The 55,441-nt window shown below is 74.3% G+C and carries 53 protein-coding genes and 1 pseudogene (2 of these 54 only partly in view); 25 read left to right on the plus strand and 29 right to left on the minus strand.

Annotation, left to right across the window (positions count from 1 at the left end):
• Positions 1 to 236, minus strand: the beginning of a protein-coding gene (locus ACWDVG_RS03665) for a WD40 repeat domain-containing protein (protein ID WP_451695809.1). The gene continues 775 nt to the left of window position 1, outside the view; the window shows 236 of its 1,011 coding nt (coding positions 1–236); it begins with the start codon at positions 234 to 236; its stop codon lies off the left edge, out of view.
• Between the two features lie 71 nt (positions 237 to 307).
• Here ACWDVG_RS03665 and ACWDVG_RS03670 point away from each other — a divergent pair, with 71 nt between their 5' ends.
• Positions 308 to 1,156: an alpha/beta fold hydrolase gene (locus ACWDVG_RS03670; RefSeq protein WP_451695811.1), complete on the plus strand. Its 849-nt coding sequence runs from the start codon at positions 308 to 310 to the stop codon at positions 1,154 to 1,156.
• Between the two features lie 85 nt (positions 1,157 to 1,241).
• The gene (locus ACWDVG_RS03675) at positions 1,242 to 1,928 is read left to right on the plus strand and encodes a GDSL-type esterase/lipase family protein (protein ID WP_451695812.1); all 687 of its coding nucleotides are present in this window, start codon (positions 1,242 to 1,244) and stop codon (positions 1,926 to 1,928) included.
• A 40-nt stretch (positions 1,929 to 1,968) separates the two neighbouring features.
• Here the strand turns inward: ACWDVG_RS03675 and ACWDVG_RS03680 are convergent, their stop codons facing one another.
• Complete coding sequence (locus tag ACWDVG_RS03680) at positions 1,969 to 2,400, minus strand: carboxymuconolactone decarboxylase family protein (RefSeq protein ID WP_451695813.1); 432 nt, start codon at positions 2,398 to 2,400, stop codon at positions 1,969 to 1,971.
• 37 nt (positions 2,401 to 2,437) lie between these two features.
• On the opposite strand from ACWDVG_RS03680, the gene ACWDVG_RS03685 reads away from it, so the two are divergent.
• Positions 2,438 to 3,007: a MarR family winged helix-turn-helix transcriptional regulator gene (locus ACWDVG_RS03685; RefSeq protein ID WP_451695815.1), complete on the plus strand. Its 570-nt coding sequence runs from the start codon at positions 2,438 to 2,440 to the stop codon at positions 3,005 to 3,007.
• 6 nt (positions 3,008 to 3,013) lie between these two features.
• Here ACWDVG_RS03685 and ACWDVG_RS03690 read toward each other — a convergent pair whose 3' ends face one another.
• The 3 genes from ACWDVG_RS03690 to ACWDVG_RS03700 form a co-directional block, all read right to left on the minus strand.
• Positions 3,014 to 4,003 (minus strand): aldo/keto reductase, encoded by a 990-nt coding sequence (locus ACWDVG_RS03690; protein WP_451695817.1) that lies wholly within the window; start codon positions 4,001 to 4,003, stop codon positions 3,014 to 3,016.
• Between the two features lie 187 nt (positions 4,004 to 4,190).
• Positions 4,191 to 4,781: an RNA 2',3'-cyclic phosphodiesterase gene (gene thpR / locus ACWDVG_RS03695; RefSeq protein ID WP_451695819.1), complete on the minus strand. Its 591-nt coding sequence runs from the start codon at positions 4,779 to 4,781 to the stop codon at positions 4,191 to 4,193.
• An 81-nt stretch (positions 4,782 to 4,862) separates the two neighbouring features.
• Complete coding sequence (locus ACWDVG_RS03700) at positions 4,863 to 7,148, minus strand: FG-GAP repeat domain-containing protein (protein WP_451695821.1); 2,286 nt, start codon at positions 7,146 to 7,148, stop codon at positions 4,863 to 4,865.
• Positions 7,149 to 7,242: 94 nt separating this feature from the next.
• On the opposite strand from ACWDVG_RS03700, the gene ACWDVG_RS03705 reads away from it, so the two are divergent.
• A complete protein-coding gene (locus ACWDVG_RS03705; protein ID WP_451695823.1) occupies positions 7,243 to 7,743 on the plus strand; it encodes an N-acetyltransferase family protein in 501 nt (166 codons plus the stop codon).
• 133 nt (positions 7,744 to 7,876) lie between these two features.
• On the opposite strand, the gene ACWDVG_RS03710 is transcribed toward ACWDVG_RS03705, so the two are convergent.
• Positions 7,877 to 9,223, minus strand: a complete 1,347-nt coding sequence (locus ACWDVG_RS03710; protein ID WP_451695825.1) for an MFS transporter — start codon at positions 9,221 to 9,223, stop codon at positions 7,877 to 7,879.
• A 30-nt stretch (positions 9,224 to 9,253) separates the two neighbouring features.
• On the minus strand, positions 9,254 to 9,715 hold the full coding sequence (locus tag ACWDVG_RS03715; RefSeq protein ID WP_451695827.1) for a MarR family winged helix-turn-helix transcriptional regulator: 462 nt from the start codon (positions 9,713 to 9,715) through the stop codon (positions 9,254 to 9,256).
• Positions 9,716 to 9,869: 154 nt separating this feature from the next.
• Here ACWDVG_RS03715 and ACWDVG_RS03720 point away from each other — a divergent pair, with 154 nt between their 5' ends.
• On the plus strand, positions 9,870 to 10,082 hold the full coding sequence (locus ACWDVG_RS03720; protein ID WP_451695829.1) for a hypothetical protein: 213 nt from the start codon (positions 9,870 to 9,872) through the stop codon (positions 10,080 to 10,082).
• Positions 10,083 to 10,112: 30 nt separating this feature from the next.
• On the opposite strand, the gene ACWDVG_RS03725 is transcribed toward ACWDVG_RS03720, so the two are convergent.
• Positions 10,113 to 11,564, minus strand: a complete 1,452-nt coding sequence (locus tag ACWDVG_RS03725; protein WP_451695831.1) for an NCS2 family permease — start codon at positions 11,562 to 11,564, stop codon at positions 10,113 to 10,115.
• Positions 11,565 to 11,719: 155 nt separating this feature from the next.
• Between ACWDVG_RS03725 and ACWDVG_RS03730 the strand changes: the two genes are divergently transcribed.
• Both ACWDVG_RS03730 and ACWDVG_RS03735 read left to right on the plus strand, forming a co-directional pair.
• Positions 11,720 to 12,040, plus strand: a complete 321-nt coding sequence (locus ACWDVG_RS03730; protein WP_451695833.1) for a DUF2530 domain-containing protein — start codon at positions 11,720 to 11,722, stop codon at positions 12,038 to 12,040.
• A gap of 88 nt (positions 12,041 to 12,128) precedes the next feature.
• On the plus strand, positions 12,129 to 14,537 hold the full coding sequence (locus ACWDVG_RS03735) for an HAD-IC family P-type ATPase (protein WP_451695834.1): 2,409 nt from the start codon (positions 12,129 to 12,131) through the stop codon (positions 14,535 to 14,537).
• Positions 14,538 to 14,555: 18 nt separating this feature from the next.
• Here the strand turns inward: ACWDVG_RS03735 and ACWDVG_RS03740 are convergent, their stop codons facing one another.
• From ACWDVG_RS03740 to ACWDVG_RS03750, 3 genes are all read right to left on the minus strand, one after another.
• Entirely contained in the window at positions 14,556 to 14,918 is a 363-nt protein-coding gene (locus ACWDVG_RS03740; RefSeq protein WP_451695836.1) for a DUF1304 domain-containing protein, read from the minus strand.
• A 53-nt stretch (positions 14,919 to 14,971) separates the two neighbouring features.
• Positions 14,972 to 18,097, minus strand: a complete 3,126-nt coding sequence (locus tag ACWDVG_RS03745; protein WP_451695838.1) for a sacsin N-terminal ATP-binding-like domain-containing protein — start codon at positions 18,095 to 18,097, stop codon at positions 14,972 to 14,974.
• A gap of 142 nt (positions 18,098 to 18,239) precedes the next feature.
• Positions 18,240 to 19,163, minus strand: a complete 924-nt coding sequence (locus tag ACWDVG_RS03750; protein WP_451695839.1) for a DUF3027 domain-containing protein — start codon at positions 19,161 to 19,163, stop codon at positions 18,240 to 18,242.
• A 536-nt stretch (positions 19,164 to 19,699) separates the two neighbouring features.
• Here ACWDVG_RS03750 and ACWDVG_RS03755 point away from each other — a divergent pair.
• From ACWDVG_RS03755 to ACWDVG_RS03770, 4 genes are all read left to right on the plus strand, one after another.
• Positions 19,700 to 21,064, plus strand: coding sequence for an MFS transporter (locus tag ACWDVG_RS03755; RefSeq protein WP_451695841.1), 1,365 nt, complete (start codon positions 19,700 to 19,702; stop codon positions 21,062 to 21,064).
• Between the two features lie 179 nt (positions 21,065 to 21,243).
• The gene (locus ACWDVG_RS03760) at positions 21,244 to 21,723 is read left to right on the plus strand and encodes a DUF2771 domain-containing protein (protein WP_451695843.1); all 480 of its coding nucleotides are present in this window, start codon (positions 21,244 to 21,246) and stop codon (positions 21,721 to 21,723) included.
• Positions 21,724 to 21,730: 7 nt separating this feature from the next.
• Positions 21,731 to 22,516: a futalosine hydrolase gene (locus tag ACWDVG_RS03765; protein WP_451695845.1), complete on the plus strand. Its 786-nt coding sequence runs from the start codon at positions 21,731 to 21,733 to the stop codon at positions 22,514 to 22,516.
• Positions 22,517 to 22,562: 46 nt separating this feature from the next.
• On the plus strand, positions 22,563 to 23,414 hold the full coding sequence (locus tag ACWDVG_RS03770) for a 1,4-dihydroxy-6-naphthoate synthase (RefSeq protein ID WP_451695846.1): 852 nt from the start codon (positions 22,563 to 22,565) through the stop codon (positions 23,412 to 23,414).
• Between the two features lie 12 nt (positions 23,415 to 23,426).
• On the opposite strand, the gene ACWDVG_RS03775 is transcribed toward ACWDVG_RS03770, so the two are convergent.
• Positions 23,427 to 23,810 (minus strand): cold-shock protein, encoded by a 384-nt coding sequence (locus ACWDVG_RS03775; RefSeq protein WP_352062313.1) that lies wholly within the window; start codon positions 23,808 to 23,810, stop codon positions 23,427 to 23,429.
• Positions 23,811 to 23,952: 142 nt separating this feature from the next.
• Between ACWDVG_RS03775 and ACWDVG_RS03780 the strand changes: the two genes are divergently transcribed.
• Positions 23,953 to 24,231: a hypothetical protein gene (locus ACWDVG_RS03780; RefSeq protein ID WP_451695847.1), complete on the plus strand. Its 279-nt coding sequence runs from the start codon at positions 23,953 to 23,955 to the stop codon at positions 24,229 to 24,231.
• Here the strand turns inward: ACWDVG_RS03780 and ACWDVG_RS03785 are convergent.
• Positions 24,219 to 24,845 (minus strand): HAD family hydrolase, encoded by a 627-nt coding sequence (locus tag ACWDVG_RS03785; RefSeq protein ID WP_451695849.1) that lies wholly within the window; start codon positions 24,843 to 24,845, stop codon positions 24,219 to 24,221. The genes ACWDVG_RS03780 and ACWDVG_RS03785 overlap by 13 nt on opposite strands.
• Positions 24,846 to 24,976: 131 nt before the next feature.
• Here ACWDVG_RS03785 and ACWDVG_RS03790 point away from each other — a divergent pair, with 131 nt between their 5' ends.
• Genes ACWDVG_RS03790 through ACWDVG_RS03800 form a run of 3 tightly spaced genes read left to right on the plus strand, consistent with a single transcriptional unit; the run spans position 24,977 to position 27,884 of the window.
• Complete coding sequence (locus ACWDVG_RS03790; RefSeq protein WP_451695851.1) at positions 24,977 to 25,981, plus strand: FecCD family ABC transporter permease; 1,005 nt, start codon at positions 24,977 to 24,979, stop codon at positions 25,979 to 25,981.
• Positions 25,978 to 27,078 (plus strand): FecCD family ABC transporter permease, encoded by a 1,101-nt coding sequence (locus ACWDVG_RS03795; protein WP_451695853.1) that lies wholly within the window; start codon positions 25,978 to 25,980, stop codon positions 27,076 to 27,078. The genes ACWDVG_RS03790 and ACWDVG_RS03795 overlap by 4 nt, the downstream gene beginning before the upstream one ends.
• Positions 27,075 to 27,884: an ABC transporter ATP-binding protein gene (locus ACWDVG_RS03800; protein ID WP_451695855.1), complete on the plus strand. Its 810-nt coding sequence runs from the start codon at positions 27,075 to 27,077 to the stop codon at positions 27,882 to 27,884. Before ACWDVG_RS03795 ends, ACWDVG_RS03800 begins: the two co-directional genes overlap by 4 nt.
• Before the next feature lie 35 nt (positions 27,885 to 27,919).
• On the opposite strand, the gene ACWDVG_RS03805 is transcribed toward ACWDVG_RS03800, so the two are convergent.
• Entirely contained in the window at positions 27,920 to 28,819 is a 900-nt protein-coding gene (locus ACWDVG_RS03805) for a hypothetical protein (RefSeq protein ID WP_451695858.1), read from the minus strand.
• A 72-nt stretch (positions 28,820 to 28,891) separates the two neighbouring features.
• On the opposite strand from ACWDVG_RS03805, the gene ACWDVG_RS03810 reads away from it, so the two are divergent.
• Complete coding sequence (locus tag ACWDVG_RS03810; RefSeq protein ID WP_451695859.1) at positions 28,892 to 31,558, plus strand: helicase C-terminal domain-containing protein; 2,667 nt, start codon at positions 28,892 to 28,894, stop codon at positions 31,556 to 31,558.
• A gap of 61 nt (positions 31,559 to 31,619) precedes the next feature.
• Here the strand turns inward: ACWDVG_RS03810 and ACWDVG_RS03815 are convergent, their stop codons facing one another.
• Complete coding sequence (locus tag ACWDVG_RS03815) at positions 31,620 to 32,033, minus strand: hypothetical protein (RefSeq protein ID WP_451695861.1); 414 nt, start codon at positions 32,031 to 32,033, stop codon at positions 31,620 to 31,622.
• Between the two features lie 180 nt (positions 32,034 to 32,213).
• Entirely contained in the window at positions 32,214 to 33,815 is a 1,602-nt protein-coding gene (locus ACWDVG_RS03820) for a recombinase family protein (protein WP_451696162.1), read from the minus strand.
• A gap of 66 nt (positions 33,816 to 33,881) precedes the next feature.
• Between ACWDVG_RS03820 and ACWDVG_RS03825 the strand changes: the two genes are divergently transcribed.
• Positions 33,882 to 35,525 carry a DNA repair helicase XPB gene (locus ACWDVG_RS03825; RefSeq protein ID WP_451695863.1) on the plus strand — a complete coding sequence of 548 codons (1,644 nt, stop codon included), beginning with the start codon at positions 33,882 to 33,884 and terminating at the stop codon, positions 35,523 to 35,525.
• A gap of 79 nt (positions 35,526 to 35,604) precedes the next feature.
• Here the strand turns inward: ACWDVG_RS03825 and ACWDVG_RS03830 are convergent, their stop codons facing one another.
• Positions 35,605 to 36,954, minus strand: a complete 1,350-nt coding sequence (locus ACWDVG_RS03830; RefSeq protein ID WP_451695864.1) for a hypothetical protein — start codon at positions 36,952 to 36,954, stop codon at positions 35,605 to 35,607.
• Between the two features lie 349 nt (positions 36,955 to 37,303).
• On the opposite strand from ACWDVG_RS03830, the gene ACWDVG_RS03835 reads away from it, so the two are divergent.
• Positions 37,304 to 39,394: a HelD family protein gene (locus ACWDVG_RS03835; RefSeq protein WP_451695865.1), complete on the plus strand. Its 2,091-nt coding sequence runs from the start codon at positions 37,304 to 37,306 to the stop codon at positions 39,392 to 39,394.
• 47 nt (positions 39,395 to 39,441) lie between these two features.
• Here ACWDVG_RS03835 and ACWDVG_RS03840 read toward each other — a convergent pair whose 3' ends face one another.
• The 5 genes from ACWDVG_RS03840 to ACWDVG_RS03860 form a co-directional block, all read right to left on the minus strand.
• Positions 39,442 to 40,476, minus strand: coding sequence for a hypothetical protein (locus ACWDVG_RS03840; protein ID WP_451695867.1), 1,035 nt, complete (start codon positions 40,474 to 40,476; stop codon positions 39,442 to 39,444).
• Positions 40,477 to 40,714: 238 nt separating this feature from the next.
• On the minus strand, positions 40,715 to 41,188 hold the full coding sequence (locus tag ACWDVG_RS03845) for a hypothetical protein (protein WP_451695868.1): 474 nt from the start codon (positions 41,186 to 41,188) through the stop codon (positions 40,715 to 40,717).
• Positions 41,189 to 41,226: 38 nt separating this feature from the next.
• On the minus strand, positions 41,227 to 42,108 hold the full coding sequence (locus ACWDVG_RS03850) for an aminoglycoside phosphotransferase family protein (protein WP_451695870.1): 882 nt from the start codon (positions 42,106 to 42,108) through the stop codon (positions 41,227 to 41,229).
• Between the two features lie 134 nt (positions 42,109 to 42,242).
• Positions 42,243 to 42,935 (minus strand): copper homeostasis protein CutC, encoded by a 693-nt coding sequence (locus ACWDVG_RS03855; RefSeq protein WP_451695871.1) that lies wholly within the window; start codon positions 42,933 to 42,935, stop codon positions 42,243 to 42,245.
• Between the two features lie 52 nt (positions 42,936 to 42,987).
• A complete protein-coding gene (locus ACWDVG_RS03860) occupies positions 42,988 to 43,989 on the minus strand; it encodes a hypothetical protein (protein ID WP_451695873.1) in 1,002 nt (333 codons plus the stop codon).
• A gap of 160 nt (positions 43,990 to 44,149) precedes the next feature.
• On the opposite strand from ACWDVG_RS03860, the gene ACWDVG_RS03865 reads away from it, so the two are divergent.
• The 4 genes from ACWDVG_RS03865 to ACWDVG_RS03880 all read left to right on the plus strand — a co-directional run bounded on the left by ACWDVG_RS03865 (position 44,150) and on the right by ACWDVG_RS03880 (position 48,241).
• Positions 44,150 to 44,446, plus strand: coding sequence for a cation transporter (locus ACWDVG_RS03865; protein WP_451695875.1), 297 nt, complete (start codon positions 44,150 to 44,152; stop codon positions 44,444 to 44,446).
• A gap of 46 nt (positions 44,447 to 44,492) precedes the next feature.
• Positions 44,493 to 46,769 (plus strand): heavy metal translocating P-type ATPase, encoded by a 2,277-nt coding sequence (locus tag ACWDVG_RS03870; protein WP_451695877.1) that lies wholly within the window; start codon positions 44,493 to 44,495, stop codon positions 46,767 to 46,769.
• A 349-nt stretch (positions 46,770 to 47,118) separates the two neighbouring features.
• Positions 47,119 to 47,421: a hypothetical protein gene (locus ACWDVG_RS03875; RefSeq protein WP_451695878.1), complete on the plus strand. Its 303-nt coding sequence runs from the start codon at positions 47,119 to 47,121 to the stop codon at positions 47,419 to 47,421.
• Positions 47,422 to 47,524: 103 nt separating this feature from the next.
• The gene (locus tag ACWDVG_RS03880) at positions 47,525 to 48,241 is read left to right on the plus strand and encodes a TetR/AcrR family transcriptional regulator (RefSeq protein ID WP_451695880.1); all 717 of its coding nucleotides are present in this window, start codon (positions 47,525 to 47,527) and stop codon (positions 48,239 to 48,241) included.
• Between the two features lie 35 nt (positions 48,242 to 48,276).
• Here ACWDVG_RS03880 and ACWDVG_RS03885 read toward each other — a convergent pair whose 3' ends face one another.
• The 5 genes from ACWDVG_RS03885 to ACWDVG_RS03905 all read right to left on the minus strand — a co-directional run bounded on the left by ACWDVG_RS03885 (position 48,277) and on the right by ACWDVG_RS03905 (position 51,236).
• Positions 48,277 to 48,897 carry a LysE/ArgO family amino acid transporter gene (locus ACWDVG_RS03885; RefSeq protein ID WP_451695882.1) on the minus strand — a complete coding sequence of 207 codons (621 nt, stop codon included), beginning with the start codon at positions 48,895 to 48,897 and terminating at the stop codon, positions 48,277 to 48,279.
• A complete protein-coding gene (locus tag ACWDVG_RS03890) occupies positions 48,894 to 49,217 on the minus strand; it encodes a DUF2087 domain-containing protein (protein WP_451695884.1) in 324 nt (107 codons plus the stop codon). The genes ACWDVG_RS03885 and ACWDVG_RS03890 overlap by 4 nt, the downstream gene beginning before the upstream one ends.
• A gap of 131 nt (positions 49,218 to 49,348) precedes the next feature.
• Positions 49,349 to 49,570: a hypothetical protein gene (locus ACWDVG_RS03895; RefSeq protein ID WP_451695886.1), complete on the minus strand. Its 222-nt coding sequence runs from the start codon at positions 49,568 to 49,570 to the stop codon at positions 49,349 to 49,351.
• Positions 49,516 to 50,064 carry a chloramphenicol phosphotransferase CPT gene (gene cpt / locus ACWDVG_RS03900; RefSeq protein ID WP_451695888.1) on the minus strand — a complete coding sequence of 183 codons (549 nt, stop codon included), beginning with the start codon at positions 50,062 to 50,064 and terminating at the stop codon, positions 49,516 to 49,518. The genes ACWDVG_RS03895 and cpt overlap by 55 nt, the downstream gene beginning before the upstream one ends.
• 50 nt (positions 50,065 to 50,114) lie before the next feature.
• Complete coding sequence (locus ACWDVG_RS03905) at positions 50,115 to 51,236, minus strand: helix-turn-helix domain-containing protein (protein ID WP_451695890.1); 1,122 nt, start codon at positions 51,234 to 51,236, stop codon at positions 50,115 to 50,117.
• Between the two features lie 150 nt (positions 51,237 to 51,386).
• Here ACWDVG_RS03905 and ACWDVG_RS03910 point away from each other — a divergent pair, with 150 nt between their 5' ends.
• From ACWDVG_RS03910 to ACWDVG_RS03920, 3 genes are all read left to right on the plus strand, one after another.
• Positions 51,387 to 51,614: a hypothetical protein gene (locus ACWDVG_RS03910; RefSeq protein WP_451695892.1), complete on the plus strand. Its 228-nt coding sequence runs from the start codon at positions 51,387 to 51,389 to the stop codon at positions 51,612 to 51,614.
• A gap of 1,204 nt (positions 51,615 to 52,818) precedes the next feature.
• A complete protein-coding gene (locus ACWDVG_RS03915; RefSeq protein WP_451696164.1) occupies positions 52,819 to 53,619 on the plus strand; it encodes an HD domain-containing protein in 801 nt (266 codons plus the stop codon).
• A 168-nt stretch (positions 53,620 to 53,787) separates the two neighbouring features.
• Entirely contained in the window at positions 53,788 to 54,996 is a 1,209-nt protein-coding gene (locus ACWDVG_RS03920) for a Cmx/CmrA family chloramphenicol efflux MFS transporter (RefSeq protein WP_451696166.1), read from the plus strand.
• A gap of 47 nt (positions 54,997 to 55,043) precedes the next feature.
• On the opposite strand, the pseudogene ACWDVG_RS03925 reads toward ACWDVG_RS03920, so the two are convergent.
• Both ACWDVG_RS03925 and ACWDVG_RS03930 read right to left on the minus strand, forming a co-directional pair.
• Positions 55,044 to 55,310 (minus strand): annotated as a pseudogene (locus ACWDVG_RS03925) (DUF4031 domain-containing protein); the annotation flags it as partial.
• A gap of 13 nt (positions 55,311 to 55,323) precedes the next feature.
• Positions 55,324 to 55,441, minus strand: partial view of a hypothetical protein gene (locus ACWDVG_RS03930; RefSeq protein WP_451695894.1) — the end only. Its footprint extends 239 nt past the window's final position; only the last 118 of its 357 coding nucleotides appear in the window; the start codon falls outside the window, past its right edge; its stop codon occupies positions 55,324 to 55,326.

Here is a 55,441-nt window from a genome sequence, read left to right on the forward strand (position 1 = left end):
GCCACCGTCTCGCCCGTACGGGAGTCGATGCCGTAGACCAGGGGCGCGTCCTGGTCGTTGTGCGTCCAGTAGATCCCGGGGTGGGCGCGGCTCGCGGCGAGACCGCTGGATTCGGTGATCCGCGCGTCCCGGATCGTGAAGTCCCGGTCGGGGTCCTGCCCTTCGGCGCGGGCGTGTCCGGCCGGGAGCAGCGCCAGGGCCGCGGCGGCGCCGAGGGCGCACAGAGCTGATCGCATGCCTCCAAGCCTGCCACGGCGCCGGGAAAACCGGTTTGACCTGCACCGGGGGCGCTGTCATGGTCGCGACCATGCCCACCTTCACCGCCGCCGACGGCACCGCGCTCGCCTTCCACGACTCCGGCCCGGCCACCGGGACCCCGCTCGTCTGCCTCCCCGGCGGCCCCTTCCAGGACTCCGCCTACTTCGGCGACCTGGGCGGCCTCGCGGCCCGGCACCGGCTGGTCCGGCTCGACCTGCGCGGCTCGGGCGCCTCCGCGGTGCCGGAGGACCCCTCCTCGTACCGCTGCGACCGCCTCGTCGCCGACGTGGAGGCGCTGCGGGTCCACCTCGGGCTCGACGCCCTCGACCTGCTGGCCCACTCGGCGGGGGCGAACCTGGCCGCGCTGTACCTGACCCGGCACCCGGAGCGGGTGGGGCGGCTGGTCCTCGTCACGCCGGGGACGGCGGCCGTCGGGATCGACACGCCCGCGGAGGAGCGTCTCGCGGCGGCGCGGCTGCGGAGCGCGGAACCGTGGTTCCCCGACGCTTACGCGGCGCTGGAGGAGGTGACGGCGGGGCGCGGCGACGCGGAGACGTTCCAGCGGGTCGTGCCGTTCTTCCACGGGACGTGGGACGAGGCGGCGCGCGAGCGGCACGCCGGCAACGCCCGGCGGCGGAACGGCGAGGCGGGCGCGGTGTTCGGGGCCGAGGGCGCGTACGACCCGGCGGCGACGCGGGCGGCGTGCGCCGCGCACCCGGGGCCGGTCCTGGTGGTCGCGGGCGAGGGCGACGCGAACACGCCGGTGCCGACGGCGACCGCCTACGCGGGGCTGTTCCCGGAGGCCGAGGCCGCCGTCCTGGAGCGGGGCGGGCACTTCCCGTGGCACGACGACGCGGAGTGGTTCGCGGGGACGGTGGGCGCCTTCCTGGCGGCCTGAGGGCCTGGCTTCGTTCCGAGGCCGCCCGGCGCCCGTGGTCGGGATCACGTCGCAGGTGCGGGACGCGGTCCGGGATGATGTGACCATGCGTTTTCTGTTCGTCGGCGACAGCATGACCATCGGACGCGCCGGCGACTGGACCTGGCGGCACCGCATGTGGCAGCACCTGGAGGCCACGCTGCCGGGCCCGTACGAGATCGTCGGCCCCCGCACGGGCCTGTACGACCCGGCCGCCGACGCCCCGTCCTCGGATGCCTACGCCGACCCGGCCTTCCCCGCCCCCGCCCGCCGCCACCTGGCCGGCTGGGGCGAGGGCTGGCTGCACATGGCGCCCGTGATCGGCGGGACCGTGGCGGCCACCCGCGCGGACGTGCTGCTCGTGTCGCTGGGCCTGATCGACCTCGGCTTCTACACGAACAGCGACCAGACCGAGGAGAACGTGCGGGCGTTCGTGGCTGCGGCCCGCGCCGCGAACCCGCGCGTCCGGGCGGTGCTGCTGCCGGTCATCCCCAACGTCCGCGCCACCTACGACGCGCCCTTCGCCGCCGAGTGCGCCCGCTTCAACGCGCTCCTCGCGAAGGCGGTCGCCGACCTCGACACGGCCGCCTCGCCGCTGCTGCTCGCGTCGGTCCCGGAGTCGTACGACCTCGGGACGGACACCTACGACGGCACGCACCCGGGGCCGAGCGGCGAGCACAAGCTGGCGGCGGCCTTCGCCGGGGCGATGCACCAGGCGTGGGGGCTCGGCGGCCCGTACACCGCCGCCGCCTGACCGAAGGCGGTTCGCCGGCCGGCCCCGTCGGGCGGCCCCGTCAGGCGGCGCGGACCAGGCGGTTCGCGAACGTGGAGAGCGTGTACGCGCCGACGCCGAGGACGACCTCCAGGGCGTTGCGGCGGGTGAACCCGGCGGCCTCGAAGGCGTCGAGGTCCGCGTCGCTCACCGCGCCGGACGAGGCGAGCACCTGGAGCGTGAACCGGCGTACGGCGTCGAGGCGTTCGGCGTCGGGCGCCGGACCGAGGCCGGCCATCTCGGCCTCGTGCACGTCCACGCAGAGGTGGCACTGGTGGCGGTGGGCGACGGTGAGGACGACGGTCTCGCGGGCGTGCGGGTCGAGGGTGGTGGCGGCGAAGAGGTCGCGGAGCGCGAGGAAGCCGTCGAGGGTCTCGGGCGACTCCTTGAGCAGGGCGACAGCGGCGGCGGTGCGGGCGGACAGGTCTGTGGGCGCGGACAGGTCTGTGGGCAAGGCTCCCCCTGGGCGGACGACCGATAGAATGGACAACATGGTTGACCATGTCGACGGAGAAAACGTAAACCAGGTTGTCGATCCCCGCAAGGGAAAATCCGGGGGCGGGCCGGACCAGGGCGGTCCCGGCGCGGGCGGCGAGCCCAGCCGGGGCTACGAGCTGCCCCTGCTGCTCTTCGGCGGCTTCCGCACCCTCATCGACAAGCTCCACGCCCGTCTCGCCGACGAGGGCCACCCCGACCTGCGCCCCGCCCACGGCTTCGCCATGCAGGCCATCGGCGCCCACGGCGCCACCGCAAGCGAGATCGGCCGCCGGCTCGGCGTCTCCAAACAGGCCGCGGGCAAGACCGTCGACCGGCTCCTCGCCCTCGGCTACGCGGAGCGCGCCGACGACCCCGCCGACGCCCGGCGCAAACTCGTCCGCCTCACCCCGCACGGCCGCGCGGCCCTCGCCCGCTCCGCCGCCGTCTTCGACGAGCTGCGGGCCGAGTGGACGGCGATCCTCGGCGCGGACCGCGTCCGCGACCTGGAGGCCGCCCTGCGGAACGTCGTCCCCGCCGAGACGACGTTCCGCCTGGACGCCACGAGCTGGCTCGGGACGTCCTGAGCGAACTCACCAGGCGAAGGCCTCCGGGGCCGGGCCCGGGCCGGGGAAGATCTCGTCGAGACCGGCGAGGACCTCCTCCGACAGCTCCACCTCCAGGGCGCGCAGCGCGCTCGCCAGCTGCTCGGGCGTGCGCGGGCCGACGATCGGGCCCGTCACGCCGGGCCGGGTCAGCAGCCAGGCCAGGGCCGTCTCGCCCGGTTCGAGACCGTGCTTGTCGAGCAGGTCCTCGTACGCCTGCACGCGGGCCCGCACCGCGGGGTCGGTGAGCGCGGCGGCGGTCCGGCCCCCGGCGCGGCGGCCCTCCCGGGCCTCCTTGCCGATGACGCCGCCGAGGAGGCCGCCGGCCAGCGGGGACCAGGGGATGACGCCGACGCCGTACTCCTGGGCCGCCGGGATCACCTCCATCTCGGCGCGCCGCTCGTGGAGGTTGAAGTGGCACTGCTCGCTGACCAGGCCGAGCGTGCCGCGCCGGGCGGCGGCCTCGTTGGCCTGGGCGATCTTGTAGCCGGGGAAGTTCGACGAGCCCGCGTAGAGGATCTTGCCCTGCTGGACCAGGACGTCGACGGCCTGCCAGATCTCCTCGAAGGGCGTCGCCCGGTCGACGTGGTGGAACTGGTAGACGTCGATGTGATCGGTGCCGAGCCGCCGCAGGCTGCCCTCGACGGCGCGCCGGATGTTCACGGCGGAGAGCTTGTCGTGGTTGGGCCAGGCCGGCGCGTCCTCGCCCATGTGGCCGTACATCTTGGTGGCGAGGACCACCTTGTCGCGGTGGGACGGGTCCTTGGCGAACCAGGAGCCGATGATCTCCTCCGTGCGCCCCTTGCCCGCGGTCTGCCCGTAGACGTTCGCCGTGTCGAAGAAGTTGAGCCCCGCGTCGAGCGCCGCGTCCATGAGGGCGTGGCTGGTGGGTTCGTCCGTCTGCGGTCCGAAGTTCATCGTCCCGAGGACGAGTCGGCTGACCTTGAGTCCGGTGCGTCCGAGCTGCGTGTACTCCATGGCACTCCACCCAACTCGTTCGAGCGCGCTCGAAGCAAGGGGGTGCCCGGGCACGGGAACGGGGCGAGGGAGGCGGGGGAACGGCGGGCTACTGTCCCGTCACCGAGGCCACCGCGATGATCGCGAACATCAGTACGAGCACACCGGCCATGATCCGGTTACGAGTCTTCGGGTCCACCCGTCGAGGTTAACCCGAGCGCTCTCCGCGCCCCTCCAGGGGCCAGGCGTCCACCGTCTCGTACCGGGGCCGCTCCCCCGGCACCCCGCTCACCGGGAGGTTCGAGCGGACGAGCGCCAGCTCGCTGATCTCCCAGCGGGTGCCCTCGAAGCCGGCCAGCGCGTCCACGAAGGGGCGCAGGTCGACGGCGTCCGCCCCGCCGCGGGCCCGGGCCACCGACAGGTGCGCCTGGTAGCGGCGGTGCTCGTCCATCGCGACCCCGGCCCGCCGGGCGGCCGCGTCGGCCCGCTCGGCGAGCAGCCGCAGCTCGTCCAGGCCCCCGGCGGCCCCCACCCACAGGGCGCGCCGCCCGAAGTGCCCGCCGCCGTGGAGCCGCAGCGGGAACGGCGGCGTGCGGTGGGCGGCGCGGGCGAGCCGGGCCCGGAGGTCGGGCAGGAGGGCGTCGTCGACCTCCCCCATGAAGGCGAGGGTGAAGTGCCAGCCGGGCCGCGAGGTCCACCGCAGCCCGTCGGCCCCGGGCAGCCGATGGAGCCGGTCCACGGCGTGCGCGAGTTCGGCGAGCCGCTCCGGGGGCGGCAGGACGGCGGCGAAGAGCCTCATGGGGAGAGTCTGGCAGCCCGGGTCCCCACTCGGAGGGAGCCCCGGGCCGAGGCCCGGACGAGCCCCGGGCCGGCGCCCCGGTCAGAAGACCTGGCTGTACGTCGTCCCGGGCCGGGCGACCCCCACCTCGGTCGCGGCGCGCGGGGCGAAGGGGGCGCGCCAGCTGCCCGTACCGGCGTAGAAGTACGCGGTGTTGCCGGGGGTCCTGGCGTACAGGTCGGGGCGGCCGTCCTTGTTCGCGTCGCCGATGCCGACGATCTGGCCGTACGCCTGCCGGCCGCCGCCGATCCTGATCCGGGGAGCGAACGTGCCGTCGCCCTTGCCGAGGTACAGCCAGAGGACTCCGGCCCGGTCCCGGGCGACGAGGTCGCCCGCGGGGGCGCCCGCGACGTTCCCGACGGCGGTGATGTCGTTGTAGATGCCCCAGCCCACGCCGATCGTCCTGAACCGGCCGAACGGCATCGAGGCGTACCCGGTCCCGCGGTACAGGTCGAGGGCGCCGTTCTTGTCGACGGCGAGCAGGTCGGCGCGGCCGTCGCCGGTCACGTCGCTGCCGCTCGCGAAGAGGTTGTAGCCGTCCCAGCCGACGCCGACCTTGCGGGGCTGCTCGATGAAGCCGCCCTTGTTGCCCAGGTGGAGCCAGAGGACGCCGCTCCGGTCCCGGCTGATGACGTCGGGGGCGGTGGAGCCCGCCAGGTCGCCGGCGGACTCGATGCGGTCGTACGCGTTCCAGTTCCCGGAGCCGGTGCTGCCCGCCCAGCCGGGGCGGGCCGGGACGAGCCGCTTGGCGGTGTCGTCCCAGAGGGTGTCGACCCGGTCGAGGTAACCGTCCGCCGGGCGCAGGATCAGGTCGGGCGAGCCGTTGTCGGTGTAGTCGTGGACCTTCGGCGTGCGGGTCACCTCGAAGGTGCCGGTGGCGGTGACCGACGGCATGCCGTTCCAGGGCCTGGCCGTCACCTTCCAGTCGTACGCGCCGTTGAGGGCGCCCTCCTCGATCCGTCCGGGGTACTGCCCGAGGACCCCGGCCCAGTCGATGCCGAGCGAGCCGTCCGGGAAGGCCCCGGTGCCCGTCGTGGCGGGCCGGACGGACTGGGTGAAGCGCCGGGACGACGCCTTGTGCGTGAACTCGACGTCCAGGTCGGCCTCGGTCGTGGAGAACCTCCAGGACATGCGGGTCCTCGCGACGCCGTCGAGCCGGAGGGTGGCCGGGACGTTGGTGCCGACGTACGTGAGGGGGGTGGTGCCGCCGTTGGTCTCGCCGGTGGAGGCGACCAGCTCGGCGGCCGGGCGCCCGTCGGCCCCGAGCGCGATCCGGTAGACGCCCTTGCCGTGCGCGGCGGTGGTGCCGAAGGCGAGCAGCGCGCCGTCGGACCCCTTCGTCACGCTCGTCGCGTGGTCGAGGAGCGGGACGGTCGTGCCGTCCGTCAGCGAGCGGGCGGTGAAGGCGTGCCAGGGGGTGGGGGCGTCGCTCGGGCCGACGGAGCCGAAGGCGAGCCAGTCGCCGACGACACCGCCGACGAGGTGGGCCTGGTCGTCGGGGCCGAGCGGGGTCCGCTCGACGGCCTGGGTGCCCCGGACCACCGAGGCGAGGACGGTCTTGCCGTCGGTGTGCTCCGTCCACAGGACGCGGTTCGACGAGAGGATTTCGAGCCTCGGGCGGTACGTCCCGACGAGCGGCCGCGAGTACTTCTCGGTGTACGCGGCGGTGGCGAGGTCGACGACCGCGATTCCCAGGCCGTTGCCCTGGTAGTCGGAATAGCCGACGAGGGCCGCGCCGGGCAGCGTGTCGGCGACGTCGAAGCCGGGCTGGCTCTCGGGTCCGCCGGTGGCCTGACGGACGGTCACGGCGCCGTTCCGGGCCACGTCGGCGAGGGAGGTGCGGCCGTCGTCGTCCACGACGAGGGTCGAGCCCACGGCTCCCACGAGGAATCCGCTGACGGGGGCGGTGGGGCCGAGCATGGCGACGGTGACGGGCGCGGCGCCCGTCGCCATGTCGTACACCGTGACGTACTCGGTGTAGTGCCGGTGGGCGGCGTGCCGCGCGACAACCACGGTGTCCGAGCCGGGGCCGGAGCCGTAGGCGGTCTCGTACGCGCCCGTCGGGATGAGGGTCGAGACGCCGTCCGCGTACCGCGTCCAGCGCGCCTTCCCGTCGGCGTCCACACTGAGGAACCCGGTGGCTCCCGCGCCCTTCAGGGCGCCGCCCGACGCCAGGAACGGGACCGGGACCGGCGCGGTGGTGGCCGTGGTGGTCGTGGACGCGGGGGCGGCCGTGGCCGCCGGGGCGAGAACGGGCGCGGCCGCGACGACGGCCATCACCAGACCGACCGACACCGCGACACGACGGCGCGACAAAGCAGTACGCAAGGTGTGTTCCTCCCCCAACTTCGCTGATTACCCGTAACGACTCACCGCTCCCTCGAAGGGTTGTACGACGCCGGCGGCGGGCTAGCCTCGCCGGATGAAGATCCGTAAGGCCGGGGTGGAGGACATCCCCGCGATGCTCGCGATATTGGACAGCGCCGTGGTGTGGCTGAACGGCAGGGGGATCACCGCCCAGTGGGGCACGGAGTCCTTCTCCGGGCGGCCGAAGGCGGTGGCGCAGGTCGAGGAGACGGTGGCGGAGGGCGATCCGTGGATCGCCGAGGTCGACGGGGTGGCGGCGGGGACGATGACCCTGACCCCGTTCCCCGGCAAGCACGTCGCACCGGCCGACGAGCCCGAGGTGTACGTACGGCTGCTCGCGACCGACGCGCGGTTCCACGGCCACGGGGTGGGCGCGGCGCTGCTCGCGCACGCGGCGGAGGAGACCCGGCGGCAGGGGGTGTCACTGCTGCGGGTGGACTGCTTCGCGGGCAGCGAGGGGCGCCTGATCGCGTACTACGAGGGTCAGGGCTTCACCCGGACCGAGCCATTCGCGGTGGGCGACTGGCAGGGGCAGGTGCTGGAGCGCCGGGTCTGAGCGGCGGGCCTGAGCGGCGCCCGTCGGCAACGCGTCCGTCGGCAACGCGTCCGTCGGCACGCGCGGAGGGGGCGGGGCCCGGAAGGCCGGGTCCCGCCCCCCGGGTCACGCCGTACGCGTCACGCCGTGCGCGTCACGCCGCCGTCGCCAGGTTCTCGCGTGCCGCCCGCGGTACGAAGCGGACCCGCGGGTGGCCGTGGTGCCAGCCCAGGGCGACCTTCAGGCCGCCGACCCGCGCCAGGACCAGGCCCACCACGACCGCGGCCGCCAGGGAGATCAGGCCGCCGACGGCGAAGCCCGTACGGGCGCCGTAGGTGTCGGTGACCCAGCCGAGGAGCGGAGCGCCGATGGGGGTGCCGCCCGCGAAGACCATCATGTAGAGGCTCATGACGCGGCCCCGCATGACGGGGTCGGTGGCCATCTGGACGGCCGCGTTCGCGGTGATGTTGACCGTCAGGCCGATCGTGCCGATCGGGACGAGCAGCAGGGCGAAGACCCAGAACGTCGGCGACAGCGCGGCCGCGACCTCCAGGACGCCGAAGACGCCCGCGGCGACCACCAGCATCCGCAGCCGGGTGGAGCCGCGGCGGGCGGCGGCGAGGGCGCCCACGAGGGAGCCGGCCGCCATCAGGGTGTTGAGGAAGCCGTACGAACCGGCGCCGACGTGGAAGACCTCCTCCGAGAAGGCCGTCAGCCAGATCGGGAAGTTGAACCCGAAGGTGCCGACGAAGCCCACGAGGACGATCGGCCAGAGCAGGTCGGGGCGCCCGGCCACGTACCGCAGGCCCTCCCGCAGCTGGCCCTTGCCGCGCGGGGCGCGCTCCACCTTGTGCAGCTCGCTCGTGCGGATGAGCAGCAGGCCGACGATCGGGGCGGCGAACGACAGGCCGTTGAGCAGGAACGCCCAGCCGCTGCCGATCCCGGCGATGAGGACGCCGGCGACGGCGGGGCCGATCAGCCGCGCGGACTGGAAGTTCGCCGAGTTCAGGGAGACGGCGTTGCGCAGCTGGTGCGGTCCGACCATCTCGGCGACGAAGGTCTGCCGGGCCGGGTTGTCGACGACGGTCACCATGCCCAGGAGGAAGGCGATCAGGTAGACGTGCCAGACCTGGACGTGTCCGGAGAGGGTGAGCGCGGCGAGCGCGAGGCCGCAGAGGCCCAGGGCCGCCTGGCTGGCGAGGAGCAGCCGGCGCTTCGGGTAGCGGTCGGCGACCACTCCCCCGTACAGGCCGAAGAGCAGCATGGGCAGGAACTGGAGGGCGGTGGTGATGCCCACCGCGGCGGCGGAGCCGGTGAGGCTCAGGACCAGCCAGTCCTGGGTGATCCGGGCCATCCACGTACCGGTGTTGGAGACGATCGCTCCGGTGAAGAACAGCCGGTAGTTCCGGATCGAGAGCGAGGAGAAGGTTCCTCGGTCCCGGCGGGTGTCGGTGTCGGGTTTATGGACGGGGGCGGAGTCTGCTCCGGATCCCGTACTCAAAGTGCGTCGCCTCCTCGGCTGCGGTCGTGGTCACCCCCGGGTGGAGGGGGGCAGGTGCGCGAGCTTCTCCAGGACGGGGGCGGCGGCGCGCAGCGTGGCCCACTCGCCCTCGTCCAGGCCCTCGGCGAGGGCGGCCAGCCAGGCGTTCCGCTTGCGGCGGGACTCGTCGAGCATGGCCTCGGCCTGCTCGGTCATGCTGACCACCTTCTGCCGACGGTCGTCGGGGTGAGGCTCCAGCCGGACCAGTCCCTTGGCTTCGAGCAGCGCCACGATGCGGGTCATCGACGGCGGCTGCACGTGCTCCTTGCGGGCCAGCTCACCGGGGGTGGCCGAACCGCAAAGGGACAGGGTGCCGAGCACCGACATCTCGGTCGGGCTCAGCGACTCGTCGACGCGCTGGTGCTTGAGGCGTCGGCCGAGCCGCATGACGGAGGAGCGGAGCGCGTTCACGGCTTCGGTGTCCTCGACGGTCCCGTGGGACAGATCTGGCATAGTCGTTAGCCTAACTCATTACTCTCGCTAAGTACCACTGGGCACACCGGAACGTCGCGGGGATCACACCCGGGCATCGATGTATCACCCAAACGAGTGAGTCAGATCCGGAAAGTGACGCAAAGGAGCCCCGGCTGCCCCGACTCTGAACGGCATGGGATCGACAGTGCTCAGCCTGCGCATGGACGGTGAGCTGCTCGACCGGCTCAGGAGCCACGCCGCGAAAAGAGGAATGAGCGTCCAGGACTATGTCGTCCGGACGCTCATTCGCGAGGATTTCGACGAGCGGTTCCAGACCGCCGTCGACGAGACGGAGAAGTTCTACGGGACGGCCGACGGCCCGCAGGACCCCGCGCCGATCGGGTGAGGCCCGGCGATCGGGCGGACCCCGCGCCGGTCAGGTGAGGCCCAGCGCCGGCATCGCGTAGTAGAAGACGAAGACCGCCGACACGACGTACATGGCGACCGGGACCTCGCGGCCCCGCCCGGCCGCGAGCCGCAGCACGCTGAAGGCGATGAAGCCGATGCCGATGCCGTTCGTGATCGAGTACGTGAACGGCATCATCACCATCGCCAGGAACGCCGGCACCGCGATGGTGTGGTCGCTCCAGTCGATCTCCTTGACCGAACCGGCCAGGATCAGGAAGCCGACCGCGAGCAGCGCGGGCGTGGCCGCCTGGGACGGGACCATCGTGGCCAGCGGCGTCAGGAACAGCGCGACCGAGAAGAGACCGCCGGTCACCACCGAGGCGAGGCCGGTGCGCGCGCCCTCGCCGACGCCCGCCGTGGACTCCACGAAGCAGGTGGTGGCGGAGGAGGAGGTGGCGCCGCCGGAGGCGACGGCCAGGCCGTCCACGAGGAGGACCTTGTTGATGCCCGGGAAGTTGCCGTCCTTGTCCATCAGCTTGGCCTCGTCGCCGACGCCGAGGATCGTGCCCATGGCGTCGAAGAAGCAGGACAGCAGCACGGTGAAGACGAAGAGGACGCCGGTGAGGACGCCGACCTTCTCGAAGCCGCCGAAGAGGCTGACCTCGCCGACGAGCCCGAAGTCGGGCGAGGCGACCGGGTTGCCCGGCCACTCCGGGGTGGTCAGACCCCAGGACGGGACCGTCGCGACCGCGTTGATCACCATGGCCACGATCGTCATGACGACGATCGAGATGAGGATCGCGCCCGGCACCTTGCGGACGATCAGCGCCAGGGTGAGCAGCGTGCCGAGGACGAAGACGAGGACCGGCCAGCCGTCGAGGTGGCCGCTGCCGCCGAGCTGGAGCGGGACGGTGGTGTGCGCGGCGTCGGGGATGCGGGAGACGAAGCCCGAGTCGACGAGGCCGATCAGCATGATGAAGAGGCCGATGCCGATCGCGATGCCCTTGCGCAGTCCGCTGGGAACGGCGTTCATGACGCGCTCGCGCAGACCGGTCGCGACGAGGAGCATCACGACGACGCCGGCGAGGACGACCATGCCCATGGCGTCCGGCCACGACATCTGCGGCGCGAGCTGGAGCGCGACGACCGTGTTGACGCCGAGTCCGGCGGCGAGCGCGATCGGGACGTTGCCGATCACCCCCATGAGGAGGGTGGAGAAGGCCGCCGTCAGGACGGTGGCCGTGACCAGCTGGCCGCTGTCGAGCTGGTGCCCGTACATGTCCTTGGCGCTGCCGAGGATGATCGGGTTCAGCACGATGATGTAGGCCATCGCGAAGAAGGTGGCGAACCCTCCGCGGACCTCGCGGGCGACGGTGGAGCCGCGCTCGGAGATCCGGAAGAAGCGGTCGACGGCCGAGGTCGGTTCCCGGGGGGATTCCGGCTCGGGGGAAGTGGCCTTGGCGGTGGCCGTGGTGCTCATGGCTGTCCTCGTATGGGTCAAATTTGGCGGTTCATACGAAAGAAACCCGCCGGAGGCAAACCGTTTCAGTATGAACACATGAACGAGCGAGCGTCCATCTCCGCGCGTAGACCACCGAACCGGACCGACTGGACGCGCCACCTAGACTGAGCCGCATGGCGAAGTGGACACCGAAGCACGAGGCACCCGAGCCCCTGGAGGGGCCCGTCGTCGCCACCATCACCGGCGGCACGATCCTCTGGTTCGTCCTCTTCCTCGTCCAGGTCCCCTTCTACGGCTGGTTCGACGACCGGGACCTGACCTGGTGGGTGTGGACCTGCCTGGCCGGCGCGGGCCTCGGCCTCATCGGCATCTGGTACGTACGGAAGCGGGACGCGGCGATCAAGCGCCACGAGGCGGCGGCACGCGGCGGCACCCACACCGGCACTGGCACCGGCACCGGCACCGGCACCCCGCAGGGTGCGCCCGACGCGTAGCACCAGGGGAGGATCCTGGTCATCCCGCGGTCGGATCCTGCCCCTTTTCGGCGGGTGAACGGTCGGCTCCGGTCGTAACGTCGAAAACATGACGCAGCAGGCGAAGATCGACTCGGACGGCAGCGCGACCGCGGCGGCGGAGCCACCCGTCGTCCACCGCCCCGGCGGTCTCACCTCGGCCGAGGTCGCCGAACGCGTCGCACGCGGCGAGGTCAACGACGTACCCGTCCGCAGCTCCCGCTCCACCGCCGACATCATCCGCGGCAACGTCCTCACCCGCTTCAACGCGATCATCGGCGTCCTGTGGGTGATCATGCTCGTCGTCGCGCCGATCCAGGACAGCCTCTTCGGCTTCGTGATCGTCGCCAACACCGGCATCGGCATCATCCAGGAACTCCGCGCCAAGAAGACCCTCGACGGGCTCGCCGTCATCGGCGAGGCGAAACCCACCGTCCGCCGCGACGGCGTCGCCGCCGAGCTCTCCACCTCCGAGATCGTCCTCGGCGACCTCGTCGAACTCGGCCCCGGCGACAAGGCCGTCGTGGACGGGGTCGTCGCCGAGGCCGACGGCCTGGAGATCGACGAGTCCCTCCTCACCGGCGAGGCCGACCCCGTCGTGAAGCGCCCCGGCGACCCGGTGATGTCCGGGTCGTTCGTCGTCGCGGGCGGCGGCGCCTTCACCGCCACCAAGGTCGGCCGCGAGGCCTACGCCGCCCAGCTCGCCGAGGAGGCCTCCCGCTTCACCCTCGTCCACTCCGAGCTGCGCTCCGGCATCTCCACCATCCTCAAGTACGTGACCTGGATGATGGTCCCGACCGCGCTCGGGCTCGTCATCAGCCAGCTCGTCGTCAAGGACACCGACCTCAGGAACTCCGTCGCGCGGACCGTCGGCGGCATCGTCCCGATGATCCCCGAGGGCCTCGTCCTCCTCACCTCCGTCGCCTTCGCCATCGGCGTCGTCCGGCTCGGCCGGAAGCAGTGCCTCGTCCAGGAACTCCCCGCCATCGAGGGCCTCGCCCGCGTCGACGTCGTCTGCCTCGACAAGACCGGCACCCTCACCGAGGGCGGCATGGACGTCACCGGACTCCGTACGCTCGACGGCGCCGACGAGGCCTACGTACGGAAGGTGCTCGGCGCCCTCGGCGAGTCCGACCCGCGTCCCAACGCCAGCCTCCGGGCCGTCATCGACGCCTACCCCGCCGCCGAGGAGTGGCGCTGCACCGAGTCGCTGCCGTTCTCCTCCGCCCGCAAGTACAGCGGCGCCGCCTTCAGCGAGGGCGACGGCGAGGACTCCACCTGGCTGCTCGGCGCCCCCGACGTCCTCCTCGCGGCGGGGCACCCGGTCCTCGACGAGATCGACCACCTCAACGAGCAGGGCCTGCGGGTCCTCCTGCTCGCCCGTACCGTCCACGACCTCGACTCGCCCGAGGTCGCCACCGACGCCCGGCCCACCGCCCTCGTCGTCCTGGAGCAGCGGCTGCGGCCCGACGCCGCCGGCACCCTCGCCTACTTCGCCGACCAGGACGTCGCCGCCAAGGTCATCTCCGGCGACAACGCCGTCTCCGTCGGCGCCGTCGCCGGCAAGCTCGGCCTGCCCGGCGCCGACCACACGGTCGACGCCCGCCGGCTCCCCGCCGAGCGGGAGGAGATGGCGAAGGTCCTGGACGACAACGCGGTCTTCGGCCGGGTCACCCCGCAGCAGAAGCGGGACATGGTCGCCGCCCTGCAGTCCCGCGGCCACACCGTCGCCATGACCGGCGACGGCGTCAACGACGTCCTCGCCCTCAAGGACGCCGACATCGGCGTCTCCATGGGCTCGGGGTCGGAGGCCACCCGGGCCGTCGCCCAGATCGTCCTCCTGAACAACAGCTTCGCCACCCTGCCGTCCGTGGTCGCCGAGGGCCGACGGGTCATCGGCAACATCACCCGGGTCGCCACCCTCTTCCTCACCAAGACGGTCTACTCCGTCCTCCTGGCGATCCTGGTGGTCGTCTCCCAGGTCGAGTACCCCTTCCTGCCCCGGCACCTGACCCTGCTCTCCACCCTGACCATCGGCGTCCCGGCCTTCTTCCTGGCCCTCGCGCCCAACAAGGAGCGCGCCCGCCCGCACTTCGTCCGCCGCGTCATGCGGTACGCGATCCCCGGCGGCGTCGTCGCCGGCGCGGCCACCTTCGCCACCTATCTGCTGGCCCGCCACCACTACACGGGCCCGGACGCGCTCGCCGCCGAGACCAGCGCCGCCACCCTGACGCTGTTCCTGGTCTCCCTGTGGGTCCTCGCGATCATCGCCCGCCCCTACACGTGGTGGCGCCTCGCCCTGGTCGCCGCCATGGCCGGCGGCTTCCTGCTCGTCCTGGTCGTCCCCTGGCTCCAGGACTTCTTCGCCCTGAAGCTGGTGGGCGTGACGATGCCGTGGACGGCGGTCGCCGTCGCCGCGGCTGGCGCGACGCTCCTGGAGCTGTCCTGGCGGTGGGTGGACCGCAGGTTCCCGGCCTGACCCCCCGCCCCGGCGGCGTCAACCGGCGACGACGACCGCGGAGAGGGCCAGGGCGCCCGGCAGGGCCTGGGCGAAGAGGATGCGGCGGTTGGCCGTGGCCGCGCCGTAGACGCCCGCGACGACCACGCAGCACAGGAAGAAGATCGTGACGCGGTAGCCGGTGGGGTCGTCGGCGACGAGGCCCCAGACCAGACCCGCGGCGATGAAGCCGTTGTAGAGGCCCTGGTTGGCGGCCATGGCCGCCGTGTCACGGGCCATTTTCGCGTCGAACCCGGAGAAGCGGCGGCCCGGCCCCTTCTGCCACAGGAACATCTCCATCACCAGGATGTAGGCGTGGAGCAGGGCGACGAGGGCGACGAGGATGTCCGCGGTCAGAGGCATGGGGTCATTCTGCGGGCCTGAGCCCCCCGACCGGCGGCGACACCCACCGGGCTCTAGTCGAACCACCGGTCCCTGGCCAGTTCGGCCGTGCGCGAGGGGTCCTCCAGGAGCGCCGCGACCTCGAAGCGGCGCGGCCACTGACCGGCCGCCCAGGCCAGACCCGCGGCGACGCCCTCCAGGGTGGCGGCGTGCAGGACGCCGTCGGGCGTCCGGCGCCAGTCGAGGTCGACGCCCGCCGCCCGCAGCTCCTCGTGCTCGATGTACGACTCCGGGGTCGCCGGCCCGAGCAGCGCGTGCACGGCGGCCGGGACCTCGTGCTCCTCGCCGACGGTCGTGACCTCGGCCTCGACGGCCTCGCTCAGGCGCCGCACCTGGAACAGCTCCGCCAGGTCCGCCGCCCGGGCCGGGGAGACCGGCAGCAGCGGCAGGTCCCCGGCGAGCGGCAGGAGGTCGGGGGCGTCGGCGACGAGCGCCTCGGCCGCTTCCACGACCACCAGCTCGCCGTCGACGACCGCGCGCAGCTCGTCCGGCAGGGTCACCTGATCGGGGTCCAGGTCGGCGAGCGCCGTGTACAGGGCGTGCAGCTGCGGGCCGGTCACCTCGCGGTCCGGGTCGGCGAGGCGGCCCAGGAGTTCGGCGGCCCCGCCCGGCTCGTCGAGGAGCGCCGCCACCGAGGTGCGGACGCCGAGCGCCCGCAGGACCTGCTCGTCCTCGAAGCCGGTCGCGTCGGCGGAGTCGTACAGGCCGACGAGCAGCGGGTCCGTGCCGGCCGCGCGGAGCCCGGCGGGACGGCGGCCGTCCAGGACGGGGTGGTCGCGCAGCCACCAGGCGGTGTACGGGCGGACGGTCTCGGTCGTGCCGTCCGGGAGCAGCACCCGTACGGGCTGGGTCAGGGCGTCCCGCAGCGGCGGCCGCGCGAGGAGCGCGAGCGCGCGCGGCCAGGCGTCGTCGTCGACGAGGTCCAGGTCCCGCACCGCGACGATCTCGGTCGCCACCGGCGGCACCGGCGAGTCCGGGAGCCGGTCGAGGACGTCCTCGCACCACACGTCGACCGCGTCGAGGAGCCCGGCGTCGTCCGGCTCCGGGTAGTCGCCGTCGCGCGGCTCCAGCTCGTCGGGGTCGAGGACCAGGTCGGTGGCGCGGACGAGGGCGAAGGAGGCGAGGACCCCGCAGGCGGCCAGCGGCCGTTCGCCCCATCGGGCCGCCAGGTCGGCGTCCACGTAGGCCAGTTCGTCCTCGCGCATCACGGCCGCGAACGCCGAGCCGGGCAGCACCAGCTCGCCCGCCGGGGCGAGTTCGCCGTCCTCGTCGGGCAGCGCGAGCGCGCCCAGCCACGGCTCCTCGCCCGGGTCGAGGTCCGCGTCCCGTACGAGACCGAGGACGGCCTCGGCCAGCTCCTCCGCGTCGAGGGCGTCGGCGTCCTCGTCCCAGATCTCCCCCGCGTCGAGCGAGGCCGCGACCGCCGCCCGCACCTGAGGCGTGGTCAGGACCGCGCGCGGGGTGGCGGGCAGGGCGCCCAGCTTCTCCAGGAGGGGGTGGGCCGCCTCCGGGTGCGCCACCTTCAGGCCGAGCCGGGACAGCTCGGCCGGCGTCCGGTCCTGCGGCAGGAGGACCTGGCGGGGCCCGATCGTCGTCCGGCCCGCGTCCAGCGGCACCGGCAGGCCCGTGAGCCGGTCCGGGTCGACGCCGGCCAGCGAGTCGTACAGCCGCCACCACCACGACGGCGCCCGGTCCACCCCCGCGAGCCGGTCGACGGCCTCCGTCAGCGGCACCCGGCCGACGCCGAGCGTCCGCAGCTCGGGCCGCCGCTCCAGACCGGCGGGCAGCAGCGTCGGGAACACCTCGGCGAGGACCTCGACCGTCTCCGCCCCGGCGCCCTCCACGACCTCCGCCTCGATCGGCCGCAGCGCCGGAAGGTCCTCCGACGGCGCGGCCGGCGCCAGGAACGCCACGCGCGGCAGCCGGTCGAGGATCGCCTCCCGCAGGGCCCCGTCCAGCGGCCCCTTGCCGAGCGGGCCGGGCACGAGGTCGAGCGCCGCGGTCGTCACCGGCCGCCAGTCGGCGAGGAGTTCGGCGTACGCGTCGGCCGCCCGCTGCACCAGGAAGTCGGTCAGCGGGCCGGGCGCCGGGTGCCGGCGGGCGGTGTCCAGCGGCAGCGACGCGATGAGCAGGGCCGGGATGCCGAGCGGCTCGTCCGTCGGGGTCGGCGCGTGGACGACGGGCGTGGTGCGGGGGTAGCGGGGGGCGCCCTCGCCGTCCACCGGTACGGCCCAGGTCACCGACCAGTGCGGGCGGAGCCGCTCCTCGACCGGGCGGCCCTTGAGGAGCTCCGGGTCGAGCGGTCCGGCGTGGGAGACGGTGCGCCAGCGGTGGGTGCCGGAGGCGGTGTCCTCGATCCGCACGTAGCCGTCGTCCTCGGACCGGCGCAGGGTCCGTACGCCCTCCGGCGTCTCGACGACGATCTCGGCGAGGCCCGGCAGCGTGAGGAGCAGCGCGTCGTCGACGGAGTCGAGCAGCCGCTCGGCGAGGTCACGGGCGGCGGCGTCCCGCAGCGGCAGGACGACGACCGTGTCGTACCCCTCCGGGGCCGTGCCCTCGGCGGGCAGCGGCAGCCGCAGCAGCGGTACGTGGCCGTCCCTGCGGCGCAGTTCGTCGCCCAGGCCCGGGCTGTGCCGGGCGGCGTCGGCGGCCAGTTCGCGGGCCTCCGCCAGCGACCAGCGGACGCCGCCGTGCCGGCCGAGGAGGGCGGGCTCGTCGCTGACGGCGAGGACGGCGGCGAAGCCGACGCCGAAGCGGCCCACGGCACCCGGGCCCTGCTCGCGCTTCGCGGAGGCGCGGAGCGTCGACAACGACTCGACGCCCGTGGCGTCCAGCGGGGCGCCGGTGTTCGCGGCGGCGAGAGCGGCGGGGCCCTCGTGGTCGGCGGGGTGGAGGGTGAGGCGGAGCCGGCCGGTGACACCCGCCCGGTGGGCGGCGTCGGCGGCGTTCTGGGCCAGCTCGACGACGAGGCGGTCGCGGTAGCCGCCGAGGGCGAGGTCCTCCTCGGCGTTGGCGTCCTCCCGGAAGCGGGCCGGGGAGGCGCCCCAGGCGTCGAGGACGCCTCGCCGGAGTCGCGCCGTGCCGAAGGGATCGCTTCCGTCGGTCGTCGTCCGGACGCTGACGCTCACGTCTGACTCCACTCTGCGGGACGTATGGATGATGCCGGTGCCCGAAGGTACCGCGCCCGCACGCCTCCCCCGCCGGGCCCCGCACCCGGCGTGCGGCGCACACCGTCGCCGGGGACGCGCGCCCGCACGCCCTCGGGGGGGTGCCCGTAGGGGGTCAGGAGTGGCCCAGGTCCTCGGAGGTGTCGTCGGGGTCCGTCGTGGAGCCGGAGTCCTTCGACGGGCGGAGCGGGAACGCGTCCGCGGCCATCGAGTCGAGCACCGGCGGCGCGGGCCGCGGCGGCTTCGGCATGATCGCGGCCTCGGAGTGGCCGCCGCAGCCGTACGCGAGGGAGACGACCCGCCCGTCCGCCGGGGAGAACTCGTTGGCGCAGACGCCGAACGCCTGCCGCAGCGAGCCCGCCAGCGGCACCAGGAAGGCGCAGGACTCGCAGGACGCGGGCGCGGCCTGCGCCATGGGCGTCTTGGCGCCGAACGCCTCGTCCCAGCGGTCGGCCGCGACGTGGAGACCGTACCGGGAGAGGACCCGGGCCCGCCGCATGCCGAGTTCCTCGGCGACGGCGCCGATCGCGCCGCGCGAGGGCGCCCGCTGGGTGATCTCGGCGTCCTCGGCGTCGAGGTGGTCCGCCATCTCCTCGGAGACGGCGGAGTTGGGCGGCGGCGCGTCCTCGCCGGTGTAGCCGGGTTCGAGGCGCAGGTCGTCCTGTTCGGTGGGGAGCAGGTCGCCGGGGCCCATGTCGCCGGGGCGCAGCCGCTCGCTCCACGGCACCCACTCGGGGGCGAGGAGGGCGTCGGCGCCGGGCAGCAGGACGGTTTCGTCAAGGGTGACGTTCTTGGCGCGGGAGGCGCGCGTGACGGTGACGGCCCAGCGCCAGCCGCGGTAGCCCGGCTCGTGGGACTCGAAGAAGTGCGTGACGACCCGGTCGCCCTCCGCCACGACCCCGACGTGCTCGCCGACGATCCCGGGCGCGGCAGCCTCCTCGGCGGCGGCCCGCGCCAGGTCTACGGCCTCGGCGCAGAGGCGGTCGGGGGTACGCGTGGCTCGCGGGGTACGCGGGGTTCGCGTCGTCGCAGCACTCACAGGTCTCGCTTCTCTCCTACGCCGTCTCACGGGTGCGCCGGCCGAGGAGCGGGAGCGAGGCCCCGGGCGGCGGGCGGAGCGGACCTGAGGGCCGCATCGACGTCCGCACCCGACCTGTCTCGCGCGTCTCGGGCACACCTATCGTCATCCATTCTGCGGGATGCCGAAGAGGCGCGCGGCCGAGAGCAACCGCCGGTGGCGCGCTACGCACGCTACCCCGTTCGCGGGCCGCCGCCCACCTGCGCGCTCCAAGTGGCCCGGATCGCGGACCTCGCGGAAGGGCTCCGACGGCCTGCCGTACGGCTTCGGGGAGGCCGCCGCGAGGCTTCGGGAAGGCCGATGCGAGGCCGATGCGGGCCCGCCCGGAAGCCGCCACGAAAGCCGATGGGCCCTGCCGGGAAGCCGCCGCGAGGCGGACGCGAGCCCGCCGGGAGGGCGGCCCGCGCCCGTCGGAGGGGGTGTCCGGGGGGCCGGCCGACCCGCCGTGGTCGTCGCGCAGCGGTTCGTACCCCGTGACTGTGGGGCACTATGACGGAGTGGCAGCCGCACGGTCCCCCGCACGATCGCATGATCATGCCGGGCCGCTCCACCGAGCGGGCCGGGCGGTCGGCCGTGCCCTGCACCTGCCGTTCACGGGCACGGCGAAGGGCATCCGCAAGGCCACGCACGCGCACGGCGCGGGCGAGTCGGGGCTCGGGAAGCTGATCGAGCTGCACGCCGTGAACGGCGCCGGGGACGTCATGATCACCGTCGCCCTCGCCTCCACGGTCTTCTTCTCCGTGCCGACCGACGAGGCGCGCGGCCGGGTCGCCCTGTACCTCGCCATCACCATGGCCCCCTTCACGCTGCTCGCCCCGGTGATCGGCCCGCTCCTCGACCGCATCCCGCACGGCCGCCGGGCCGCGATGGCGGGGGCGATGCTGACGCGCGCCGTCCTCGCGATCATGATGTCGGGGGCGGTCGCGACGGGGGGGATCGAGCTGTACCCGGCGGCGCTCGGGGTCCTCGTCGCCTCCAAGGCGTACGGGGTGGTGCGCAGCGCCGTCGTACCGCGGCTGCTGCCACCGACGTTCTCGCTCGTGAAGGCGAACTCCCGGGTGACGCTGGCCGGGCTGCTGGCCACCGGGATCGCCGCGCCCGTGGGGGCGGGGCTGCAGATGGTCGGGCCCGGCTGGCCGCTGTACGGGGCGTGCGCGCTGTTCCTGCTCGGGGCGTTCTGGGCGTTCCGGATGCCGCACAAGGTGGACTCGGCGAAGGGCGAGCGGCGGGCGCACCTGCTGACGCACGGCGAGAAGAAGCCGAGCCTGCGGACGGTCGGCCCGTCGGTCCTGCACGGCCTCCAGGCGAACGCGGCGCAGCGCATGCTGTCGGGCTTCCTGATCTTCTTCCTGGCGTTCCTGCTGCGCGAGCACCCGCTGTCGGGGCAGAGCGCCGCCGTGTCGCTCGCCGTCGTGGGCGTGTCGGCGGGCGTCGGCAACGCCTGCGGGACGGCCGTGGGCTCGCTGCTCAGGGACCGGGGCCACGGGCCCGAGGTGATCATCGCCACGATGATCACGACGGTGCTGGGGACGGCGATCTGCACGGCGGTCTTCTTCGGCGGCCTGATGGTGGCGGTGCTCGGCGCGGTCGCCGGCATCACCCAGGCCCTGTCGAAGCTGTCCCTGGACGCGCTGATCCAGCGGGACGTGCCGGAGCTGGTGCGGACGTCGGCCTTCGCCCGGTCCGAGACGCTGCTGCAGATGGCGTGGGTGGTGGGCGGCGGCATCGGCATCGCGATGCCCCTGAACGGCTCCGCGGGCATGGCCGTCGCCGCCGGCATCCTCGGCCTCGGCGCCCTCCTCGCCGTCCGCGGCCTGCTCTCGGCGGCCCGCCGGGCCCCGGGCGCGGCGAAGGTGACGTAGCGGCGCGGAGGCGGCCCGGTCGTGGTGTCCGCCGGGCGCACGGAGGGCGGGCGGTGGGCCCGGTCGTGCTCTCCGCCGGGCGGACGGTGGGCCCGGTCGTGCTCTCCGCCGGGCGGACGGTGGGCGGCACGCCGTACCCCCGCGTGGCGTGGGGCGGGCGGCCCGATAGCCTTCGGCTCATGACCGTTGCGTACTTCTCCGGCTCGCGCCGCCGGGCCGCCGTCGCCCTCGGGGCCGTCTCCGCCGGGCTCCTCGTACTCTCCGCCTGCGACAAGCCGACTCCGCTCGCGACCGTGACGGTCGGGACCGACTCGATCCACTCCGAGGCCGCCTGCTACAACGACGGCGAGGCCATCAAGGAGTCGCAGATCCAGCAGTGCCTCAACAAGAAGGCCGAGAAGTCCATCACCGTGGCGATGGACGACAAGATCCGCTTCGGGGTCGACCCCGAGATCGCGGACAACGGCTGGACCATCTTCCTCGGCGGCCAGCAGGCCGAGCCCGAGCCGTACAAGAAGACGTACCGGACGATTCCGGCCAGCGCCTTCTTCTCCAGCCAGACCGGCGAGGCGACCGACACCACCCAGGTGACGATCGTCGAGAACACCGGCAAGAAGCTGACCGGCATCTGGCACTTCCAGCTGAAGAAGGAATCCTGATCCTCCGGTGTCCCACCGGACGCGCATCCTGATCGTGACGGCCGTGGCGGCGGAGGCCGACTCCGTCGCCGCCGGCCTCGCGCCCGGCGGCCCGGCCGAGGAGGTCCGCCTGCCGGGCGGCCGCCTCTCGCTGCGCCGCCTCTCCCCCGGCCCGTCCGGGGCCCGCTTCGACGTCCTCGTCGGCGGGGCCGGCCCCGCGGCCGTCGCCGCCGCCACCGCCACCGCCCTCGCCGCGGGCACCGGATCCGCCCCCGGCGCGCCCGCGTCCCCGGCGTACGGCCTCGTCGTCTCCGCCGGAATCGCCGGCGGTTTCCGGCCACTCGCCCCGCTCGGGTCCGTCGTCGTCTCCCGGGCCGTCGTCGCCGCCGACCTCGGGGCCGACACGCCCGAAGGGTTCCTGGCCGTCGAGGAGCTCGGCTTCGGCCGCTCCGCGCACCCCGTGCCCGACGCGGTGACCGCGCCGATCGCCGCCGCCCTCGCGGCCGGCGGGGTGGCGCACACCGTCGCGCCCGTGCTGACCGTCTCCACCGTCACCGGCACCGCCGAGCGGGCCGCCGCACTGGCGGAGCGTCACCCGGGGGCCGCCGCCGAGGCGATGGAGGGCTTCGGCGTCGCCGAGGCCGCCGCCGCCCACGGGGTGCCCGTCGTCGAGATCCGGGCCGTGTCGAACGCCGTCGGGCCGCGCGACCGGGCCGCCTGGCGGATCGGGGAGGCCCTCGACTCCCTGCGGCACACCTTCCAGCTGCTCGGGGGCGTCCTGCCGGCCGGGCCGGGCACCGCGGGCCCGGCATGACCGTCGAGCCCCCTCCCCGCCACACCGTCCTCGTGGAGGCGCACGCGTGAAGCTCAAGATCGCCTACTCCCCCTGCCCCAACGACACCTTCGTCTTCGACGCCTGGGCGCACGGCCGCGTGCCGGGCGCGCCCCGACTCGACGTGACGTTCGCCGACATCGACGTCACCAACGGCTGGGCGGAGAGCGGCACCGACGACCACGACGTCCTGAAGGTGTCGTACGCCGTGCTGCCGTGGATCCTCGACGAGTACGCGCTGCTGCCCTGCGGCGGGGCGCTCGGCCGGGGCTGCGGACCGCTCGTGCTGACCCGGACGGCCGGGACGGGGGCGGACCTGGCGGGGAAGACGGTCGCCGTGCCGAGCGAGCGCTCGACGGCGTACCTGCTGTTCCGGCTGTGGGCGGCCGAGAGCGTGCCCGGCGGCGTCGGGGACGTCGTCGTGATGCCGTTCCACGAGATCATGCCCGCCGTCCGGGACGGCAAGGTCGACGCGGGGCTCGTCATCCACGAGGCCCGCTTCACCTACGGGAACTACGGGCTTCACTGCCTCGCCGACATGGGCGAGCACTGGGAGTCGACGACCGGCCTGCCGATCCCGCTCGGCGCGATCGTCGCCCGCCGCTCGCTGGGCGCCGAGACGCTGGAGCGGCTCGCCGACGCGGCCCGCGCGTCGGTGCGGATGGCCTGGGACGACCCGGTCGCCTCCCGGCCGTACGTGCTGGAGCACGCGCAGGAGATGGACCCGAAGGTGGCGGACCAGCACATCGGTCTGTACGTGAACGAGTTCACCGCCGACCTCGGCGAGCACGGGTACGCGGCGGTGCGCGGGCTCCTCACGCGCGCCGCGGCCGAGGGGCTGGTGCCGCCCCTCGGCCCGGACGCGCTGTCGTTCCCCTGACGGGGACGGCTCCTACACGTCGAGCTGGTCGGCGACCGCCCGCAGCAGGCCCGCGATCTTCTTGCCGTGCGCCTTGTCGGGGTAGCGGCCCCGCTCCAGGGAGGGCGTGATGTTCTCCAGGAGCGTCGTCAGGTCCTGCACGATCGACGCCAGTTCGTCGGGCTTGCGCCGCTGCGCCGCCGCCACGGACGGCGTCGGGTCGAGGACCGTCACGGAGAGCGCCTGGTCGCCGCGCTGGCCGGCGACCACGCCGAACTCCACCCGCTGCCCCGGCTTCAGCGCCTCGACACCGGCCGGGAGCACAGAGGAGTGGACGAAGACGTCACCGCCGTCGTCGCGGGAGAGAAAGCCGAAGCCCTTCTCGCTGTTGAACCATTTGACCTTGCCGGTGGGCACGTCCGTCCTCGTCCTCGTACTCGTCGGTGGGGATGGCAGACAGCGGGTCGACCGACCCGCCCGGCACCAAGGCTAATGGTCCGAAGGCCGGTGACAAGACGCCGCCGAAGTGTTCCTACGGCCTGGGAACTACCCTGGCGGGATGCGTAGTGAAACCCCTGCCGCACCGGCGGACGACAGCGCCCCGGGCGACGGACTCGTCAAGGCCGGTGTCGTCGTCTTCGCCGTCGGCGCACTGGCGACGCTGGTCACCGTGGCCCCGCTGTTCCTCGGCACGGACCCCTTCCCCACGATCGCCTACTGCGTCTCCATGCTCATGGGCGTCGGGTTCCTGCTCGCCGGCGCCGGGGTGCTGCGGTCCATCGCCGCCCAGCGCCGGCAGGCCCGTACGGGCGCGGCGGCCCCGCCTCAGGCGAGGTAGCCCTCCCACCACGGGCGGAAGTCCGTCAGGTCCGCGAGGACCACGTCCGCGCCCGCCGCGCGCAGCTCCTCCGGGGCGCACGGGCCGGTCGCGACGGCCACCGAGAGGGCGCCCGCCGTGGCCGCGCCGCGCACGTCGCCGACGTGGTCGCCGACGTACACGCGGGCGTCGTGGGCGCGCAGCGCCTCCGCCTTGCCCTCGGCCCACAGGCCGCCGACGACGGCGTCCGGCTCGATGCCGAGGTGGGCGAGGTGCAGCTCGGCGTGCGGGCCGTTCTTCGCGGTGACGACGATCGTCCGGCCGCCCGCCTCGCGCACGGCGTGGATCGCGTCCCGGGCGCCCGGCATCGGCGGCGACGGCTCGATGGCGTACTCGGGGTAGAGGGCGCGGTAGCGCGCCACCATCTCCGGGACGTGCTCCGCCGGGACCCAGTGCGCCATCTCGTGGTCCAGCGGCGGGCCGAGACGGCTGACGACGAGGTCGGAGTCGACGGGCACCCCGTACGCAGCCGAGAAGGCCTCCCAGGCGGCCCTGATGCCGGGGCGGGAGTCGATGAGCGTCAGGTCGAGGTCGAACCCGACGGTCGGCGGGGCGGCGGAGAAGGGTGACGTCATGGGGGACATTGTGCCCGGGTGTTCGAATACGCCCCCTGCTTAGACTGACTCAGCCAAGCCTTGCCTTGCCCGCCGTGACCGGTGGGGGCCGGGCCCGGCGTCCGTGCACCTGTGTCGTCCGATGGGTCCCCATGCCAGCCGCTCTCCGTTCCAGACGGGTCCTCGCGACCTCGGCGGCTGTCGTCGCCCTGCTCGTCGCCGTCCTCCTCAGCCTCGCCGTCGGCGCCCGCGCCATCGCCCCCGGCACGGTCCTCGACGCCCTCCTCCACGGAGCCACGGGCGACGACGCCGAGGTCGTACGGCAGCTCCGCCTGCCCCGCACGCTGATCGGGCTGATGGTCGGCGCCGCCCTCGGGCTCGCCGGCACCGCCCTCCAGGGCATCACCCGCAACCCGATCGCCGACCCCGGCATCCTCGGCATCAGCCAGGGCTCGTCGGTGGCCGTCGTCCTCGCCATCGCCTTCCTCGGCGTGCACGACCTCACCGGCTACGTGTGGTTCTCCTTCGCCGGCGCCGCGCTCGCCTCCGTCGCCGTCTACGCCGTCGCGTCCAGCGGGCGCGGCGGCGCCACGCCCGTGAAGCTGGCGCTCGGCGGGGCCGCCATCAACGCGCTGCTGCTCTCCGTCACCACCGGCGTCCTCACCACCAAGGCCTCCGCGCTCGACGAGTTCCGGTTCTGGCAGATCGGCTCCGTCGACGGCCGCGACGCCGAGATCGTCGGCCAGATCTGGCCGTTCCTCCTCCTCGGCGCGGTCCTCGTCGTCTCCGTCGCCCGCGGCCTCGACGCCCTCGCCCTCGGCGAGGACGTCGCCACGGGCCTCGGGCAGCGCGTCGCCACCGTGCGGATCGTCGGCGGCATCGGCGCGACCGTCCTCACCGGCGCGGCCGTCGCCGCCGCGGGACCCATCGCCTTCGTCGGCCTCGCCGTCCCCCACATCGCGCGGGCCGTCGTCGGCTCCGACCACCGCTGGGTGCTGCCGATGGCCGCGCTCACCGGGCCCGTGATGCTCCTCTCCGCGGACGTCGTCGGCCGGATCGTCTTCCCGCCGGGCGAGGTCCCCGCCGGAGTGATGACCGCCCTGATCGGCGTGCCGTTCCTGGTGACCCTGGTGCGGCGGAAGGCGGTGCCGGCATGACCGCCCCCACCCCCGCGGCCGCCGCTCCGGCCACCCGCGCCCCGGCCGCCCGGGGTCTGCGGCCCGCCGGGTACGGGCTCGTGCGCGCCGGCGGCGCCTCGTTCCTCGTCCACCGGCGCTCCGCCCTCGTCGCCACGGGCCTGATGCTCGTCCTGGCCGCGTCCTGCGTCGCGTACCTGTGCGTCGGCGAACGGTTCGTCGCCCCCGGCGAGGTCGTCCGCATCCTCCTCGGCGGGGCGTCGCCGTCGGCGTTCGTCGTCGAGGAGCTGCGCGAGCCCCGGCTCGTCGTCGCGCTCGCCGTCGGCGCCGCCTTCGGCATCGCGGGCGCCCTCATCCAGACCGTCGCCCGCAACCCGCTCGCCTCCCCCGACATCATCGGCATCAGCCAGGGCGCCGGGGCGGTCACCGTCGCCGCGATGACCTTCGGCCTCACCTCGTACACCGTGCTGCCGTACCTCTCGATCGCGGGCGGCGTCCTCGCCGCCGCGCTCGTGTACGTCTTCGCCTGGCGCGGCGGGCTGCACGCCACCCGCTTCGTCCTCATCGGCATCGGCTTCGCCATCGCCCTGCGGTCGCTCACCACCCTCTTCATGACCAAGGGGGACTACCTCGTCGCCCAGCAGGCGCAGATCTGGATGACCGGCTCGCTCAACGGCCGCGGCTGGGACGAGTCCGCGCCTATTCGGTGGACGCTGCTCCTGCTGCTGCCCGCCGTCCTGTGGGCCGCCCGCGCCCAGCGGACCGTCTCCCTCGACGACTCCACCGCGACCGCGCTCGGCGTCCCGCTCGGCCGGGTACGCCTCGGGCTCGTCGCCGTCGGCGTCGTCCTCGCGTCCGTCGCGACGGGCGTCGCCGGGCCGGTCGACTTCGTGGCGCTCCTCGCCCCGCAGATCGCCCGCCGCACCACCCGGACCGCGCAGATCCCCCTGCTCTGCTCCGCCCTCATGGGCGCGGTCGTCGTCGTCCTCGCCGACCTGCTCGGCCGGCGGCTCTTCTCGCCCGTCGAACTTCCGGTGGGCGTCCTCACGGCGGCGGTCGGCGCCCCGTACCTGATCTGGCTCATCGTCCGGAGCCGAGCTGTTGGAGGTAAGGCGTGAGCAGACTGCAGGCCCGCGAGCTGACGCTCGCCTACGAGGACCGCACCGTCGTCGAGGAGCTCGACCTCGCCGTCCCCGACGGCAAGGTCACCGTCATCGTCGGCCCCAACGCCTGCGGCAAGTCCACCACCCTGCGGGCGCTCGGGCGGCTCCTCAAGCCGTCGGGCGGTGCCGTCCTCCTCGACGGCGAGGAGCTGGCGAAGCTGCCCACCAAGCGGATCGCCCGTGCCATCGGCCTGCTGCCGCAGACGCCGGTCGCACCCGAGGCCATCACCGTCGCCGACCTCGTCTCGCGGGGCCGGCAGCCGCACCAGGCCTGGTGGAAGCAGTGGTCGGAGGAGGACGAGCGGGCCGTCACCGACGCGATGGCCCGCACGGACGTGACCGCGCTCGCCGACCGGTCCGTCGACGAGCTCTCCGGCGGGCAGCGGCAGCGCGTCTGGATCGCGATGGCCCTCGCCCAGGAGACCGACCTGCTGCTCCTCGACGAGCCGACCACCTACCTGGACATCGCCCACCAGGTCGAGGTCCTCGACCTGGTCCGCCGCCTCAACCGCGTCCGCGGCCGCACGGTCGTCCTGGTCCTGCACGACCTGAACCAGGCCGCGCGGTACGCCGACCACCTCGTCGCCATGAAGGCGGGCCGAGTGGTGGCGGAGGGCCCCCCGGCCGAGGTCGTCACGGCGGACCTCGTCCACGAGGTCTTCGGCCTGTCCTCGATCGTGGTCCCGGACCCGGTGACGGCCTCCCCCCTGGTCGTCCCCTCGGCCCCCTGGACACCCGACCGGACGGCGACGGACGCCTGAGGACACGGCCCCACCGCCGGGCGGCGGCACCGGCCCTACGCGCGGCGGGTGCGGGTCAGGAGGAAGAGGGCCGAGGAGATCGCGGCGCAGCGGAGGGACCAGGGCCAGGTGGTGGCGATCGCGGCGGACATGGCCTCGCCGCCCTCCGCCACCGCCTCGCCCCAGCGGCCCTCCACGCGGCCCCAGAGCCAGACGGCGCCGCCCGCCGCCGAGAGGCCGGGCAGGACGAAGACCGCCGTCCGGATCTCGCCGGGGGTGAGGCGGCGGGAGCCGTAGGCGAGGACCCAGCCCCCGGCCAGCGCCAGGAGCGAGCCGAAAGCCGCGCCGCCGAGGAGCAGCAGGGCGGCCAGGAGGACGAAGGGGGCCACCCTGCGGGCGGGTGCACCCGCGCCTTCCGTCTCCACGAGTGCCGCCGGGGCCGGGCGGCGGCGGAGCAGGAACCGGGCCAGTCGCCGCGCCCGGCCGGCCTTCCCCGCGGGCTCCGGGTCCGGGTCGTCCTCCTCGGGCGCCGGGGGGACGAACAGCTCGGGCGCCTCGACGCCGCCGACGAAGCCGGGCGGGGTGCCCGCGGCGTCGTCCCACCAGTCCGGTTCCTCCGGTCCCTTGCGGGGCCCCGGCACCGGGGCGAGGGGCGGCGCCACGGGCTCCGCCACCACCTTCGGCTCCGGCTGCGGTTCGGGCTCCCTTGGCGTCTCCGGCGACTCGCCCGCGCGGTCCACGACTTCGTCGGGGGTTCCCAGTGCGCCGAGGATCCCCCGTACGGCCGTCTCGGTCGTCTCGGCCGCCCCCGCGTCCGTGGCGCGCCTGCGGTCGATCTCGCCGCGCAGGCCGGAGACCAGCCGGGCCCGCTCGTCCGCCGGGAGCCTGCGCTGCTGCGCCACGTCGCCGACCCGGCTCAGATAGTCGGCGACCAACCGGTCGCTCTCGTTGCCCACGTTTCCCCTCCCGCGTTCCGGCGCCCGCCAGGTCCTGACGGTAGCGCCTGCGCAGCGGATAACGTGGTGCGGATGGGGATCGGCGAGCTGGACCGGGAGGCGCACGTGCCCGAGGGACGTCCCGAAGGAAACGGGGGCGGCGCGCCGCCACGCACGCTCGCGGAGGCCCTGCGCGCACGGGGCGACGAGGGGCTCGCCGCGCTGCTGCGCGCCCGGCCCGACCTCCTCTCGCCCGTGCCGAACGACCTGACCCAGCTCGCCACCCGCGCCGGCACCCGCGGCTCGGTCGTCCGGGCCCTCGAACGCCTCGACCGGTTCTCGCTGCAGACGGCCGAGGCGCTCGCGGTGGCCCCGGACCCCGCCCCGTACCCCGTGCTCCTCGCCCTCCTCACCGGCGACGAGGGCGACGCGACGATCGAGGCGGCGCTGCCGGGCGCGGTGGCGCTGCTGCGCGAACAGGCGCTGGTGTGGGGCGAGGACGACCGGCTGCGGCTGGTGCGGACCGCCCGGGAGCTGCTCGCTCCGTCGCCGCAGCACCCGTCGCCGACCGGGCTCGGGCCGACGGTCGCGGAGTCGACCGCCGGGATGTCGCCCGGCCGGGTGCAGGAGATCCTGGCGGCCGCCGGGCTTCCGGCGACCCACGATCCGGTGTCGGCGGTGGCGGCGCTGACGGGTCTCTTCACGGACCGGGACCGGATGGGGGCGCTGCTCGACACGGCCCCGCCCGAGGCGCTCGCGGTCCTCGACCGGCTGGTGTGGGGGCCGCCGTACGGCGAGGTGACGGCGGACCCGGCGCCGCCCGTGCGCTGGCTGCGCGACCGGGGGCTGCTGCTTCCGGTGTCGCCGCGCACGATGGTGCTGCCGCGCGAGGTGGCACTGCACCTGCGGGGCGGCCGGGCGCACCGGTGGCCGGAGCCGCTGCCGCCGGAGCCGGTGGTGCTGCGCGAGTACCGTCCACAGGTTGTGGACAGCGCCGCCGCCGGGCAGGCGCACGCGGCGCTCGCGACCGTCGAGGAGCTGCTGAAGTCCTGGGACCGGGGCGGCCCCGCCGTGCTGCGCGCGGGCGGCCTCTCCGTGCGGGACCTGAAGCGGACGGCCGCCGCCCTCGACGTCACCGAGCAGACCGCCGCCTTCTGGCTGGAGCTCTGTTACGGGGCGGGGCTGCTGGCCTCGGACGGCGAGGCCGACGAGCGGTACGCGCCGACGCCCGCGTACGACGACTGGCTCGACCTGCCGCCCGCCGAGCGGTGGGCGCGGCTCGTGACCGCCTGGCTCACCGCCACCCGCACCCCGGGCGTGGCCGGCGGCCAGGACGCCAAGGGCCGCACGCTCTCCGTCCTCGGCCCCGACCTGGACCGGGCCCCGGCGCCCGAGGTCCGGCACCGGGTCCTCACCCTCCTGGCCGGCCTGCCGCCCGGCACCTCCGCCGAGCCGGAGAGCCTGCTCGCCCGGCTGCGCTGGGAGCGGCCGCTGCGGGGGACGGCGACGTCGACCCCGCGCACGCCGACGCCGACGCCACCGGGTCCGGACGCCGGGCAGGGGGCCGAGTCCACGGCGGGCCCCGGGTTCACCGGGGCCCCCGGATTCACCGGGACCCCCGGAGCCCCCGCGCCGGTGCCCGCCCTGCGGGAGCGCATCGCCCGCTGGACGCTCGACGAGGCCGAGCTGCTCGGGCTCACCGGGCGCGGCGCCCTGTCCACGCCCGCCCGCGCGCTGCTCAACCTGCCGCTCGCCGAGGCCGCGACGCCCGCCGACCACGGCGGCGGGGTCGAACTGTCCGTGGCGGCCGAACGCGCCGCCACGCTCCTCGCGCCGCAGCTCCCCGAGGCCGTCGACCACGTCCTGCTCCAGGCCGACCTGACGGCCGTCGCCCCCGGGCCGCTGCGGCGCCCGCTCGCCGACGCGCTCGCCGTGCTGGCGGACGTGGAATCGAAGGGTGGCGCCACGGTCTACCGGTTCACGCCCGGTTCCGTACGGCGCGCGCTCGACGCCGGCCGGACCGCGTCCGACCTGCACGACTTCCTCACCGCGCACTCCCGCACGCCGGTCCCCCAGCCGCTGTCGTACCTGATCGACGACGTGGCACGGCGGCACGGGCACCTGCGGATCGGGGCGGCCTCCGCGTACGTCCGCTGCGACGACGACACCGTCCTCGGCGAGATCCTCGCCGACAAGCGGTCCGCGTCCCTGCGGTTGCGGCGCATCGCGCCGACCGTGCTCGCCGCGCAGACCGACCCGGCCTCGCTGCTCGACGGGCTGCGGGCGATGGGCTACGCGCCGGCGGCCGAGTCCGCCGAGGGCGACGTCCTGGTGACGCGCGCCGACGCCTACCGCACCCCGGCCCGTACCGCCCCGGCCCCCGTGCCCGACGGCCCGCCCGCCCCGGACGGGACGCTGCTCGGCGCGGCCGTGCGGGCGATCAGGGCCGGTGACCGGGCCGCGACGGCGGTACGGAAGGAGCCCGCCGCGACGGCCGCCGCGGCCCCGGTGACGGGCGGCGGGCTGCCCCGCACCTCGGCCGCCGAGACCCTGGCGACCGTGCAGGCCGCCGCCATGACCGGCTCCGCCGTCTGGATCGGCTACGTCAACGCCGAGGGTGCGGCGAGCCAGCGGGTCATCGCGCCGGTGCGGGTGGAGGGCGGCTTCGTGACGGGGTACGACCACACGGCCGACGAGGTCCGCACGTACCCGCTGCACCGCATCACGGGCGTGGCGGAACTGGCGGACGACCAGGTGTGACGGGGCCCGGCGCACACGTCGGGCATCGGGCGCACGGCGTACGGCGTCCCGCGTCCGGCGCTCAGAGGGTGACGTGCCCGGTCACGAGCATCACGAAGAAGTACCCGGTGCCGAAGGTGATGAGCAGCGCCGGGTAGGTCGCGGCGACGAGGCAGGCGAGCGCGGCGAGCACGATCCGCGTCGGCCGCCGCCTCCGCGTCCGGGCCAGGAACCAGCCCGGCAGGGCGAGCGCGAGCGGCAGCAGGAACCCGAGCGCGACGATCGCCGGGGCGCCGGTGAACAGGTCGACCGTGCTCCCGGACAGCAGCAGGAGGAGCGGCGCCCCGAGGCTCCCGGTCAACGGCGCGGCCCACCACTGCGGGTCGGGCGCGTCGGCGGGATCGCGCACGCCGGCCGGCGCATCGGTCGGCGCGTCGGCCGCGCGGGCAGGGGCGGGCCGCGACGAGGTCCGGGCACGGGCGGCGGGCTGGGTCATGCCCCCATCCCACCGCCCCGCTCCGCCCCCCGCCCAGAGCGCACGTACTCACTTGCGCCCGCGCGGGTACTCATCCGCCGGACACCCGCCTCGACCTCGGCACTCCGTCGCGTCCGGTGCGGCAGCCCCCGCCGACAACGGCCCCGCATCGGGCACACCGCGATCAGTCGCCAGGAGAGCTCAGAACAGCTCGAGCGTCTGAGCCGCTGCGCGCTGTACGACCGCTTCGACGTCCCTGCCGTCGGCGTCCGCCCGGCGGATCTCGCCGTCCTCGCCGAAGTAGACCGCGAGGCGGGAAGTGTCCAGTCTCGGGCCGCCCTTGCGGGACATGCCGACCTCGACGTACGCCCCCATGTTCAGCAGCAGATCGCGCTTGCCCGCCGTGTCCGCGTCCTTCCAGAGCTGTGCGTGAGTCCGGCCGGTCGGAACCGCCTCCACGCCCGCAGGCTTCGCGGTGCGCTGCTTCTCGCTCAGCGAAGCCATGCGTTCCTCCAGCTTGGCGTACTGAGCCGCGTACCTCGCGGCACCTTCCTGGCCCTTGAACAGGCCACGGTCGTACCGGTCCTTCTCAAGGTCCTCCAGCGCTTCCCTGGCCTGCCGGATCTGCGGGCGGAAGTCCTCGCCCCCGTGCTCCACCATGCGCACCACGGGGAAGGCACCGAACTTCTCCAGGAACAGCGCCGTGACGTGCTGTTCCATGCCCTCACCGGCGATGCTCACGCCGTAGCAAGTCAGCTCCGCGCCTGCCTGCCGGGCCTTCAGCCGGCCGATGCACCGATAGCGGATGCGCCCCTTGGCGACGTACGTGTACATGCGGTTGCGGCACACCGCGCAGTAGACGATCCCCCGCAGCAGCGCCGTTCCCTCGCGTCGCCGGTCGCCCGGATTGGCTCGCCGGCTCAGCTCGTCCTGCAACGCCTGCCAGGTGTCCATGTCCAGGATCGGCGTGCGGTTGACCAGCGGCAGCCCGTCCGTCATCAGAATCGGCTTGCCGTCCTCGATCACCTGCCCCAGCAACTGCGGGTTGCCGAGAAGGCTGCGCAAGGTGGAGGGGTACCACCGCTTGGAGTCGCTGCGCTTGCCCGTGGTCTGCCGCGACGAGTGGCCGGGCGAGGGCCTGTCGGACTCCGTGAGGTCCACTGCGATCTTGAGCAACGAGTCCTTGTTGAGGACCCGTTCCACGATCTCGTGAATCGTCTTCGCTTCCTCGGGGTTGACCTCCAGGATCTTCCCCGCGCCTTCGGGGTTGGGTGCCACCCGGTACCCGTACGGCACCCTGCCGCCCGTATAGCGGCCCTCCCGCCGCAGGTGTTCATGGGCGCTGGAGACGCGCATCCCGATGGTGTCGGACTCCAGCTCTGCGAAGACCGCGATCACCTTCGCCATGGCGCGCCCCATGGAAGAGGTGAGGTCCAGCGGCTCACTGGCGGACGCGAGAGCCACGCTCTCCGCCTGGGTGACCTTCATGATCTCCGCGAAGTCCACCGTGGAGCGGGCCAGGCGGTCGATCTTGAAGAACACGATCACGTCGAACTCGGCGAGACGGGCCAGGATCCGCTGAAGCCCGGGACGGTCCAGGCCGCGCGAGTAGCCCGAGACGTCGATGTCCTCTTCCACGGCTATGACCTGCCAGCCACGGGCCGCGCACAGAGCCTCACAGGCCGCGCGCTGACGCTCGGGCGAGGTAGAGTTTTCTGTTTCCCGCGAAAGGCGGACATAGAGGGCCGCGCGCATTCCCGACGCGTTGGCCGGGACGCCCTTCGGGCGACGGGCACGGGGCATGGCCCTTGCCGTGGCAGGCGCAGATGTGGTGTCTGTCACAACGCGATCCTATCCCTGGAGGTATGTGTGTCCTGCCTGATCGTCCAGAGCGACAAGACGCTGCTCCTGGAGGTCGACCACGAGCAGGCCGACGCCTGCCGCCGGGCCATCGCGCCCTTCGCGGAGCTGGAGCGGGCGCCCGAGCACATCCACACGTACCGGGTGACGCCGCTCGGTCTGTGGAACGCGCGCGCCGCCGGGCACGACGCCGAGCAGGTCGTCGACGCGCTCGTCGAGTACTCCCGCTACCCCGTGCCGCACGCGCTGCTCGTCGACGTGGCCGAGACGATGGCGCGCTACGGCCGGCTGACGCTCTCCAAGCACCCCACCCACGGGCTCGTCCTGACGACCACCGACCGGCCCGTCCTGGAGGAGATCCTCCGGTCGAAGAAGGTGCAGCCGCTGGTCGGGACGCGGATCGACCCCGACACGGTGGCGGTGCACCCCTCCGAACGGGGGCAGATCAAGCAGACGCTCCTGAAGCTGGGCTGGCCGGCCGAGGACCTCGCCGGGTACGTCGACGGGGAGGCCCACCGGATCGACCTCGCCGAGGACGGGTGGACGCTCCGCCCGTACCAGAAGCAGGCCGTCGAGGGCTTCTGGCACGGCGGGTCGGGCGTCGTCGTGCTGCCCTGCGGCGCGGGCAAGACCCTGGTCGGGGCGGGCGCGATGGCGCAGGCCAAGGCGACGACCCTGATCCTCGTCACCAACACGGTCTCGGCCCGCCAGTGGAAGCACGAGCTGGTGCGGCGGACCTCCCTGACGGAGGACGAGATCGGCGAGTACAGCGGGACGAAGAAGGAGATCCGGCCGGTCACCATCGCCACGTACCAGGTCCTCACGACCAAGCGGAAGGGCATCTACCCGCACCTGGAGCTCTTCGACTCCCGCGACTGGGGCCTGATCGTCTACGACGAGGTGCACCTGCTGCCCGCGCCGGTCTTCAAGTTCACCGCCGACCTCCAGGCCCGGCGGCGGCTCGGCCTGACGGCGACGCTCGTCCGGGAGGACGGGCGCGAGTCGGACGTCTTCTCGCTGATCGGGCCGAAGCGGTTCGACGCGCCGTGGAAGGAGATCGAGGCGCAGGGGTACATCGCGCCCGCCGACTGCGTCGAGGTCCGGGTGAACCTCACCGACGCGGAGCGGCTCGCGTACGCGACGGCCGAGGCGGAGGAGAAGTACCGCTTCTGCGCGACGACGGCGACGAAGCGGAAGGTCACCGAGGCCCTGGTGAAGAAGTTCGCCGGGCAGCAGATCCTCGTCATCGGCCAGTACATCGACCAGCTCGACGAGCTGGGCGAACACCTCGACGCGCCGGTCATCAAGGGCGAGACGTCGAACGCGCAGCGCGAGAAGCTCTTCGACGCCTTCCGGAACGGCGAGATCAGCGTCCTCGTCGTCTCGAAGGTCGCGAACTTCTCCATCGACCTGCCGGAGGCGACCGTCGCCATCCAGGTCTCGGGCACCTTCGGGTCCCGGCAGGAGGAGGCGCAGCGCCTGGGCCGGGTGCTGCGGCCGAAGGCGGACGGGCACCAGGCGCACTTCTACTCGGTGGTGGCGCGGGACACGATCGACCAGGACTTCGCGGCGCACCGGCAGCGGTTCCTGGCGGAGCAGGGGTACGCCTACCGGATCGTGGACGCGGACGAACTGCTGACGGGCGACGCCTGACCTCCTCGTCGGCAGACGGCACGAGGGCCCGGTCCGTGCGCGGACGGGGCCCTCGTGGTGTCTGTCCCGCTTGCGACGGTCAGACCGCCGGGTTCAGGACGATCCTGGCCCGGTCGTTCTTCCGGTTCGGGTCGAACGGCAGCGGCGTCTCGCCGTACGGCGGCTTCAGGAGCACCGCGCCCTTGGCGCCGGTCACCACGGTGTCGATCCGCAGCTGGAACGGGAAGGTCACCGTCTGCTGCTCGGCGACCCACATCGGCAGCTGGCACAGGTAGCGGGGCGCGCCGGTGCGGGCCTCGCCCTCCCACCAGCCGCCGTCCGCCGTGCGCGGCTCGCAGGCGTCCGGGACGACGGTGGCCGTGGCGCCCTGCGGGACGGTCACGTCGACGGCGGCGACCGGGTCGCCGGAGCCGAGGTTGGCGATCCAGGCGGGCCCGCGGTTGCGGAACGTCACCGGGACGGCGACGGTCTCGCCGGCGCCGCCGGTGACCCGCGCGCCGCGGACGGCGAAGTCCGCGGTGTTGGTGGCGGTGACCGCGGCGACGGTGCCGTTGTCCTGCGGCTGGATGTCCTCGGCGCCGCGCGGCTGGACGCCGATGTCGACGCGCTCGGCCAGGGCGTACGGGGCGACCTGCGCGGACACGTCGGCCGGCAGGGTGAAGGTGCCGCCGGGCGCGACGACGTCGTCGAAGGCGCAGTCGACCTGTGTGACGGGCTTGACCGTCCCCTCGCCGACGGGCGTGCTGGTGCACTGCGGCGCCAGGCCGCCCAGCGTCAGCCCGCGCGTGACGTACATGCTGACCTGCACGCCGTTGGCCGGCTGGTCGCCGTGGTTGGCGACGGAGAACCGGACGGGGACGGTGCTGCCCGGGGCGACCCCGGAGACCGGCTCGGGCCCGGCGAGGACGAGGTCGGGACCGGAGGTGACGCGGACGTCGGTCCAGTTCTCGGCGGCGGTGAGCTCGCCGCCCTCGGCGGTCGTGGCGGCCTTGGCCTGGTACGAGATCCGGCCGGTGGTCCCGGCGGGCGTACCCGCCGCGGCGCGGACCTGGAGCTTCACGGGGGTGACGCCGGTCGTGGGGACCTCGGGGAGGGAGCAGACGGCGGTGGTGCCGGTCGGCGCGCAGTTCGCGGGCCAGGTCACCTCGGCGATGCCGGCGAGGCCGGACACGTCGACGGTGAGGCGCCCGTCCGTCACGACGTAGTTCGGGTTGTCGTGGTAGAGGCCGAGGGCGAGGGTGGTCGCCGGGGGCTGCTGACCGGTGTCGGCGGCCTTGGGCAGCACGAGCTCGTACGGGGTCGCGGCGATCCAGAGCTGGTCACTGTCCGCGAGGGCCGGCGTGGCGGTCATCCCCACGGAGACCAGGCCTGCGGCGGCGGCACAGGCACCGAACCGCGCGACGCGGCGGCCGGTGGAGGGCTTCTTCATGATCTCCTCGTTCGTCGTTGAGGTGGTGCGATGAGGAGACCCGCGAGGTCAGGGGATGGTTGTGCCGCACACGGACCGCACACCGACTGTGCACCTGGCGTGCACCTGAGGTGAACCCGACGCCACCTGCCGTCCACCGGACCGCCCCCGCCGGTCGGCCCCGCCGGTTCGCCCGGGTGGTGCGCCCCGTCGGTTCGTCCGGCGGGTGCCGGGATATCCGTTCGCGTCCGACGCGGGCGTCGGCGTACACTCGCCAGCTTCCCCGCCTCCCGTTCCGTGGAGCGCCGCCGTCCGGTCGGAAACCGGCGGCCACTTCGACGTGTCCGTGTACCCCACCGGAGGCTTCACCGTGTCCGCAGCCGTGCCCGCAGCCGAGCCCGCGCCCTCACCCACGTCCCCGCCCGCGCCCGCGCCCGTGGACGATCCGCTCGCGCGGGAGCGCGCGCACCTGACCGCGTCCCGCGCCGCCCTACGGGCGATGCGCGAGGACGTCGAGGCGCTCGACATCAAGGACGTCACGGCCAACTGGGTGAACTCGCTCGTCCTCGGCCGCCAGATCGAGGAGCGGATCAAGGCGCTCGCCGACCTCGCGGACACCCCGCTCTTCTTCGGCCGGCTCGACTACCTGCACACCGCGCAGGAGGGGCAGCGCTTCTACATCGGCCGGCGGCACGTCCACGACCACGACGGCGACCCGATGGTGATCGACTGGCGCGCGCCCGTGTCGCAGCCGTTCTACCGGGCGTCGCGGAAGGACCCGCAGGACGTGGGGCTGCGGCGCCGCTTCGGGTACACGGGCGGCGACCTCACCGCGTACGAGGACGAGCACCTCTCCGACCCGGCGGAGCTGGAGCGGACCAGCCGCCTGCTCCAGGCGGAGATCGAGCGGCCCCGCGTCGGTCCGATGCGGGACATCGTGGCGACGATCCAGCCCGAGCAGGACGAGATCGTCCGCTCCGACCTGTCGGGCACGGTGTGCGTGCAGGGCGGCCCGGGGACCGGCAAGACGGCCGTGGGCCTGCACCGTGTCGCGTACCTCCTCTACGCGCACCGGGAGCGGCTCGCCCGCACGGGCACGCTCGTCATCGGGCCGAACCGGTCCTTCCTCCACTACATCGAGCAGGTGCTGCCCGCGCTCGGCGAGCTGGAGGTGCAGCAGGCGACGGTCGACGACCTCGTCGCCCACGTCGAGGTGCGGGGCGTGGACGAGGCGGCGACGGCGGTCGTGAAGGGCGACGCCCGGATGGCGGAGGTGCTGCGGCGGGCGGTCCGCTCGCACGTGTCGCTGCCGACCGAGCCGCTGACGGTGGTGCGCGGCTCGCGGCGCTGGCGCGTACCGGCGTACGAACTGGCGGAGATGGTGCGGGAGTTGCTCGACCGGGACATCCGGTACGGGGCGGCCCGCGAGGCCCTTCCGCAGCGCATCGCGCACGCCGTCCTCGTCCGCATGGAGGAGGCCGGCGAGGCGCCCGACGACCGCGTGCAGAACGCGGTCGCGCGCAACCCCGCCGTGAAGGCGGTCGTGAAGGAGTGCTGGCCGCCCGTCGACCCGGCGAAGCTGGTGCTGCGGCTGCTCTCCGACGCCGAGTTCCTCGCCGCGCACGCCGAGGGGGTGCTGAGCGAGGAGGAGCAGAAGCTGCTGCTGTGGGCGAAGCCCGCGCGGAGCGTGAAGTCGGCGAAGTGGTCGGCGGCGGACGCGGTGCTCGTCGACGAGGCGAAGGACCTGGTGGAGCGGACCCACTCGCTCGGTCACGTCGTCCTCGACGAGGCCCAGGACCTCTCCCCCATGCAGTACCGGGCGGTGGGCAGGCGCTGTACCACCGGCTCGGCGACCGTCCTCGGCGACCTGGCGCAGGGGACGACGCCGTGGGCGACGGAGAGCTGGGCGCAGGCCCTCGCCCACCTCGGGAAGCCGGAGGCGGTCGTCGAGGAGCTGACCGCCGGTTTCCGCGTGCCGCGCGAGGTCATCGCGTACGCCTCCCGGCTGCTGCCGCACATGTCGCCGGGGCTCGCGGCGGTCGAGTCGGTCCGGGAGAACCCCGGCGCGCTCGCCGTCCGAGCCAGCGACGACCTGGACGCGGACGTGGTCGCGGCCTGCGTCGAGTCCCTCGCGCACGAGGGCTCCATCGGCCTGATCGCCGCCGACGCGCGGATCGCGCCGCTCGCCGAGGCGCTGGCCGCCGCGAGGCTCGGCCACCTCGCGCCCGGCGAGGAGACGACGGCCGCCTCCCGGCTCACCCTCGTCCCGGCGTCGCTCGCCAAGGGCCTGGAGTACGACTACGTGGTCCTGGACGAGCCGGCGGCGATCGTCGACGGCGAACCGGACGAGCGCACGGGCCTGCGCCGCCTGTACGTGGCGCTGACCCGAGCGGTCTCCGGCCTGACGATCCTCCACTCGGCGGCGCTGCCGCCGCAGTTGGGCGAGGTGCCGTCCGCGTGACGTGACGTGGGAGGAGCCGGTGGCGGTGGCGGTGGCGGCCAGGCCGATCAGGAGGTCAGCTGCCCGAACAGCGCGCGGATCTCGGCCGGGGTCGCGACGAGCGGCAGCGTGTCGAAGGACAGCTCCCACGCGCCGTCCGGGCCGAGGCGCTCCACGATGCCGAAGGGAATCCGGTCGCCCATGGCGCCCGACGCGGTGCCGTGCCACTCCACGTACGTCGTGGTCGTACCGAAGGCCGACTGTCCCGCGTCGAGCCGGACGTCGACGGTCGAGAACAGCCGCTCCAGATAGGCCCGTTGGGCGGCGCGCGTGACGAGGGGCCGGTCGAGGCCCGGCCCGCTCAGGCGCGCCCCGGGCAGCCGGCCGAGGAGGGCGCCGACGTCCTCGGCGTTCCAGGCGGCGAGCCGGGCGGGGATCTCCGGGGACCGGAAGCGCCCGGCGGGCGGGGCGGGGCGGCGGGCTGCCGCAGGATCGGCGTCGGTGCCGTGGTCGGCGTCGGCGATGCCCTCAAAGAGGGGCCGCGGCGCCGCCTGCGGGAGCGTGTCGCGGAACAGCACGGCACGGTCGTAGTAGCGGCGGGCCTGGATCGTCCTGCCGTCGTCGCCGAGGACGTTGCGCGCGATCTGCGGGTACGCGACGGTCCGGCCCTTCAGGGTGACCTCGTTCCACTGGCCGAAGAACATCGCGCTGCCGTCGGTGACCACGTCCGTGCCCCGGTAGCGCAGGTCCGGAACCATCCGCAGCGAGGCGCCGATCGACGACCCGATCACGGTGCGGCCGCGCTGCGCCTCCGAGCCCGCCTCCCACAGGGACGCGTCGGCGTCGAAGATGTCGAGGTAGGCCCGCACCCGGGGGTGCTCCAGGTCGCCGGGGGCCGGCGGCGTGCCGGTCGGCAGCTCCCCGAAGGCGATCTGGCGCTCCATGAACGCGCACGCGTTGGGGGTGATCCGCCCCTCCAGCCGGTCGACCTTCGCGCGCACCCCCGGGCAGTCCGCGTGCACCCCCGTGCCGCCGCCGCCCGGCAACGCCCCCGCGGCCGTGGCCGCCCCCGCGACGACGACCGCCGCGAGCACCGCGCTCACCGCGCTCCCCAGCCGCCCCGCACCAACCGGCCCCCGCCGCCCCAGCCGGCCCGCACCAACCGGCCCCCGCCGCCGCACCTGCGCCCCCACCTCGACCACCTCGACCACCTCGTTGCGCTCCGCCGGGGTGCGGCCCTGCGCCGCCCCGGTGCGCCCACCCTGCCCGGGGCCCCGCCGGGGGTCGATTACCGCGGAAGTAATGGATCTTTTGGGGGGCGTGGCCCGTCACGTCGCGTTTTCAAGACCGAGTACGGGTCGACCCTCCCGGAGCGTCGAGTGCACCCACGGCCGCGTGCACATGAGCCGGGCCGCGACGCAGGCGTTCTCCCGCGCACCACCAGGACAGTCGCTCTTCGGTGTCCTCCCTTGGATGCATGCCCAGGCCGTGCTCGGGGCACAGGGGCCACACCTGCCACAGAAGCTCCATGACGGTCTCCTGCGCGGCATCGGCGACGCTCGCCAGGGCAGAGGCGAAGCTGTCCTGCGAGTTCGGGTCCAAGGGGTTGCCCTGCCACTCGCCGTTGGCCATGGCGACGTGGACGTTCTCCGGCTCGTCCGCTTCACAGGACGGAAGGGCCAGCAGCTGCAGGGGCTCCACCTGGGGAAGCGTCACCGCCAGGTCCCGGTTCAGGAGGGCGAGAGCCTGGTCCCACACCGGGTACTCGCCCGGCGGGACGCGGCGAGGCTCGGGAGGGTCGAAAAGCGCGCACATGAGCACCATCCTCCGCCATCCCGGGGACAGCCCCGCTCTCAGGACGGGAACTCGGCGAGCGCCTGGGTCCAGCTGCGGTGGGCGACGGCGGCGAGGGCCGGGTTGGTGTCGCGGTAGTGGTCCTCGGTGACGACGCCCCAGCACAGGGCCCAGCCCCGGCCGCGCGCCCAGGTGGCGTCGTCGACCTCGGCGGCCTCGCGGAAGAGGGGGCGGGTCTCGGGGGTCAGGAGGGTCCAGGCGGCCATCATGTCGCAGGCCGGGTCGCCCGTGCCGAGGCCGCCGAAGTCGATGACCGCGCTGAGCCTGCCGTCGCGGCCCAGGAGGTTGCCGGGGAGCAGGTCGCCGTGGACCCAGACGGGGTCGCCGTCCCACTGCGGGAGCCGGAGCACCGCCTCCCAGGCGGCGCGGGCGGCGGCGGGGTCCAGCGCGCCGCGGTCGCCGAGCGCGCGTACGGCTCCGGGCATGGCACCCTCCTCCCACTCCGTGACGTGCCCGCCCCGGAACGACGCGGGTCCTCCGGTGGCGTCGACCCGCCGCAGCGCCGCGCCGAAGCGGCCCAACTCGACGGCGGCGTGGGCGAGATCGGTGAGCGGCGCGGTGAAGGCGTCGGCGCCGTCGAGCCACGCGCAGACGGCCCACGCCCGCGTGAACCCCTCCCCGGGCGCTCCGAGCCCGACGGGCACGGGCACGGCGAGCGGCAGGTGCGGCGCGAGGTGTGGCAGCCACCGCTGCTCCTTCTCGACCTGCCCGGCCGCCCACGGAGCCTTCGGCAGCCTTACGACGAGGTCGTCGCCGAGCCGGAACATCGCGTTGTCGGTCCCGGCCGACGCCACCCGCCGCACCCCAAGGCCGCTCCACTGCGGGAACTGCGCGGCGACCAGCCGCCGTACGAGCTCGGCATCGATCGGTGCGGCATCCATGCCCGACAGGTTAGGAACGGCCCCGCGGTCCGGGCGACCGGTTTTCCGCCGCCGCGCCCGCTCCCCCGGCCGGGCCGGGCTCGGGCCCGGACGGTCTGACCACCGCGGGCTCCGCGGCGGCCGCCCGACGCGCCCTACGCCGCGTCGAGGGCCTCGCGCCAGGTGCGGACCGCGGGGGCGGAGACCGGGGCGGTCCAGCCCTCGGGGCGGGCGGCGCCGCCGATGTGGAAGGCGGTGAGGCCGGCGGCACGGAGGGTGGGCAGGTGGTCGAGGCGGAGGCCGCCGCCGACGAGGATCTGCGGTTCGTAGCCGGGTTCGCCCGTGCGGGCCGCTTCGGCGCGCAGGGTGGCGAGGCCGTCGTCGACGCCGGTGGCGGCGCCCGCGGTGAGGTAGGTGTCGAGGCCGGGGAGGTCGGCGAGGCGCTTGCGGAGGCCGTCGCGGTCGGCGGCGCGGTCGACGGCCCGGTGGAAGGTCCAGCGGCAGCCGTCGAGGACCGCGACGAGCCGCTCGATCGCGACGAGGTCGGGCTCGCCGTCGGCGGTGAGGAAGCCGAGGACGAACTCGTCGGCGCCCGCGGCGCGCAGTTCGGCGGCGCGGCCGACGAGGGCGTCGACGTCCCCGGCGGCGAAGCCGTCGGTGAGCCGGAGCATCACGCGCAGCGGGATGTCGACGGCGGCCCGCACGGCGGAGAAGACGGCCGTGGACGGGGTGAGGCCGTCCGCCGCCATGTCGGTGACGAGTTCGAGCCGGTCGGCTCCACCGGCCTGGGCAGCGACGGCGTCCTCCTCGTCGAGGGCGATCACCTCAAGGACTGCTCGGTTGCTCATCGCGGCCCATTCCTCCATGAATGACGGCTACAGGTCTAGTCCAATGACCAGACTAGCCGTGTGCGTGGCCTCCCGCACCGTGCGTGGCCCCGTCCGCCGCCGGAGCGGGCGCCTCGCCTCCCGCACCACCGGCCCCCGCGGTGACCGTGAAGGCCGCCGTCCGCACCTTCCCCCCGTGCTGGAAGTCGAGGAAGAGACGGTACGCCCCCGCGCTGGGGGCCGTCGCCGTGAAGGAGACGTCCGGGCCGGGCCCGCCCTCGTTCGGGTGGACGTGGAGGTAGGCGAGGTCACCGGCGCGGAGGGCGACGAGGTGCCCGTACGCGCCGAGGTAGGGCTCCAGGTCGGTGACCGGCTTCCCGCCCCTGGTGACGGTGAGCCGCAGTTCACCGGGCTTGCCGGGGTCGAGGGTGCCGCCGAGCCGGACCTGGTAGCCGTCGACGGTCGCCGTCCGCGCGGCGGCGGGGAGCGGCTTCGGCGCGTACGCGCCGGGGACGGCGAGGTCCGCGCCCAGCGTGACGCCCTCGGCGCCGGGGGCGGCGGGCCTGAAGTCGGCGAAGGCCTTGTAGCCGCCGGCGGCGGGCAGGTCGGCCTCCACGGTCCAGGTGCCGTCGGCGGCCTTCACGGGGTGGAGGTGCCGGAAGACCGTCAGGTCGCGCGAGGCGACGATGAAGTGCAGTTCCTTGCCGTGCTCGGTGGCGAAGGCGGTGACCTTCCTGCCGGTCGCGTCCTTGACCGAGAACCGCAGGACGCTGCGGCCGGGGGCGGGCGTCGGCGTCTCCAGGGCGAGCGTGTAGCCGCCCTGGGACACCTGGAGCCCGCCGGGCAGGCTCGCGGCGGGGCCGGCCTCGTGGCCCGCGTGCCCGTCACCGCCGGCCTGGCCCGCACCCTCGCCCACGCCCACGCCCTCATTCGTACCCGTGCTCGCGTGGTCCCCGTGCTCCGCCGCCCGCTGCGGCTCGTCGACAGGGCCGACGCCCTTCCCCACCCCGTACGCGGTCCCGAAGGTCGCGGCGAGAGCGGCGGCGAAGGCGGTGATCCTCACTCCGGTGTTCATGACTGGGTCTCCCTTCTTCCCATGCACCTCACCATACCCCTGGGGGGTATCAAGTCAAGCCCCGGAACCGGTTGCGTCCGCATACCCGGCAGGGGTATACATGGATCACGCCGAGCGATACCCCCCTCGGGTATCTCGACCTCAACTCCTGGAGGACGACATGGGTTCCTGCTGCTCCCCCGACCACAGCTGCTCCACCACCACCGCCGCCGGAACGGCCGCGACGGCGACGGCCGTCGCCGAGACCACCGCGACCACGTACGCCGTCTCCGGGATGACCTGCGGCCACTGCCGCACCGCGATCACCGCCTCCGTCGGCGCGCTGGACGGCGTCGTCTCCGTGGACGTCGACCTCGCGGGTGGCCTGGTGACCGTGACCACCGGCGGCGAGCCCGACGACACCGCGATCGCCGCCGCGATCGACGACGCGGGCTACGAGCTGACCGGCCGCGCCTGACCGAAGGAAGAAGAAGGAAAGAGAAGGAAAGCGAGAGGCGCAGGACATGACCACCACCACGACGCCAGGCACCGCCACCGCCCAGGTCGAGCTCGCCATCGGCGGCATGACCTGCGCCTCCTGCGCGGCCCGGATCGAAAAGAAGCTGAACCGCATGGACGGGGTCGAGGCCACCGTCAACTACGCGACCGAGAAGGCGAAGGTCACCTTCGACGCCCACGCCGGCATCGGCGTCGCGGACCTCATCGCCACGGTCGAGGCCACCGGCTACACCGCCGAGGAGCCGCGGCCCGAGCGCCCCGCGTCCGGCGAGGGCGAGGCCGGCCCCTCCGACGAGGAGAAGGCGGACGCGGAGCTGCGGCCCCTGCGGCAGCGGCTGATCACCGCGGCCGCGCTCGCCGTCCCCGTCATCGCGATGGCGATGGTCCCGGCGCTGCAGATCGAGTACTGGCAGTGGCTGAGCCTCACGCTCGCCGCGCCGGTCGTCACGTACGCCGCCTGGCCGTTCCACCGCGCCGCGTGGACGAACGCCCGGCACGGCGCGGCCACCATGGACACCCTGATCTCGGTCGGCACGATCGCCGCCTTCGCCTGGTCGCTGTGGGCGCTGTTCTTCGGCACGGCCGGTACGCCCGGGATGACGCACCCCTTCGAGTTCACGATCGCCCGGACCGACGGCGCCGGGAACATCTACCTGGAGGCCGCGGCAGGGGTCACCGCCTTCATCCTCGCCGGGCGGTACTTCGAGGCCCGTTCCAAGCGCAAGGCGGGCGCCGCGCTGAAGGCGCTGATGCAGCTCGGCGCGAAGGAGGTGACCGTCCTCAGGAACGGCCGCGAAGTGACCGTACCGACCGCGGAGCTCCAGGTCGGCGACCGCTTCCTGGTCCGCCCGGGCGAGAAGATCGCCACCGACGGCACCGTCGTCGAGGGCTCGTCGGCCGTCGACGCGTCCATGCTCACCGGCGAGTCCGTCCCGGTCGAGGTCGCCGTCGGCGACGCCGTCACCGGCGCCACCCTGAACGCCGGCGGCCGCCTCGTCGTCGAGGCCACCCGGGTCGGCGCCGACACCCAGCTCGCCCGCATGGCCAAGCTCGTCGAGGACGCCCAGAACGGCAAGGCCGCGGCGCAGCGCCTCGCCGACCGGATCTCCGCCGTCTTCGTCCCCGTCGTCATCGCCCTCGCGCTCGGCACCCTCGGCTTCTGGCTGGGTACGGGACAGGGCCTCACGGCCGCGTTCACGGCAGCCGTCGCCGTCCTGATCATCGCCTGCCCGTGCGCCCTGGGCCTGGCCACCCCGACCGCCCTCATGGTCGGCACCGGCCGCGGCGCGCAGCTCGGCATCCTCATCAAGGGACCGGAGGTCCTGGAGACCACCCGCAAGGTCGACACGATCGTCCTCGACAAGACCGGCACCGTCACCACCGGCCGGATGACGCTGCTCGCCGTCCACACCGCCGACGGCGTCGACGAGGCCGACGTGCTGCGCCTGGCCGGCGCCCTGGAGCACTCCTCCGAGCACCCGATCGCCCAGGCCGTCGCGACCGGCGCCGCCGCCCGGGTCGGCACCCTGCCCGCCCCGGAGGACTTCGCGAACGTGCCCGGTCTCGGCGTCCAGGGCGTCGTCGACGGCCACGCCGTCCTCGTCGGCCGGGAGAAGCTCCTCGACGAGTGGGCCATGGTCCTGCCGACCGGTCTCAAGGCCGCGAAGGACGAGGCCGAGCGGGCCGGCCGGACAGCCATCGCCGTCGCGTGGGACGGGGAGGCCCGCGCGGTCCTGGAGGTGGCCGACGCCGTCAAGGACACCAGCGCCGAGGCGATCCGCCGCCTGAAGGCCCTCGGCCTCACCCCGATCCTGCTCACCGGCGACAACCGGGCCGTCGCGGAGGCGGTGGCCGCGGAGGTCGGCATCGGCGAGGTCGTCGCGGAGGTCATGCCGCAGGACAAGGTCGACGTCGTCAAGCGCCTCCAGGCGGAGGGCCGTTCGGTCGCCATGGTCGGCGACGGCGTGAACGACGCCGCCGCGCTCGCCCAGGCCGACCTGGGCCTTGCCATGGGCACCGGCACGGACGCCGCCATCGAGGCCGGCGACCTCACCCTCGTACGGGGGGACCTGCGGGCCGCGGCGGACGCCATCCGGCTCTCGCGGCGGACCCTCGGCACCATCCGCTCGAACCTCTTCTGGGCCTTCGCCTACAACGTGGCCGCCCTGCCGCTCGCCGCGGCGGGACTGCTCAACCCGATGATCGCGGGCGCCGCCATGGCGTTCTCCTCGGTCTTCGTGGTCGGCAACAGCCTACGGCTGCGCGGCTTCCGCGCCGCCTGAGCGGGCCCGCCGGCACCCCCGCGACCGAGGGTCGTGGGGGTGCCGCACGCGTGAGACGAGGCCGTCGCCCAGCACGGGACGGCCCGGTCGAGCGGCGCACTGGCCCAGGAGATCGCCGCGCCGATCGACGCCGTCCTGGACGGCCTGACGCGGACGACCGCCCTCGGCGACCACCTGAGCGGCGCCCTGGCCGACGCGGTCCTGGCGATCTCGGCCGGCCGGCGGGGCATGGACGGCGGTCTCACCCTGAGGATGTCCGACGCGTACGGCGGACAGGGCGGGTACGGCGGCTGGCGCGGGCGGGTCGAATCGGGCGGTGCGCGCGGGCGCCGCGACCTACGATCGGGCCATGTCCTCCTCCAGCGACTCGCGGCTCTCGCTCTGCTCCCGGGGCTCGTTCCTCTCCATCGGATCGGTCGGCTCGACCCTCTCCATCGGGTCGGTCGGATCGTTCCTGTCCGTCGGGTCGGTCGGCTCGGCGGCCTCGGTCCTGTCGGTCGGCTCGTGGGCGAGCCTCGGCTCGCTGCTGTCGGCGCGGTCCTGCTGGTCGGTCCTCTCCTGGCGGTCCAGGCGCCGAGTGCTGGCGGCGGGAGCCGCGGGCGCCGTCGTGACGGTCGCCGCGGCGGCCCTGGCGACCAGCCGGACACGCTGAGACGGCGTCCTCCCGGGAAACGGGCGGAAGCGGGCCTTCCGTTGCAGACCGAACGGTTCAGTTCATATACTGCTGCCCCCTTTCCCACCGTGAGGACACCGCCATGGGAGCCGAGAGCGACGCCGGAACCTACGCCGAGACCCACGCCGCGAGCGACGCCAAGGACGACGCCCTCGACGCGTACGGCATCCCGGTCATCCCGGACCCGGCCGACGCCGCCTCGCGCAAGCGCCGGGCCATCATCGACGCGGCCCTGACCGAGTTCCTCGCCGAGGGGTACTCGGCGGCCTCCATGGACGCCATCACCAGCCGCTCCGGCGTCTCGAAGGCCACGATCTACAAGCACTTCGGCAGCAAGGAGCGGCTCTTCCTCGCCGTCGTCGGCGGGGTGCTGCCGACGACGTACGCCGGTCTGGAGCCCGTCGCCGCCACCGTCACCGCCGCCACCGACCCGCGCGCCGCCCTCGTCCGGGTCACCACCGACGTGACCCGCGTCCTCCTGCGCCGCGACATCCTGTCGCTGCGCCGGCTGGTCATCGGTGAGATCGACCGCTTCCCGCAGCTCGGCCGGCTCTGGTACCGGGTCACGTACGACATGTGCAACGGCCCGCTCGTCGAGGCCCTCACCGAGCTCGACGCGCGCGGGGCGCTCGACGTACCGGACCCGGCGCTGGCCGTGCAGCAGCTCGTCGGCGCGACCGTGGGCGTGCTGCAGCTCGTCCACACCTTCGCGCCGGACGCGGAGGTCGACGAGGAGCAGCTCGCCCGCACGATCGGCTCGGGCGTGGACCTCTTCCTCGCGCGGTACGCCCGCTCCTGAAGCGGCGCGGGCCGTCGGCGCCCCGGGCGGGCCGCTCAGAGCAGCAGGCCCACCGCGAGCACCACGATCAGCGCGCTCGACGCCAGGTTGGTCGTCAGCCGGGCGCGGGGCGAGGAGAGCGTGTGGCCGAGGACCGTCCCCGTGGTGGCGAGGAGCAACTGCCAGCTGGCGGAGGCGGCGAAGGCCGCCAGGACGAACGCGGTCGCGTCCGCCGGACCGGTCGCCGGACCGCCGCCGAGGACGAGGGCGGTGAAGTAGAGCACCGTCATCGGGTTGAGGATCGTGATTCCCAGGAAGGCGAGGTACGCGCGCCGGGGCGCGACCCGCTCCCGCTCCGCAGCGGTGGCGCCCGCGCGGTGCGTGCGGTACGTGCGGAGCGCGGTCCGGGCCGAGGTCGCGGCCAGGACGAGCAGCACCAGGGCGGAGGCCCAGCGCAGCGGGGTCGTCACCGGGGCGAGGAGGGGGACGAGGGCGGCGCCGCCGAGGACCGCGACCAGGGCGTACACCCCGTCGGCGGTGGCGACGCCGAGGGCCGCGCCCGCTCCCGTACGCCACGGGCTGCGGGCCGCGACCGCCACCAGGTGGGCGCCGACGGCGCCGACCGGGATCGCGATGCCGTAGCCGGCCAGCAGGCCGGCCACCACCGCGGTCGTCACGCGACGGCGGGGATCGCGCCTCCGGGGACGCCGGGCTGCTGCTGTCGGCGGTAGGCCGCGCCGTCCTTCGTACGGGTGAGGAAGCCGCCGACGACGAGATAACGGCGCAGCGCCGGGAAGTCGTCGTGCACGGTGCTCAGGGCCTCGTTGACCTCGGGCTCCCGGTAGGTGCGGTCGGCCTCGAAGAGCGTCGCGGCGAGGTGCGCGAGGAGCGCCTCGCGGCGGGCGGGCCTGCGCGGCACGGCCTTCAGGCGCCCGTCGGCGGAGAACAGGTCCGCGACGGGGCGCGGGCGGGGGTGTACGTCGGCGTGACTGGTCATGCGCGGAAGCGTGACGCGCCACCGCCCCGCCCCGCAAAGGGTTTTCGGCCCCCCTCCGGCCGCCCGGCCGGCCTGCCCTCCGGGGCCTCGCCGTCGCTCAGGCGTCGCCGTCGCTCAGGCCTCGCCGTCGCTCAGGCGTCGCCGCGGAGGACGACGCTCACGGCCTGCTGCACCTTCGGCATGATCGGCGTGGCGCCGGTCTGCTCGAAGATCGGCCGCGCCTTCGCCGCGAAGGCGCGGAAGTCGTCCTCCGACTCCCAGAAGTCGACGATGCGCCAGCCCCCGTCACCGAGGAACGTCAGCCGCCCGGGGCGGTGACCACGCGGTCGGCGACGGCGCGGGCGCAGTCCCACGACTCCGTACGGGCCGTGTCGATCTCCAGGTCGTACACCACGCCCTCGTGCACCAGGTCCGCCTGCTGGACGGCCATCCCCCGGACCCGGTCCCCGCGCGCGACCTCGCGCCCGGCGGCGACCGCGGCGTCGCACCGGACACCGACCCAGAGCACGTCGAGCCCGTCCAGGGCCTTGCGCCAGCGCTCCTGGGACGCCGCACCCCCGAGGAACACGTCGTCGACGACGATCCGCGCCCCGGCCCGCACCATCGCCACGAGCCCCGCCGTCCAGGCCGCCTCGAGCGCCCGGAACTCCGCCCCGACGCTCACCCCGCCGTCCGCGTCGAACACGATGCCGTCGTCGGACGCCTGCATGCGCGCGGGCAGCGCGTCGACGAACGAGTCGACCCCGAACGCCATCCACGCCCCGGGCAGCACCTCCTGAAGACACCGCACGATCCCGGACTTCCCCGAGCTGGACCCACCGTTGAGCACGATCACCTGAGTCGTCACGGGCCCCACGCTAGGCGCTGCCGAGCATGCCCCGAGGCGCATTTACGCCCCTACGCGTTGATCTCGTCGATCTCGTTGATCTCGTTGATCAGCATCCTCAGCGTGAGGCTGTGCTTCTCCGGCGGCAGGGCGGCCATGGCATCGGCGGCGTGGGCCGCTCCCCCGGCCCGGTCGCCCGAGCGGGCCAGCATCAGGGCCCGGTGGAGCTCCAGGTGCGTGGCGAATCGGGGCAATAGCGTGGGTAGTTCCCCGCGGGCCGCGTCCTGCGCCTCGACCGCCGCCTTCTCGTCACCGAGGCGGGCGAGCAGGAGGGAGCGGAAGACGTTCAGGCGCCACCACGGCACCGCGTAGTCCGACGTCTGCTCGGAGGAACCCGCCGAGTCGAAGATCCTCCGCCCCCTCGCAACCAGGGCGCGGGCCGTGGCGTGGTCGCCCCGGAGAGCGGCGGCGTGGGCCTTGCCGTACACCGCGTTCAGGAGGCCGAGGGAGGGCCGGTCGCTGATCCCGAGCGCCTGGTCGGCGAGGACGTCGGCGACACCGAGGGCGGCGCCCTCGTACCCGAGCGCGATGGCGGCCCTGCCTCGCACCCACACACGCGCCTCGGCGTCACCGGACTCGTCGGCCGCCCGCGCGGCCATCCGGTACCAGTGCACGGCCCTGGAGCCGTCGGAGCCGGGGAAGGTCTTCGCGTACAGGGTCATCAGCCGCGCCGCGACCGACCACAGCCGCGGCTCCTCCAACTGCTGCTGCACGACAACGAGTTCAGCGGTGACCCTGCGTTGGATGTCGGCCGCGCCCATGGACATGTAGTCCGTGCCGTACGTGGCGAGCCTGGCCTCCCAGTCGTCGGGCGACGGCCCCCCGCCCAGCCGGGCGGTGAACCCCGCGGAGAGCAGCTCGGAGGCGGCCACGGGAGCTATGGCGGCCCCGGCCACATCGGTCAAAAACGTGCGTCGCTTCACTTCACCCTCGAGAACGACAAGGGGAACCTCGAGGACGGCCGCCAGCTTGGCGAGGTAGAACCCGCTCGGCCTGTTCCTCGAACGCTCCCATCGGCTCACGTACTCCCGGTCCAGACTGGTCCCGTACGCCTCGTTGACCGCTTGGGCCAACCGCCCCTGCGACCACCCGCGCGCCGTGCGCAGGTCCCGGATCAGTTCCCCGATCTCCATGGGCCCATCATGCACCCGCATCGCGGCAGACCTCCCCGATCTCGCCCGCCCGGAGGCCGGTTGCCCCTAGAAATGCCCCTCCTTCGACACCCGGGCGGATTCGACGATTCCCCTGGGGGAGACCGCGAAGATCCGCCGGAAGGGGATCCCATGAGGTATGCGACGGGCGATGTCGTCACGGACGGACAGAGGGCGCTCACCGGACGGGTGCTCGGCGTCTGCGCGGGCCGGCTCGTCCTCGGGCGGCCCGGCGGCTTCGAGTGGGAGGCCGCGGCCGAGCACTGCTGGCCCGCCAGTCCGCAGGAGCGCGAGGCCATCACTCCGCGCGGCGCCCTGCGCATCATCAGCACGTCGTCCTGCGGCGAGTGGCGCCCATGAAGTCATAGGCGGGCGGGGCACTTTGCGCAAGAACGGCACTGTCACCCGTAAGGGGGGATCTCGGGCTTCAGGGGGTCAACTGGCATATGCCGTGCGGTACGTTCGCACAAAACGGCCCCCGCGATGGTTCGCACCCATCGGCGAGGGCCTGAACCACTAGTGGGAAGCTACCCCTCCACCAATGATCTACCGCAACTTTATCGCGCCCTCGCGCGGCTTCTCCCCGTTCTCGCACGACATCATCCGGCATCCCCGGCTCAACTCCGATGCCGTACGGCTGCTGACGTGGCAGCTCTCGCTTCCCCGCAGCGCCCGGGAATCACTCTCACGGACCGCCGAGCGGGCGGGTATCGGGGCGTGTGCCTTCACGCGGGCCAAGCGGCAGCTCAAGGAGGAGGGCTTCGTCCACGAGCGGCGGGTGCAGGGGGCCGGGGGGCTCTGGGTCACCCAACAGCTCGTTTCCAGCACGCCGTTGAGCGCCGAGGAGGCCGCCAAGGTCCTGGCGGGGATGCCCGTCGCCACCGGAGCGGGGCGGGGGGCGGCGCAGGCGGTGTCGTCGCAGGTGGCACCGGGTCGGCGGATCCGGGCTGCCGGTGGCCCGGCCGCCGGTCATCCGGTGGCCCCGCCGACCGGCGGTCATCCAGACAAAGACCGCGAAGCGAAAACCTCCACCCTTCCGGCACCGGCACCGGCATCGGCACCGGGGGCCACGGAGGAGGCCCGGCGGTTCATCGGCTCGCTCCCTCTGGTCTCGCCCGCTCTCCGTCACGTACTTCCCGCCATGCGCGACGAGTTGACCGGGCTCGTCGCCCGCTGGCTGGACGCCGGGCACACGACCGCGGACGTCCGGGCGCACATCCTGCGCTGCCTGCCCCGTGACGGAACTCCCGTGCACCGGCCCGGCGGGCTGCTGCGCTACCTGCTCCGCGAGGTCCCGCCGCTCCCGGTGGCGGCGGCGCCGCGGCACGGTACGGACGGGCCCCCGGTCTCCGGGCGGCTCGCGGGGGCGGTGGAGTGCGAGGGCGATCACGTACAGCCCATGCTGTTCCGGCCGATGGGGGACGAGACGCTGTGCCCGCGGTGCCGTGGCGACCGGCCGCCCGCCGTCCGCGGCGGGACGGCCGGGCCCGTCGCGCGTCCGCGCCGGCATGCGGGTCGGGGACACGAACGGGCCGCGGACACCGCCGCGGGGCACAATGCCCCCATGACCGCAGACCGGGACGCCACAGCCCAGGACCCCGCCCAGGCCACGACCCGGGCCCCTGCGGGGGATCCCGCAGAGGACCCGGCGCTCCTCAAGCGCTGGACCGCCACCCTGCTCGCCGCCCGTGCCGGCCGCGAGGGCCCCGACCCCGGCCCGTACGGGCGGAACCTGCTGTCCCGCTGGGCCGAGCCACAGCGCCGGTACCACACCGTCGACCACCTCCGCGCGGTCCTCGACCGCATCGACGAGCTGGCCGACCAGGGCGGCGAGGGCGGGGAGCTGGAGCTCGTACGGCTCGCGGCCTGGTTCCACGACGCCGTCTACCGGCCGGACCGCTCCGAGAACGAGGAGCGCTCGGCGGCCCTCGCCGAGAAGGCCCTCACCGAGGCCGGGCTCACCCCGCACGAGGTCACCGAGGTGGCCCGCCTCGTCCGCCTGACCGTCACCCACGACCCCGACCCTGGCGACCTCAACGGCGAGACCCTCTGCGACGCCGATCTCGCGGTCCTGGCGGGCGACGAGGGCCGCTACCGGGCGTACGCGGCGGCCGTGCGCGAGGAGTACGGCTTCGTGCCCGACGACGCCTTCCGCACGGGCCGCGCCGCCGTCCTGCGCCACCTCCTGGACCTGCCGAGGCTGTTCCGCACCCCGTACGGGGCGGCGGTCTGGGAGGAGCGGGCCCGGGAGAACCTGGAGAGGGAACTCGCCGAGCTGACCGCGACCCCCGCCCCCGGCACGACCGCCCCCGGCAGCACCCCCGCCCCCGGCGCGGCGGCCGCGACGCCGGACGGTCCGAGGTAACCGTCTGCTTTCGTCTCGTCTCGTATCGTCCCGTCTCGTATCGCGAGAAGTTCCCGGGCGCCAGGAATGACAGGTACGAATCACCCGTTGACGCATGTCATGCCGTCTTCCTCAGCCGAGACCACGACATCCGCCACCACCCCCACGACCCCGCCCGCCCGCGACCGCATGCCCCTGGCCGTCTACATCCTCGGGCTCTCCGTCTTCGCGCTCGGCACGAGCGAATTCATGCTCTCCGGGCTCCTGCCACCCATCGCGGCGGACATGGACGTCTCCATCCCCCGCGCCGGGCTCCTCATCTCGGCCTTCGCGATCGGCATGGTCGTCGGCGCGCCCCTCCTCGCCGTCGCCACCCTCCGGCTGCCCCGCAAGACGACCCTCGTCACCCTCATCACCGTCTTCGGCCTCGGCCAGATAGCGGGCGCGCTCGCCCCCTCGTACGGCGTCCTCTTCGCGTCCCGCGTCGTCAGCGCGCTCGCCTGCGCCGGCTTCTGGGCCGTCGGCGCCGCCGTCGCCATCGCCATGGTGCCGGTCGGGTCCCGGGCCAGGGCCATGGCCGTGATGATCGGCGGGCTCTCCATCGCCAACGTCCTCGGCGTCCCCGCGGGCGCCTTCCTCGGCGAGCACCTCGGCTGGCGCGCCGCCTTCTGGGCCGTCGGCGCCGCCTCCGCGATCGCCCTCGTCGGCGTCCTCGCCCGCATCCCGTACATCCCGGTGCCGGAGGCGAAGCCCCGCCTCCGCGACGAGCTGGCCATCTACCGCGACCGGCAGGTGCTGCTCTCCGTGACCGTCACCGCGCTCGCCGCGGGCGGCGTCTTCTGCGCGTTCTCGTACCTCGCCCCGCTCCTCACCGACGTCTCCGGCCTCGACGAGAGCTGGGTCTCCGCCGTCCTCGGCCTCTTCGGCATCGGCGCCCTCGTCGGTACGACGATCGGCGGCCGGGTCGCCGACGCCCACCTCTTCGGGGTGCTGCTCAGCGGCATCACCGCCTCGACCGTCTTCCTCGTCGGGCTGGCCGTCTTCGCGTCGAGCCCGGTCGCGACGGTGCTGCTCGCGTTCCTCCTCGGCGTCTCCGCCTTCTACACGGCCCCCGCCCTCAACGCCCGCATGTTCAACGTCGCCGGCGCCGCCCCCACCCTCGCGGGCGCCACCACCACCGCCGCCTTCAACCTCGGCAACACCGGAGGCCCCTGGCTCGGCGGCACGGTCATCGACGCCGGCCTCGGCTTCGCCTCCACCGCCTGGGCGGGCGCCGCCATGACCCTCCTGGCCCTCGGCGCGGCCGCGGTGTCCCTGCGCCTGACGAAGTCCCCCTCACGCGTGGTGACGTCGCGCCTCCCGCGGGAGCAGAAGACGGCCTCGCCCTCGTCCCGCTGACGCACGCCCGTGTACGAGGAGGGCCCCCGGCCCCTCAGGGAGCCGGGGGGGGCCGGGCGGCCCTTCGGGCGGCGGAGGCCCGCCGCCGTGAGGCGCCGGAGCAGTTCCTTGGAGCCGACCTCGACGGCGCCGCCCGCCACCGCGTCCGCGTAGCGGTCGGACGGGATGTCGTAGTGGTCGCGCTCGAAGGCGCGCGGCGGGGCGCCGATCGAGGCGGCGAAGGCGTGGAGCTCCTCGAAGGAGACGTCACTGACCAGGTGCGACCACATGCGGCCGTGGCCCGGCCAGGTCGGCGGGTCGATGTAGAGCGTCACGCACGCACTCCCGTCACGTGAGGCGGCCGACCGGTGCGACCACCACTCCCTGCTTGCCGCAGACCCAGTGCGGGTCCGGTCCGAGCTCCGGCTCGACGTCCAGGGCGTGCGGGTCGCCCGAGGAGCAGACG

Source organism: Streptomyces sp. NPDC003327 (assembly GCF_053589515.1).

Bases quoted from the DNA above. Each gene is read 5' to 3' on its own strand.
- ACWDVG_RS03795 (WP_451695853.1), top strand. From the start codon at position 25,978: ATGACCGCCCCCACCCCCGCGGCCGCCGCTCCGGCCACCCGCGCCCCG.
- ACWDVG_RS03820 (WP_451696162.1), bottom strand. From the start codon at position 33,815: ATGCCCCGTGCCCGTCGCCCGAAGGGCGTCCCGGCCAACGCGTCGGGA.
- ACWDVG_RS03860 (WP_451695873.1), bottom strand. From the start codon at position 43,989: ATGAACACCGGAGTGAGGATCACCGCCTTCGCCGCCGCTCTCGCCGCG.
- ACWDVG_RS03875 (WP_451695878.1), top strand. From the start codon at position 47,119: ATGTCCTCCTCCAGCGACTCGCGGCTCTCGCTCTGCTCCCGGGGCTCG.
- ACWDVG_RS03730 (WP_451695833.1), top strand. From the start codon at position 11,720: ATGGCGAAGTGGACACCGAAGCACGAGGCACCCGAGCCCCTGGAGGGG.
- ACWDVG_RS03890 (WP_451695884.1), bottom strand. From the start codon at position 49,217: ATGACCAGTCACGCCGACGTACACCCCCGCCCGCGCCCCGTCGCGGAC.
- ACWDVG_RS03780 (WP_451695847.1), top strand. From the start codon at position 23,953: ATGCGTAGTGAAACCCCTGCCGCACCGGCGGACGACAGCGCCCCGGGC.
- ACWDVG_RS03910 (WP_451695892.1), top strand. From the start codon at position 51,387: ATGAGGTATGCGACGGGCGATGTCGTCACGGACGGACAGAGGGCGCTC.
- ACWDVG_RS03690 (WP_451695817.1), bottom strand. From the start codon at position 4,003: ATGGAGTACACGCAGCTCGGACGCACCGGACTCAAGGTCAGCCGACTC.
- ACWDVG_RS03760 (WP_451695843.1), top strand. From the start codon at position 21,244: ATGACCGTTGCGTACTTCTCCGGCTCGCGCCGCCGGGCCGCCGTCGCC.
- ACWDVG_RS03790 (WP_451695851.1), top strand. From the start codon at position 24,977: ATGCCAGCCGCTCTCCGTTCCAGACGGGTCCTCGCGACCTCGGCGGCT.
- ACWDVG_RS03880 (WP_451695880.1), top strand. From the start codon at position 47,525: ATGGGAGCCGAGAGCGACGCCGGAACCTACGCCGAGACCCACGCCGCG.
- ACWDVG_RS03815 (WP_451695861.1), bottom strand. From the start codon at position 32,033: ATGACCCAGCCCGCCGCCCGTGCCCGGACCTCGTCGCGGCCCGCCCCT.
- ACWDVG_RS03785 (WP_451695849.1), bottom strand. From the start codon at position 24,845: ATGACGTCACCCTTCTCCGCCGCCCCGCCGACCGTCGGGTTCGACCTC.
- ACWDVG_RS03845 (WP_451695868.1), bottom strand. From the start codon at position 41,188: ATGTGCGCGCTTTTCGACCCTCCCGAGCCTCGCCGCGTCCCGCCGGGC.
- ACWDVG_RS03810 (WP_451695859.1), top strand. From the start codon at position 28,892: ATGGGGATCGGCGAGCTGGACCGGGAGGCGCACGTGCCCGAGGGACGT.
- ACWDVG_RS03735 (WP_451695834.1), top strand. From the start codon at position 12,129: ATGACGCAGCAGGCGAAGATCGACTCGGACGGCAGCGCGACCGCGGCG.
- ACWDVG_RS03675 (WP_451695812.1), top strand. From the start codon at position 1,242: ATGCGTTTTCTGTTCGTCGGCGACAGCATGACCATCGGACGCGCCGGC.
- ACWDVG_RS03740 (WP_451695836.1), bottom strand. From the start codon at position 14,918: ATGCCTCTGACCGCGGACATCCTCGTCGCCCTCGTCGCCCTGCTCCAC.
- ACWDVG_RS03715 (WP_451695827.1), bottom strand. From the start codon at position 9,715: ATGCCAGATCTGTCCCACGGGACCGTCGAGGACACCGAAGCCGTGAAC.
- ACWDVG_RS03720 (WP_451695829.1), top strand. From the start codon at position 9,870: ATGGGATCGACAGTGCTCAGCCTGCGCATGGACGGTGAGCTGCTCGAC.
- ACWDVG_RS03915 (WP_451696164.1), top strand. From the start codon at position 52,819: ATGACCGCAGACCGGGACGCCACAGCCCAGGACCCCGCCCAGGCCACG.
- ACWDVG_RS03850 (WP_451695870.1), bottom strand. From the start codon at position 42,108: ATGGATGCCGCACCGATCGATGCCGAGCTCGTACGGCGGCTGGTCGCC.
- ACWDVG_RS03865 (WP_451695875.1), top strand. From the start codon at position 44,150: ATGGGTTCCTGCTGCTCCCCCGACCACAGCTGCTCCACCACCACCGCC.
- ACWDVG_RS03920 (WP_451696166.1), top strand. From the start codon at position 53,788: ATGCCCCTGGCCGTCTACATCCTCGGGCTCTCCGTCTTCGCGCTCGGC.
- ACWDVG_RS03830 (WP_451695864.1), bottom strand. From the start codon at position 36,954: ATGAAGAAGCCCTCCACCGGCCGCCGCGTCGCGCGGTTCGGTGCCTGT.
- ACWDVG_RS03905 (WP_451695890.1), bottom strand. From the start codon at position 51,236: ATGGAGATCGGGGAACTGATCCGGGACCTGCGCACGGCGCGCGGGTGG.
- ACWDVG_RS03855 (WP_451695871.1), bottom strand. From the start codon at position 42,935: ATGAGCAACCGAGCAGTCCTTGAGGTGATCGCCCTCGACGAGGAGGAC.
- ACWDVG_RS03725 (WP_451695831.1), bottom strand. From the start codon at position 11,564: ATGAGCACCACGGCCACCGCCAAGGCCACTTCCCCCGAGCCGGAATCC.
- ACWDVG_RS03870 (WP_451695877.1), top strand. From the start codon at position 44,493: ATGACCACCACCACGACGCCAGGCACCGCCACCGCCCAGGTCGAGCTC.
- thpR (WP_451695819.1), bottom strand. From the start codon at position 4,781: ATGAGGCTCTTCGCCGCCGTCCTGCCGCCCCCGGAGCGGCTCGCCGAA.
- ACWDVG_RS03685 (WP_451695815.1), top strand. From the start codon at position 2,438: ATGGTTGACCATGTCGACGGAGAAAACGTAAACCAGGTTGTCGATCCC.
- ACWDVG_RS03670 (WP_451695811.1), top strand. From the start codon at position 308: ATGCCCACCTTCACCGCCGCCGACGGCACCGCGCTCGCCTTCCACGAC.
- ACWDVG_RS03705 (WP_451695823.1), top strand. From the start codon at position 7,243: ATGAAGATCCGTAAGGCCGGGGTGGAGGACATCCCCGCGATGCTCGCG.